Source organism: Clostridium beijerinckii HUN142, assembly GCF_000621745.1.
Lineage (GTDB): Bacteria > Bacillota > Clostridia > Clostridiales > Clostridiaceae > Clostridium > Clostridium beijerinckii_A.
In genome coordinates this window covers 1-57,671 of the sequence record NZ_KK211338.1, presented here as the reverse complement: position 1 = coordinate 57,671, position 57,671 = coordinate 1, and the positions used below count along the sequence as shown (strand labels likewise).

Below are 57,671 nucleotides of genomic sequence, written 5' to 3'. Positions count from 1 at the left end.
GCTACTCCAAGGCAAATAGAATTTGCAAGATTAAATATGACTAATACTGTTATGAGTAAAAGAAAATTAAAACAATTAGTTGATGAAAAAGTTGTTGATGGTTGGGATGATCCTAGAATGCCTACTATTTCCGGACTTAGAAGAAAAGGATGTACTCCTGATGCGCTAAGAAATTTCTGCAGCGCTATTGGTGTTGCTAAAGCTAATTCTGTTGTTGATTCCCAAATGCTAGATTATTTTATAAGAGAGGATTTACAACTTAAGGCGCCATTGTCTATGGCTGTGTTGAATCCTTTAAAGCTTGTAATAACTAATTATCCTGAAAATGAGACAGAAATGCTTTCAATAGAGAATAATGCAAAAGATGAAACTCAAGGTACAAGACTTGTTCCATTCTCTAGAGAATTATATATTGAAAAAGAAGACTTTATGGAAAATCCACCAAAGAAATACTTCAGGTTATTCCCTGGTAATGAAGTTAGACTAAAAGGAGCCTACTTTGTTAAATGTAACGAAGTAATTAAGGATGAAAATGGTGAAGTAGTAGAAATTCATTGTACTTACGATCCAGAAACAAAGAGTGGTTCTGGCTTTACTGGCAGAAAAGTTAAAGGAACAATTCATTGGGTAGACGCAAAAACTTGTCTTCCTGCCGAATTCAGGTTATATGAACCTTTAATTTTAGATGATGCGCCAGAAAATGAAGGGAAGCATTTCCTTGAACAAATTAACCCAAACTCATTAGAAATATTGCAAGGTTTTATTGAACCAACTGCATTTAAAGATGCTAAACCTCAAGATAAATTCCAGATGGTTAGAAATGGTTTCTTTAATGTAGATACTAAATATACAACTGCTGATAAGTTAGTATTTAATAGAATTGTTCCATTAAAATCATCATTTAAATTAAGCTAATAATACAAATTGAAAAGGCAGAGAAATCTAATGTATAAGATTTCTCTGCCTTAATTTATTTTTAACCTCCTAATCCAGATAATTTTATATAAAACTATTTGATTAAAATTTTTTATACCACTTAAAAATTCTTCATCATTTTCATTATAACTAAATCATAAATTCCACCTAATTTTCTATATTTCGCTAAAAGCCAACATTTACTATTAAGTTGATAAATTACATTTCGATAATAGAGTAAGTTTATATATTAGGGGGAATGCAAATGATTACAAAATCTACAAAAAAGACAAAAGGCTTACCTATAAAAACAAAACTCATTTTAGTAATGATCTTATTACTGAGTATACCTGTACTTGTACTCGGATTAGTAAGTTATTATGTAGCAAGAGCTGAACTTGAAAACAGCGGGAAGGTTTTATTAAAAAATAGTGTAGAAATGACATTACAAGTGATTGATTCAAATCAAAAGCTTGTAGATCAAGGAAAACTATCTCTTGATGACGCTCAAGAAAGAGTTAGAGAATATATGCTTAGCGAAAAACAAGCGGATGGTACAAGAAAAATCAATCAAAATTTAAGCTTAGGTAAAAGTGGTTATTTGTTAGCTTATACTCAAGATGGAGTTGAAGCAGTTCATCCAAGTTTAGAAGGCAAAAGCGTGCTAGATTATAAAGATAAAAAGACTGGTGCATTATTTGTTAAAGATCAAATTAAAGTAGCCAATGATGGCGGGGGGTATCTAACTTATTGGTGGACACTTCCTAATTCAGATAAGATTTCAGACAAAATAACTTATCAAAAGACTGATCCGCATTGGGGATGGGTAATTTGTGCCGGTACTTATATGAATGATTTTAATATTGGTTCAAATAATATTCTTATTACTACTCTTATTATATTATTATCAGTAATTATTTTAGGTTCTGCAGTAATTATGATATTTGCAAAACACATATCTACTCCAATTAAAGAAATTAGTAACGCTGTAGATACTGTAGCTTCAGGTAACTTGAATATTAAAGCCATCAAAATCAAAAATAGAGATGAAATTGGTAATCTAAATAATTCCTTTAATATAATGGTTAGAAATGTTAACGATTTTATAAGCTCAGTTAAAGATTCAATTAATGTTGTTTTTGATTCTTCCAAGTTGTTAGATGAAATTGTTGCTGAAAATACAGCTTCTATTAATGAAGTATCCGATTCCGTTGAAGAGATTGCTAAAGGTTCAAATGAACAGGCTAAAGAAACAGAAAATGGAGTTATAAGGGTTAAAAATTTATCAGAAAAGATAGATTTAGTTACAAGACTAACGATAGAAACTAACGATATTGCAGTTAAAACAACTAATATAAGCAACAGAGGTTTAGAAGCAATTGATTTACTTTCAAAAAAATCAATTGAAAATAGCAAAGCCACTGAAAAAACTAGTGCCATAATAATGGAAGTAGATAAAACTTCTATTGAAATTGGATCTATTACTGAGGCAATAAGCCAAATTTCAGAACAAACAAATTTATTATCTTTAAATGCTGCTATAGAAGCTGCAAGAGCTGGTGAGCAAGGAAAAGGCTTTGCTGTAGTTGCTGAAGAAGTTAGAAAATTGGCTTCTCAATCTTCAATGTCTGCTTCAAAAGTTAAAGAATTAATCAATGGAATCCAAGATAAATCAAAAGCTGCTGTAAAAGCCATTGAAGACGGAAAGTTAATAGCTAAGGAACAAAATAATTCTGTAATAGACGCTAAGGATATATTTGTTGAAATATTAAAATCTGTAGAAAAGATTACAAACGATATGAAAAACCTAAAAACTTATAGCCTTGAAATGGAAAACGAGAAAAATGAAATAGTTGAAGTTTTAGAGACTCTTTCTGCTTCAACTGAAGAAAGCTCTGCTGCCACTGAACAAATTTCTGCTACAACTGAGCAGCAACTAGCAAATGTAAATCAAATAGCTAAACATACTCAAGACTTAAATAAACTTGCAGAAAAGCTTAGAGACGCAGTTAATGCATTTCAAGTTTAAATGAATTAAGTTCAAACTTTCCAATAAAATTAAAAAGGCATAGTGTTTGGAGTACATCCAACCTATACCTTTGGCTTATGGTTTATATATTTAAAAATTTATCAAATCTGTTTCTTGTATTTTCTTCACCTATAATTTGCATTATAGTATAAATGTCAGGTGAATTAGTTCTATGAGTTAGTGCTGCTCTAACTGATCCTGCAACATCCGAAATCATGCCTTTATATTGATCTGGATTTGCCTTAAATTCTTTTCTATTAGCGCAATAGCCAAGCCTAATTCCTATTTCCTTTAAGTCATCAAACCAAGCTTCTTGACTTTCTACATCAAATTTAAATTCTTTCTTGTAAGTTTCTACTACTTCTTTTGCTGCTTCTAATGTAACTCCCTTTGGAAGTTCAATTTGTTCTGCTGATTCCTTATAAAATAGTTTATCAAAGAAGTAGAAAATCTTATCTTTTACTTCATCCCATTTTGCAAAATCTTTTCTTGGCTTTGGACCTTCTTTATCTATATTGAAGATTTCTTTTGCCATGGTTTCATTTTCTATAACTAATTTATACATTTCTGCATCAAATTCTTTAGCCCATGCTGTATAGTAGTCATAAACATCAGTAGCTTTCATAGCAGCAATTCTATCTTTTGATACATCGTTTAATTTAACTAAATCAAATAATGCTCCACTCTTACCCATCTTTTCTAAATGAACTTCGAATTCATGGTAGTCAGCCTTAGGATTTTCAGCTCTCCATTCTTCATAAGTAGAGTTTACTATATTAAGTAAATATTCAATTACAGTTACTACCGGGAATCCAACTTCTTTATAGTAAGAAACAGCTGCTTCTGCATCTTTTCTCTTTGAAAGCTTTCTTTTTGATCCACCATCTTGCTTCATTATTGTTGGAATATGAGCATATCTTGGTGCTTCAAAACCTAAAACTTCAAACAACTGAACGTGTATAGGAAGTGATGATAACCATTCTTCCCCTCTTATTACATCTGTTGTTCTCATTAAATAATCATCGATTGCATGAGCAAAATGATATGTTGGAAGCCCATCCCCTTTAATAAGTACTATATCTTGATTATTTTCTGGGAATGATATATCTCCTTTTATTAAATCGTGGAATTCAACTCTCTTTTCAGGATCTCCTGGAGATTTCAATCTTATAATATATTTTTCTCCGTTTTCAATTCTCTTTATTGCTTCATCCTCAGTTATATTTCTAAATTTAGCATATTCTCCGTAATATCCTGGAGTTATTTTGTTTGCTATTTGTCTTTCTCTAAGTTCAGCCAATTCTTCTGGAGTACAGAAATCTGGGTAAGCTAAACCTTTTATAAGTAAATCTTTTGCAAATGTATTATATATTTCAGCTCTTTGGCTTTGTCTATATGGTCCATATTCACCTTTAGACGTATCCTCTCCTGTCATTCCTTCACTAAAGTCCATACCAAAGTTATGCATTGTAGCTATAGTATCTTCTATTGCACCTTCAACTTCCCTTTTTTGATCAGTATCTTCAATTCTTAAATAGAAAACACCTTCACTTTGGCTTGCTAATCTTTCATTTATTAATGCAGCAAAAACTCCACCTATATGTTGGAAGCCAGTTGGACTTGGCGCATACCTTGTAACTCTGGCACCTTCTTTAAGATTTCTCTTTGGATATTTTTCAATGTAATATTCAGGTGTATGTTCAACATTTCCAAATATTATATCTGCTAACTTTTCAAAACTCATTCTATGTATCTCTCCTTTAAATATCTTGTTTACAAGGCATTATGAGCCCCTTGTCATGGCAATTTATATAAAACCACATCAATTAAAATGTAGTTTAAAATCAAAAAAACTTATCCTTAATCTCTAATTAATTTTCACATATGTTTATCTCGCTTGACCTAATCAATTTAATATCAATCATTTAAATCAATATTTTTAATTTAAGATTCCTTGGCTTTTGCTAACTCATCAAGTTTATTCATAGTTCTCCAATTACGAACTGTCACTTGAACACCTAACCTATTAAGTTTGTTAGCGAGTTTAGAATCTCTAATGCTGTTATGAAATAATAGAAAAACTTCCTGCCCTATAACTTTATATTCATCATTTTGGCTCTTAAAAGGCTCCAGCTTCATAATATTTTCTTCTAAAGGAATATCACTTAATATACCTACGTATAAACTTTCTGATTTTGATGTAGATTGTGCTTCTAGTATTTCTTTTTCGGAAAATGGACAATTCTTTATAATTTGCTCTATTTCTTTATTTGTTCTTAAAATAACATCAACTGAAAATCCAAAAGTTTTCTCAATCTCATGTTTGATTTTTTCTAGTAAAATCATTTTTTCTTCGCTTGATTTAAATAAAACATTACCGCTTTGAATGTAAGTTTCAACTTCATTTAGCCCAATTAATTCCAATATTCTTTTTAAGTCATTCATCTTAATAATATTCTTACCACCCACATTAATGCCTCTTAGCAACGCTATATAAATAGTCATTAAAGTTCCTCCCTGCTCTCCTCTGTTAGCTGCAAAATGATTTAATTATATTTTATAATTAATCACATTATAGGTTTTTATAAATATAAAAAACCCTTCATCCTAAAAACATTAGGACGAAAGGCTGACTTCCGCGTTACCACCTAAATTGATTAAATTTTATTTATAAAATAGACTCTAAAAATACGATATCTCTATTGCATTAGATAAAATTTCATATTCTAAAATTAATCCACTCAATTATCTTTAAGGGAATAACCCCATAAATATACTACGCCAAAAGGCTTTCCATTTATTACTCCAAAGCTTCCTTCAATAGTTTTAAATTCTAGGATTGCACCTTCCCTAGATCTCTTAAAGTTAAAATACTACTTACTCTTCTTCTTCAACGTACTTAAGCATCTTCAATTATATTTTTAATTATAGTATTTACAAAATACAAATCAATTATACATTTTGAAAATGCTAATGTAAAGACAATTTATATTATTATAACAAAAAATGCAATTGTCTAACTTACTGCATCCTTTTTACATTCCAGGCATTTGCGACATATTTGGCATACTATTTATTATTTCAGGATTCACCATTCCAAATATCATCGCAATATGAGCAACAACTAGAAATCCTCCAATAAGAATAAAATGTATTTTTGCTTTTTCTCTTGATGTTTTATTCTTAAAGATTAGTCCTAGCTCCATTAAAGCTATAGGTAAAAGAAAAATAACGCCGCTTAAGTAGAAACCTACTGCCAATACGTCAACCCAAGTATGCCATCCACCAGTATTTGTTAAAGGAATCACAGCATTTACTAATAGGTAAATAAATATTCCTGTAAAGTAAACCCCATCGAATATACCGACAACCTTATTTAAAGTTCTTAACCCACCCTTTTGTACATTGTTGAAAATAATAAAAAATTCAGTAATTGTAAGTGTTTCTGCACAGATAACTGGTATTGCCATGAAAATAATTAAATTCCAAGGTTGATTATCTGCTAATAGTGACATGTAATGTGTCATATTCATAATTTTTTCCTCCACATAATTTATCTAACTTTCATAACCTATATTACGAAATTAATATGAAGATTTTATGAAGATACCTGAAACAAATTTATAGAAATGTAGAATTCTAAATAGTTTCAGCATATAATATCTAAAGTAATTAATTAAAGTGATAAGATGAGATACATTTTAGATGTTAAAGAGTGTAAATTTTTAGGAAAGGGTAAGGAAGGTGCTGTTTATTTAACTCCAGAAGGATATGCCTTAAAAATATTTTATAATAAAAAGAAGGCTCAAAACGAAGCTGACCTTCTTGAAAAAGTTAACGAAAGCAGGTTCTTTCCAAAAGTGTTGTTTATTGCTAACAATATGATTTTAAGAGATTATGTTGAAGGCGACAATCTAAGTTCTTATATAAAAAACAATGGATTATCTTTTAATCTATCCACTGAAATAGTAAATCTTGTAGAAGAATTTAAAACTTTAAAGTTCACAAGACTTGATATAAGAGATGCTCATATATTCGTTAACAAAAATGAGCAAATTCAAGTTATAGATCCAAGAAAGGTTTTTGTTAAAAAAACTCCCTATCCTAAGGAGATTATTAAAGTTTTAGTAAAGTTAAATGTTTTTGAGGATTTCTTAAAGCATGTTCTAAGTTATAAACCTAAACTTATTAAATACTGGATTGATGGATATAATTACTTTAAATATACGTCTAAAAAAGTAATACACATTAATATGTTTGCTTCTTAAAATCTTAATTTGAATAAACCTCCCGATAATTCTATTAAGTATATTATAGCTCGAAATTTATTCGTTTTATAATATACTTAATTTCTGACTTTAATTTAAATTCCTAACTTTTTTTCTTTTAATATATACTATAATCACTATTCCTAATAACATTCCAACAATACTTATTAGTTGTGCAATTCTTATATTACCAAGCATTAGGCTATCTGTTCTTAGACCTTCTATAAATACTCTTCCTAAAGAATACAAAGCTATATAACTTGCTGCAACAATTCCATCCTCATTATTTTTCTTTCTATAAAGAATTACTAATAGCGCAAGACAAACCAGAAGGTTCCAAATTGACTCATATAAAAATGTTGGATTATAGTAACTACCTTCAATATACATGCCTCTTTGTATAAAACTTGGGAAATGACTTATAAATGAATATGAAACATTTCCACCATGTGCTTCCCCATTCATAAAATTCCCCCATCTTCCAATTGCTTGAGCCAAAATAATTGATGGTACTGCTAAATCTAAGTATTTTAACATATTTAATTTCTTTATTTTAAAGAATATGTAGGTAGCTATAAGACCACCAATTAATCCTCCATGAATAGCTAAGCCGCCTTTTCTAATATTAAAAATATCTATCAAATTGTTTTTATAATTTTCAAACTCAAATATTACATAATATGCTCTTGCACCAATAATTGCAGTAGGAAAGGCAATAAAAAAGCAGTCTAATATTATGTCAAAGTCTATTCCTTTCTTTTTACAATTATAGTTTGCTAATAATATGGCTGCTATTACCCCAAGGGCTATTAATATGCCATACCACCTAATTTCATAGCTTCCAATTTGAAATGCTACTGGATTCATAAAACACCGCCTCTTCTCTTAAATTTATATATGTTCTAAAAATCTAATTCATCAAAGCTCCCTTAAACCATCACATAATATTATGAGTTAAATAATTTCATAAAGAATAAATTTTATTATTTAGAACTTATATATTATAGCATTTATTTGAATATATAATTGTAAAATTTATGTTACTATAAAATTAATGCATACCTAGCAATTCTTAAAAGTGTTAGGTATGCATTCTTTATATTTTTCTTTATCTTCTTCCACCAAATTATCTATCATATGTTCAAGTCCAAGCTTCCAAAGATTCCTTTTAATACTTCATATCTATCCTGATTATTTTCACTACCATTGCACATAAATTTTATGTATATAGATCAAATTTAGATTTTTAAAATTTAAGAAACATTAAACCTCAATCTTCGCTATTGAAGTTTTCACTGATACACCATCAATACGGTCAAGCTGCTCTGTAAAATCATTTATTGTTTCTTCTGATTCCCCTGTAAGAGCTATAGATATAACTGATAACTCATCAGCAAAAGGTATCCCCATCCTTCCTTTTATACTTCCTCTAAATGATGCTACTACATCATTAAATTCATCTTGTACTTCCTTTGGGTGTTCTAATATTGCACTCACTACTCCTATTTTAGACATTTTCATTCCTCCATTGATTTTATGTAAAAAACAAGATCTTCCTTTTTATGAAGATCTTTTTTTCATCAATGTATAGTTTATCTATTTTTTTTTAACTTATTCATTATTCATATTATTTTATTCCAACTTATTTTTAATTAACGTATTGCCATCTCTAGAAATGATTCCTTTAGAATATGATTGAACCAATTCCCCTTTATATTTTATGTTTTTATTACTTGTCAATTCTAATACACTATTATCTGATTTACTATTAACATAAACTTTACCCGTGTAATCAATTATTATATCATTTCTGTCAGTGGGTTTTGCAAGTTTTAATTGATTCCATTTCCTCTGACTATCAGATAACACGCTGTAATATATATTCTTAATTTTGTTGTCTGCTACTTCTCCAAAATACACATTATCATTAACATCAGCTCCCAATATTTTTGCACTTTTAACATTAGGTATTGATACGCTTCCTTTTGTATTTAATATAGTTATATTGCTATTTTCCTCCATTATCGCATTAGTACTAGTTGTTGGCACTACAACATTTCCTATAACTTTTTCACTTTTAACCTTCTTCAACTGATTCATTACGTTTGCGTAATACAAATCACATTTTCCACTACTCTTCTTCACTTCTATATATAAACTATGAGTCAATGTTGAAAACACAACATTATTAATTTCATCCTTTGTACTCTCAAGCTTAATTCTAACCTTTTTAAAATCAAAGTCCGCAAGATTCCTTGATTCTCCTTTTTTAGCATCAAAAGATATAGGCTCAAAATAGTACGCACCTTTTTCCTTTATCTTTTGAATTATTATCATATTATCTTCACTATTAAGCCATCTATAGAATACAATTTCTGATCCACTATCTGTATCACATACTTTTTCCTTATCATCATTGCTATCTAATGTTTTAAGCTTACTGTCTTCTATATATGATACATATCTTGCATCTGAAGATACTTTAATTTCACTTACTCCCTTTTTTATATTAATCTCTGTTTTCTTATCAGCAACATTATCCTCATCTTTAACTTCTTCAGCTTTTATATTGAGATCAGATGCCAAATATACTTTATCAAAATATAAAAATATGCATTGCTGTAATATTAGAGCAAGCGCACACCATGCTAATCTTCTTTTAATATTTCTCATCACTTATCCTCCTTTTACTGTTCTACATAAAATGCTGTAGCAACGGTTCTTTCACCATCCCAAGCATTAGGAGAATTTATAACATTTCCTTTATAATACATAGTTGAAGAATATCCTCCATCAAGAGCACCTGCATTAACAGCACCTCTTTCCATCATTATCTCTTGAACATCATATAAACTTGCTCCTGGTGATGTTATCTTTCTGCCATCTATAACTAATAGAATTATAGTTCCATCTTGTTTCTGACCAACTGCAGTTCTAGGATTAAGCCCATCTTCCATTTTATTTTTTACTTGTCTAATCCCATTAATTACAATATTAGGTCTTCTAAAACACATAGCTTCCTGTACATTCATCTTTTTTAAATCAGCCAAACTATGATCCCCAACTACTAGTTCTCCACTTTTTGTAAATGCAATTACATTTTCAACTTTTTTCTCATCTGCACCAGACTTTGGGTAAATAACATTTCCGCCTGATATTACAAATCCACCAGGTTCAGATCCAGTACCTGCATAAGCAGTTCCATCAGTTGATTTATCAATAAATGATCCACCATTAATAGCTGCAACAGCATTATTATCTTCCGCCATCTGACTTGTCTTTTCACCCATTTTTCCTAAAAACTTAGTCATTGCAACCTTCATTTTTAATGGATTCTTCACTTCTAACACATATCCATCAAATCTCTGAGTATGTATATCATATCTATTTATTTCATTTCCAACTTTATATTTAACATTTATTTTTTTCATATCTTGAAAAACTTCTTGACTATCGCTCTCTTCATCTATTCCAAGAAGTTTATTTAAAGCTGATTGTGGAATTATATCATTTATTAAATATGCATGCCTTGTTGCTAGGACTGTTGATATAAATGTTTTTCTCGTATTATCATATGGTCCAAAGAACAATACCAATGGCGTTGTTATAGCTAAAAAGATAAACATATCCAATAATCCCTTTAAAAGTACTCTCGAATTAGATTTTCTTTTCTTTCTTTTGTGCGTTTTTTTTCTTGGCTTATGGTTTGTTTGTTTATCCATATATTCCTCCGAAATCTATATTTATTTAATATCTTCATTATTTCCTATTATATAGGAAATAATCCCCTAAGAGGTTACAAAAAAATTAAGAATTCCATATTTATACAATTCACTTTTATTTTTCTAAGTCTTTCCTTTTTAGAATAGACAGGGAGAATTCTAAAAATAGACTTCATCTTCTATTTTAAAATCCTCCCCAATTCTAAACTAAGTTTTTAAGCCATATTCTTTGCTTATATCTCCTAAACCCAAGTACAAATTTGTATACTTCTTCAAATGTAACCATTGCATATACGAAATATATCTGAAGCTCAAGTAACATTCCACCTAAATATGCAAACGGTATGCCAACTAACCATACTCCAGTAATATCTAACATTAATGCAGCTTTAGTGTCGCCACCACTTCTAAGTATACCCACAATATTTACCCAATTAAATATCTTAAATGGTAAATAGCATGAAAAAACTATTAGACATCTGCTAATATCTACTGCTACACTTTCAGTTACATTAAACAACATAATTATTGGACTTCTAATAAACAAGCATGTTGCAGACATTATTAAAGCAAAAATAAACTGTAGTATTATAAAATACTTTGCATGACTTTCTGCATCATCCAATTTATTTGCTCCTAGTTCATTCCCCAATATAACTGCAGTTGCTGCACTTATGCCCTGAAATACGACTGTCATTATTTGTTCAACAGTTTGGGTTATTGTGATTGCTGCAACAGCTCCATCTCCCATTCTACCGTATACTAAAGAATACATTGTTACCCCTAGTCCCCACATAAATTCATTAATTATAACTGGAGATACGGTTGAGGCATATAATTTTGTAAAACTCTTATTAAACGATATGAGTTCTTTAAATTTCGCAGCTGCGGGGCCTTTTTCATAATATACTATAGCTAAAATACATGTGCATTCAATTGTTCTAGCTATTATAGTTGCAATAGCTTCTCCTTGCACCCCAAGAGCTGGTACCCCAAAGTGTCCAAATATTAAAGTATAATTTAGCATTACTTTAATACAAATAGAAAACACTGTTATGAAAACAGGAGCTTTTACTTGATTTACGCCTCTTAAAAGTGCCACATAAACATTTGTGACTGCGGTTAAAGGATAACTAATTGCGGCTATAGCTAAATACGATGCGCCTATTTTTATCGTATTTTCATTTGGTGTAAAAATACTCATAACTATTTCAGGACATATTAAGCTCGGTATTACAAAAATAATTGATCCAACTAAACCAATAATCAGAGACATACCTAATACTCTTCTTATATTACTTATATCATTTTTGCCAAAATATTGAGCAGTTAAAATCGAAGACCCACTAACAACACCAAATAATAGTAATGTAAAAACAAAGAATACTTTATTTGCAAGGCCAACTGCTGCAATTGAACTTTGACCTAAACTTCCAATCATTACAGTATCCACAAGATTCAAGCTTGTATTCAACAGGGCTTGCAATGTTATTGGTACTGTAATAGATATAGCTTTTCGTATAAACTTCTTATCGTCCAAAATACTTTTTAAAGTCTTAGTAATTATCATATTTAGTACCTCATTATCTGCGCTTTCTTAATATCAAATTCTATTTTACTTTAGTTTACTCAACTGCGTCTACCATATATTTAATATTTTTTAAGATTTTATGGGTATATACAATGAAATATAATATAATATTATCTTCTTAAAAAAGCAATATGATTAAAAATTATCACTAACTTGTACTAATTTAAATCAAAAATTTCTACTAAGCTTTACTCTTTGCGATTTTTTCTAAGTTAAAAGGATTTTGGGCGTGCTTAATAAGTTCCTAATTGTGCTTCGCACTCTTTTCATATGTGAATTGATCTTATTTGCGCTTTTTTTAAGGTAAGTTCTTTCTTTAGCTTAAATGATCTTGGTTGCGCTTCGCGCTTTTTTCTAAGGTGCGTACTTTTTTATTAGTTGTTGTTATTATACATTAATGACATTTTTTTATTGATTATATGTTTTTGGTTGCGCTTCGCGCTTTTTTCTAAGGTGTATATCTTTTATATTTTTAATCTGGTATAATGATGTAATGTTTAAATTAATTATATATGTGTCATAATATATACAAAACCTTGAAAAATAACTTATTTTGTGCTATTTTTCAAATGAGATTGTCATTCACATATATTACTAAACATTAAATCATGAAAGAGGTGCTTAACCATAAATACAAATTATAAAACTCAAGAAAATAAATATACTGAAAAAGGTAATCTTACTGAAATTACTGTCTTAAAGAAAGATGGAAGTGAACTAGTTTGCAAGATAGACACATTCGATGCTAATAGAGTTAAAGAAGCCGGAATTTGGTTTGCTGAATGGCATAAAGATTTTAATAATTATCTTGTTCAAACTTTAGAATCTACTAAAGTTAACGGAAAGACAGTTTCTACTAAGAAATCAATTCAATCTGTTATTTTAGATGTTGATCCAAAAGCTCCAATAAAACACTTAAACGGAAATACTCTAGATAACAGAAAAGAAAATTTAGAATTATATAATAGAAGTTCAAAAAATGATTGTACTAAAATTGATCATGATACAATGGGTATAATTTTAAGAGATAAATTTGGAAACCATAAGGATACTGCTTTAATTTCAATGGAAGATGTAAATAAAGTAGTAAAAGACGGGTACAACTGGGTTCTTTACAAAAAAGGTTCTGAATCTATGGTTGTAGCTAATACTTCTGAGGGTAGAATTCGTTTAGACAGATTGATTATGAATCCAGACGAAACAATGAAAGTACATCACATAAATTTAAATCCTTTAGATAATAGAAGAAAAAATTTAGAAAATCAGCCTATTTAATTACTTTATTAGTTCTCTTGCTAGAATTTAAAAATTATTTTATCATTTCTCTCATATATATAAGTATAATTTAATTTCGATATAACTAATTAACATTTTTTTCAAAAAATAGTATTTTTATTTATGTCAATTGGGTGTAAACTATTAAGTGAGAGAATTTTTGTATGACTAATATGAGGTGATTAATTTGACTAACTTTAAAATACTTTTTGATGATATAACAAAAATCAAATTTGACGCTATTGTAAATGCTGCGAATGCATCATTACTTGGTGGCGGAGGAGTTGATGGTGCTATTCATAAAGCCTGTGGGGAAAAATTATTGGATGAATGCAGACAGTTAAACGGCTGTTTGACTGGTAGATCTAAATTGACGAGATCTTATAACTTGAGTGATCATGGTGTACATTGGGTAATACATACTGTAGGGCCCATTTACCGAAATAACGGTTCAGAAGAAAAATATTTAAGAAATGCTTATCGTTCTGTCTTTGAGATAGCAGCTAATTACTCCGGATTTTATTCAAAGCAGTGTAATGAAATTCTAAATAAAAATCTTTATCGTTTTAATACAGATAAACAAAAGGACTTTATAGTAAAAGAACTCGATGATTATATTAATGAACATCCAATTAAAACTATTGCTTTACCATCTATAAGCACAGGTGCCTATTCCTATCCATTAAACGAAGCTTGCAATATAGCATTAGATGAAATTTTATCGTTTATAAACAGTTCTCCAGATACCTTTGATGAAATTGCAATGGTTTGCTTAGATGAGAAAACCTATAATATGTACAAATCTTTGTATGAAGAAAGATTGCAAAAATAAAAGAGAAGATAATAACTTATCTTCTCTTTTACTTTGCTTAATTAAGCAGAATTATCACTAATTATTCAGTTAAAAATATGTGTATATTATATCTTATGATATTATGCAAAATATCTATCTAATAATCCTTTAAATGCTTTTCCATGTCTAGCTTCATCTTTGCACATTTCATGAACTGTATCATGTATTGCATCTAAGTTTAATTTCTTAGCAAGTGTTGCTAAATCCTTTTTACCTTGACATGCACCATGTTCAGCATCAACTCTAGCTTGTAAATTAGCTTTTGTATCTGCTACTACTACTTCACCAAGTAATTCAGCGAATTTAGAAGCATGTTCTGCTTCTTCAAATGCTATTCTTTTATAAGCTTCTGCAACTTCTGGATACCCTTCTCTATCAGCTTGTCTTGACATAGCTAAGTACATTCCAACTTCTGTACATTCTCCAACAAAGTTTGCTTGTAATCCATTAATTACTTCTTTATCAACACCTTTAGCAACTCCGATTATATGTTCATCTGCAAAAGCTAATTCTCCGCTTTGCTCAACAAATTTTTCTGCTCCTACTCCACACACTGGACATTTTTCTGGAGCTTTTTCTCCTTCATAAATATAACCACACACTGTACAAACGAATTTTTTCATAATCTCTTCCTCCTAAAATTTTAATTTATTATTTTATTTATATCATTTAATTTTTATCTTTTGTTTTCTACATTTGTTATTATATAATAATTATTATCCGTTGTAAAGAGTTTTTTATAAATATTTCAATTTTTCCATGAAATACTTATTGTTTATTGGTAAACTCCTATTAATCCTCTTTTAGCCACGATAACATTATATTGGACTTTGTAATAAAAAATTCCTATAAATCTAAATTAAATTTATTCCAAACCTTTCTTCTATAATAAATAAAAAAGATTATTAATTAAGCGTCTCACTATTATTTTTTTATAACGAATTAATCCTAATTCAGCTCTTAGATCACTGGAATTGTAAATGTAACCTTATTATTGCTCTAAATATATCTTGTGAGCAATATACTATCGTATAAATGTTAATATTATCTGAAAATTTTATTATGTATGTATGAACTTTATTGTTTATATGGCTAAATTTACTGTATAATTGATTTATATTTAATTTTATGAGGAGTGTTTTTTATTGTTTGGATATGTTACTCCATTAAAGGCAGAAATGAAAGTAAAGGATTTTGCCAGATTTAAATGTTATTACTGCGGATTATGTTGCCATATAAAAAAAGAATTTGGTAATATACCAAGAATGTCTTTAAATTATGATATGACTTTTCTAGGTTTACTATTAGATGCATTAAATCCAGATGAACTAGAAATTTCTCATCACAGGTGTTCTCTTCATCCTACTGAAAAAAAAATAGTAATAGCTAATAATAAAGCGTTGTCTTATGCATCTGCTATGAATATATCCCTATTTTATTATAAACTATTAGATGATGCTCATGATGATAAAAATTATAAAAGTAAATTTTTATCACTTCTTTTATTCCCTTATAAAAGAAAATTTCCTAATTCAATAATTAAAATTAATAATAACATAATGAAATGCTTAAACAAACTTTCTACTTTAGAAAATAATAAATCATTTAATTCTATAGATGAGATATGTGATCCATTTAGCGATCTAGTTGGAGTAATTTTACGTGATTATCCTTATAAATTAATCGATGATGGATTGGATTTGAGAAATACTTTATATAAATTAGGATATTCAATAGGAAAATGGATTTATCTGATAGATGCCTTAGATGATTTAAAATCTGATATGGAAAATAAAAAATTTAATCCAATAAATTTCTTGTATAACAAAAATTCTTTAACATACGATAAATTTATGGAATCCATAAAGCCTAAAATAGAATTTACAATTTTAAATTGTGGATATAGTTGTAAAGAGCATTTAGAAAAATTAAACCTAAAAAGAAATGAAGATATATTATATAATATAATTGAATTAGGTTTAATGGATAAATATATAAGCATAATTAAAAATCCAGAAAATACAAATGAGACTAAAAGGAGAGATTTATAATGAATCCATATGAAATATTAGGCGTAAAGCCTGGTGCAAGCCAAGATGAAATAAAAAGTGCTTACAGAAAACTTATTAAACAATACCATCCTGATCAGTACGGTGATAATCCGCTAAAAAATTTAGCACAAGAAAAAATGATTGAAATTAACGAAGCTTATGAAGCTCTAACAAAAAATCCTGGAAATAATAGTTACAATTCCAGTAATACATCCAACTATAGCAACGCTTCAAATAGCTCGTATGATTTTCAAGAAATAAGGAGACTTATTCAATCTGGGAATTATGCAGCCGCTGAAAGCCGTTTAAATTCTATAAATAACAAATCTGCTGAATGGCATTATTTATACGGTGCAATAATGCTTAACAAAGGCTGGTTTGATTCAGCACTTGATCATATGACTACAGCCGTTAATATGGATCCAAATAATTTTGAATATAGGCAAGGCTTAAATTCTTTAAGACAAAGAGGCAATAATTACTCAAACCCTTACTATAGAACCACAAATACTAGTAATGCTGATATGTGTAATTGCTGTATAAATCTTTGGTGTCTCGATTCTTTATGTGAATGCGCTGGCGGAGATTTAATTGGTTGCTGTTAATATAAATATACCTATACCTAATGCTTTTATTTTAGAACATATACAAGTTGCATTTATTTAGTGAGGTGAATATTTTATGAAAGCAAAATATATAGCTGAAAACGGAATAACTATAGCATTAACATTAATAATACTTTACGCTGCTTCTATACTGCCAATAAGCACTTTAACAATATTAACAGTATCTTCTTGCTTAATCCCTATATCAATAATAAGAACTTCAATAAAAAATACTATCTTGGTTTATGCAGGATCAAGTATTCTTAGCTTATTTTTGGTTCCAACTAATATTGCCATTTATTATGTATCATTTTTTGGAGTTTATGGTATAGTAAAATACTTTTCAGAAAAGATTAGAAATATTCCATTGGAATTGTTTTTTAAATTGATTGCATTTAATGCTTTACTTTCAGTAATTTATTTTATTTCCACTAATTTTTTAGGCAATCTTACTATTAACTACCCTTTGTATATGATATGGATTGCTGGTCAAATTGTATTTTTGATTTACGACTACGCATTGACTATTATAATAAGTTTCTATTTGAAACGAATACATACTAATCTATAGATGAATTAAGGGTATAAGAAACAAATCATATTTATTTCTTATACCCTTAATATATATTGGCATATATTTTTTAATGTCATCAGTTTAACTAATATCATCTCAATTACTTTCATGATTAATCAATTTATATTTCAGCTATTTTATAATAACTTAAACTTTTTTATTATATGTTTCAATAATAAATTTACATTTAAAATTCTAGTGAGATAAGTACTTAGTTAAGATAAAATGTAGAAATTCAATTTCAACATATATACTATTCATATATTAATATATTTTATAATCAAGTTATTTAGAAATTCTACTGTTCTTATAGGTGCTTTTCCTATAGACGTTTCCCCTGCCAGAAGAAATCCAGTAGCTCCAACTTTTATGAAGTTATATATACTCTCCACTTCTGAAATCGATGGCATTTTTCCGTTTTTCATGCTATTAAAGATATGCGTAGCTATAATTATATCCTTATCTTTCTCTTTCACAACTTCTTTTATTATTTTTTCTTCATAAATAGGAGTATCTTCTATGGATGTTTCTGGAATCAAATCACCTCTCCCTATCACAATTCCATCTGCTTCACTCAAAATGCTTTTTATATTATTAACTCCATTTAATGTTTCTATTTTAGCCCAAATTCTAGGCTTAAATTCATTTGATTTACTATTATCTAGAAATAATTTAACATCTTCAATATCGCTCCTATCCTCAACAAATGATTGACATATTATATCTACTTTATTGTTAATTCCCCAATTTATTGCATCCTTGTCATTTTCATTTAGTGGCAAATCTTTTCTCTCAAGATTCTTTATATTGCACCCTTTCCATTTTCTAATAATTCCTCCCCTAATTGTAATTGCCTTTATCAATCCATCCACTTTATCTATGATATCAAAAGTCATCGTATTATCCTTTATTCCTATTTGCTTATAGTCTTTTTCATTTAAGATTTTATTTTTTATATTTAATGGGATAACTTTCATTTTATTTTTACTGCTATTCTTCATCATTTCAATATATTTGTCTTCTCCACAAAAGTAAATTACTTCTCCATTATAAACTTTAAATATATATTGAAATTTACCAGAAACTCTAACCTTAGTTCCTGAAAGATCTAGTATTACCTGGATATCACTCTTTATATCTTTCGCCATTTTTAAAAATTCTAAAAATTCTACTGCACTTCCGTGTATAAAGTTAAATCGCAAAGCATTTACTCCACTCTCTATTATACCTTTAAGTATAGCCCTATCCTTTACATTAGGTCCTACCGTTCCTATTATATACATAAACTTATCTCCCAAATTATCTCTACTGTTTATTCATATTATAGAATCTTCTTAATTATCACTTATTGGCTCAATTGAAAAGTTCTAAAAAATAACATAAAGAATAAATTTAATAGTATATAACGTATTTTTAGGAGGTATACTTTTGAAAAAATTAACTTTTACTTTCACAATTTTATTTCTATGCTTCACTTTGAGCAGCTGTGCTCTTCAAAGTCCTAAATACATAAACTTTTCAGTAAAACCAAGTAATCATTATTATATTGATGAAATTAAAGCTAAGATCTTAAATAATCAAAACTTCACGCTTTATGTATTTGATACTAATCTATATAAGGAAATAGAGGTTCCGAGTGAAGAAAATCCTATAATTGAAGATTTTGTTTCAGCCTTAACAACTGCCAACTATTCTGACGAATCAGTTGATACAAAGGAACCCTTCAGAATAAAAATACTTTTTGAAGATAATAGTCAATATCTGTTCAAAATTTTTAATGATTCAACTATATCAGTTTCACCATGGGATGGAAATTATAATGAAGATATTATATCGATTAAAGATCTACCGCTAAGATACAATCCATTCGATTTTTGTAATCATATAGCTAATAAACCTTTATCAAAATAGATATTTTTATACCAAATCAAGAAACAATATTTTAATTTATATACACATAAGTTAGAAAATGTGAATATTAACTTAAGTTATAAATATCGTCACTAGCTTTTATTTTAGTGTACTTATATCAACATCTTATGATATGATTATATTATTAAAATTTGCATAACATATTTTTATATTATTCCAAATTAATCTACAATAAATTAGATAATTTTATTATTATAAACCTTAAATCAAATTGGAGGTTAAATTATATGCTTAAAGTGGACTTTCACGTTCATACATCTTCTTCAGATGGAACATTATCCCCTAAGGAAGTTGTTAAAAGGGCCCATGATAATAATGTTAAGTACTTAGCTATAACAGATCATGATACCTTAAGCGGCTTAGATGAAGCTATTGAGGAAAGCTTTAAATATGATATCACACTAATTCCAGGAATTGAATTATCAACTCAACACAATAATGAAAGTGTACATCTTTTAGGATTTTTTAAAGATGATAACTTTAAAAATAATGATTTTATGAGAGAATTAGCTACCATTAAAGATCATAGAGTGATGAGAGCTAAGCTTATGGTTGATAAGCTTAAAGATGAATTTAATATTGAAGTTAGTTTCGAAAAAATTCTAAAAGAAGCTAATGATACTATTGCAAGACCTCATATTGCTAGAGAAATAGTTAATTGCGGATATCCTTATAATCTCGAGGAAATTTTCAATAAATTTATTGGTAAAGGTTGTAAAGCATATGTCCCAACCTTAAAACTTTCTACTAGTGACGGATTGAAATTACTAAAAAAATATAATGCTCTTGTATTTCTAGCTCATCCTAAATTAATAAATAATTCTAATGTTGATGAATTATTACTAATGAATTTTGATGGGATCGAATCAATTTATTTTCAAAATGCACAAAGTGAAACTTCCAGATTCTTATCTTTAGCAAATAAAAATAGTTTATTAGTTTCCTGTGGTTCCGATTTTCACGGTGATTTAAAATCAGATGATCGTCATGGGGACATTGGCTGTATGAACTTACCTAATGAATATCTATCCAAACTTTTATTAGCTTTAGATTTACCATTAATGCAATATTAGGTAATTAATTTAATTATCAAGAAAAAAAGATATCATCAGTCATTAAACCTGATAATATCTTTTTTTCTTAATTTATTGAAATTAAGCCTCTATTAAAAAAGCTTTATATCCCTTCATTGTTTCAAATATATCAACTTTACTTGCGACTTCCCAAGGTGCATGCATATTGTGAAGTGCAACTCCACAATCTATTACTTCCATATTGTATTGAGCCAATATATATGCAATTGTTCCACCGCCACCGGCATCAACTTTACCAAGCTCAGAAGTTTGAATTGAAACATTATGCTTTTCCATTATGCGCCTAAGTTCTGCCATATATTCAGCACTAGCATCGTTAGAACCTGATTTACCTCTAGCTCCAGTATATTTATTAAATACCATACCTTTTCCAAAAAATGCTGAATTCTTCTTTTCCATTACTGATGGATAATTAGGATCAAAAGCTGCACTAACATCAGATGATAGCATTTTTGAATTAGTAAGACATCTTCTTAATTTAAGATCAGAATATCCATCAATTCTATCAATGATTTCTGCAACTATATTTTCAAAAAATCTTGATTGCATTCCTGTTGCTCCAATGCTTCCAACTTCTTCTTTGTCAACTAATAGACAGCAACAAGTTTTATCAGTCTCTTTTATTTCAAACATAGCCATTAGTGAAGTATATGAACACACTCTATCATCATGCCCATAAGCCATAACCATACTTCTATCTAAACCATAATCTCTAGCCTTTCCAGCTGGCACAATCTCAATTTCAGCAGATAGAAAGTCTTCTTCTTCAAAATCATATTTTTCTTTTAATAATTTTAAAATATTTCCCTTAACAGCATCTTTTTTGCTTCCCTTTAAAGGCATACTTCCAACTAATACATTAAGATCTTCACCCTCTACTACTTTATCAGCCTTTTTACCCATTTGCTCTCCTGCTAAATGAATTAAAAGATCAGATACTCCAACAACAGGATCTGTTTCATCTTCGCCTATGCAAATATCGATTACAGTACCATCTTTCTTTGCTACCACTCCATGTAATGCTAACGGCAATGTAACCCATTGATATTTTTTAATTCCACCGTAATAATGCGTATCAAGTAATGCTAACTCACTATCTTCATAAAGTGGATTTTGCTTCAAATCTAATCTTGGTGAATCAATATGAGCTCCTAATATCTTTAGCCCCTTTTCTATAGCTTCACTTCCTACAATAAACAATGCAACAGCTTTTCCTTTATTATTTGCAAAAATCTTGTCACCTGGTTTTAATTGTTTATTATTTTTTATTATTTCCTCTATATCTTCATAGCCTTCAGCTTTAGCTAATCTAAGTACTTCCTTAACACATTCCCTTTCAGTTTTGCATTTAGACATAAAATTCTTATATCCTTCACAAAACTCGAATACGCTTTGCACTTCTTTCTCATCATATTTATTCCATGCGTTTTTGCTTAAATCTTTCTTTTCATTTTCCATGTTCAATCCTCCTTTTGATGATAAATATATATCTCACGTCCTAGGCATTTCAAATCATTTACTTAGGACTGAGTTATGTAAAAATAGTTATATGCTCTGCTAATCATTAAGCTCATTCATTCTATTTTCTATTACATCAACCGGTGTAATTTTAGACATTAATGCGTGTCTATAATTTACTGCTGCGGCTTCTATAATAACTGCGATATTTCTACCTGGTCTAATAGGAACAGTTAATTTCTTCACGTTAATTCCTAGTATATTCATATATTCATTATCTATTCCTAGCCTATCATAATCATTATCATCTTTCCAATGTTCAAAATGCATAACCAGCCTTATTTCTTTTTCTTGAACTACTGAACTTAATCCATACAATGTTGTGACATCAATTATGCCAAGACCTCTAACTTCCAGCATTCCAACAGTTATTTTAGGTGATCTTCCTATTAATTGACCATCTATATCTTTTATATCAACTGCATCATCTGTGACAAGTCTATGTCCTCTTTTTATCAACTCTAATGCAGTTTCACTCTTTCCTATTCCACTTTCTCCAGTAATCAATATTCCTATACCAGATACATCTACTAAAACTCCATGCAATCTTGTCTCTGGTGCAAGTTTATCTGCTAGATATATTGTTGTTTTGCTTATAAACTGTGTAGTAACCAAATTACTTCTAACAAACCATATATTATGCTTTTTCGCTTCCTTTATAAACTCTGGATGTGGCTCCAATCCTCTAGTTATGATTAAGCAATTTATATCAAAGCTAAAATATTTTTTAACTCTTTTTTTCCTTAGCTCAATTTGCATATAATCTAAGAAACTCCATTCTGCTTTACCTATAACCTGAATTCTCTCTGGTGCGAAATAATTATAAAAGCCTGCAAGCTGCAACCCAGGTCTATTTATATCATTTACTGAAATTTCTACATCTTCTTTTCCCTCTACCAGCACTTCTAAGTTTAAATCATCAATTAACTTTTTAACTAAAACTCCCAATTCTCATCATCCCTTTTTCTTATTGTTAAGTTCTATACCTTCTAATTGCGCTCTAAAATTTTTCTTAACATTATCTATATATCTTTTTCTTAACCTACTTTGTAATTCTTTCTCTTCATCATTCAATTCTCTCTCTTGACTAGTTTTATATAATGAATTGATTTTCTCTACAACTTCTTCTATTTTAGAATTTTCAATATCCATCATGTTTCATCCTTTCTATCCGTATATCAATAATTTTACCATTTAAAATAATATAATCAACCCGAATTTTTTCGACACTATTTATTGTTCTTCGTAATCGTTTGTCGAACACTTCACCTGTAAAATATATACAATTTTGTTCTATGTAGGCATGAATCTACTAGAAAAATAAATTATTAACCGTTTTATTCAATATTTCTGCAAGTTATTGTCATTAATTGTATTATGAAATATTTTTACAAATTTTCTTTTCTTGTTTATAATAATCATATAGCAAGAACCAAGTCTGATAAAAAGAGGTGTTAGTATGAAAACTTGGGTAATTTTTAAACTAAAATGTAATATTGTACTTAGGAAAAACCTACTTAACTTATTATTATTGTTTTTTTCACCAAGTAAAACATTTATAGTTGATTTATCTCAAAATTTGGACAAGTACATTGTCTTATATCAAAAAGAGTTGATCTCAATATATTATAAGCAACATAACTCTAAATCTGTAAAAAACATAGCTGCTTAGAATATAACACTTAATAAATAAAATATAAAAATAACTACTTTATAAGAACTAAAATATTTAATTAGAACTTTAGTTTTATATTAATATAACTGAATACCAAGCTAAACATTAGTTTGGTATTCCCTTTTTTATTTATATTTTATTATACATAAAAAAACACCTCTAATAGAGGTGTTGAATTCAATCATAGCTCCCAACATGCCGTTCACCTATATATTCAAGTCCTGCGCCTCGCAGGTGGGTTAAACTCAATTCACTTCTGTCTTCTACTGACACAATTCTGTGCTTTTAATGAAGCCTGACATTTATGAATATATTGTAAATCCCGATAATGTAATGTAGGTTGAATATCATAAGCTTTACGCACATCTCAGGAAATCTATGATTTAATTATATCATAAGCAAATATATTTTCAATAGTATTTTAATACCAGTTTTACTCATAGTAATCGTTTAAAATATCTTCCATTTCTATATCTGTTAATTCTTCAGAAAATGCTGCTATAAACTTGAAATATCCACTATTCCCATTTTCCATTCCGAACTCTTTATATTTAGATTCTAGTTCAAACTCATCCGTTATCTCTTCCATTATTGACTCTACATTATCTACGGCAATATCTTTTAGGTAAGGAATGTAATATTCATTATACCACTCATCACTTTCTGGCTCAAAATCACTTTCTTCAGTTGAGTATGCTTTTGCAGCACTTATTTCTTCCATATCAAAATCATAATAAAACTTTATTATCACATAATTGCTTTTGTGTTTTATCTCCTCAACCTCTGCTAAGTCATTATCTTCCAAAAAATCAATTATTTCTGAACTCTTCATTCAATTTCACTCCTATTTAATACAATAATTTCTTATACTCTTTCTTTATTTCTTCAAATTCCTTATCGTCTTCCACAAGATTTAATTCTTCATTACCTTCCTCATTAATATCTATTCTAAATGCAAACATATCATCACACTTTTCATCTACTGGTGATAGTAATAAATATCCTTGTTCCTCTAAATATATCTTTGCAATAGCTTCAAAATCAACTTTATTTCCATCTTCATCTCTAAACGACATTATTTCTTTTTCTTCCAAAATGTTCACCTCATCTTATTCTAATTTGAAATTGTTTTTTAAGATTTTTAGCCAAATAACATTTAACATAGTTCTCAATTTTACAATTTTAAATTTATTCTATCCTTATTATATGATATTTAGTATTTTTGTCTATATTTTTTTTATTATTTTCTATAACCTTCCATGTATTTTAAAAACAAAATTTCAGACAAATATGCTTGATTTTTTATTTTCTTTATAAAACATAACCTTCTTAATCAGCCTTTTAATAATTTGCCCACTGATTTGGCTTCAATATACATTCCTAGATAATAAAAAAGCTAAATGCATCTAAATATATTGCATTCAGCTTTCAATATGACAATTCTATTATATTGTATAAATTATGAGCACTAATTATACTTATAAAGCTCTTTGAGTCCTGAATTCCCCAAAGACATTATAAATATTTTTCTTTCTTGCCTTTGCCATTGCCTTAACTATTGCATATGCTATTATACTGTCTGCTGAATGATGTAGTATCGCTCCGACAACAGTAATTATTAATGCAGGATAAACTGCAGCTGAAAACCCTATAAAAGGTATTGTAACTAAAGCCTCTAATATTCCATGAATTGGAGCTGTTATTACTATGGCCTTAACATAGCTTTTATTTTTCATAATTATCATTGCACCAACATATCCTACAACTATATGTGTTGCTGCTCTTGCTACTACTGGCGCTGGTGTTCCTGCTATTAAGAAACCAATTGTAGAGCCTATACCAACTACAGCTGCCACAAACGGTGATATTAACATTGATAACATCATCGGTACATGAGCCGCTAATGTCGCTGTAAAGTATGGTGGAATAACTATTCTTAAAAATCCAAACTGAATAGGAATTATTATTGCTAATGCTGTAAGTAAGCCAGCATATACCATTTGTTTAATTTTATTATTCATTATATTTTCTCCTCCTCTTGCGTCATATGTATATACACTAGTATATAGCATGTCTAATTATAAGTAAATGCATTTGACAAAATATATTTCTATTTCCATATGAAACTTAAGCTAATTCATGTAATGCTATGATGATATTGAATTTATTTCATTTAACTTTTATAATTGTAACTATGTTAAGTTTAATATTTAGTAATCTTTACTCATATTATCTTTAAAATTTTTATATTTATACAAGGAGATTTAAAATGGAAAAAATATATGTTCTCGGTACTGGTTCAGCAATGGTCACCAAATGCTATAACACATGTTTTACTTTCTCTAACGAAGAAGAACACTTTCTTATAGATGCAGGTGGTGGTAATACAATACTATCAAATCTTGAAAAGTTAAATATACCAATTAATAAAATACATAACATGTTTATATCTCATAATCATAATGATCATATACTAGGAAGCATTTGGGTTATTCGTGCTGTAGCACAAAGTATACTAAATGATAAATACTCCGAAAACTTCAACATCTATTGTCACAAAACTTCAATAGATGCTATAAAATCAATTTCTTCATTTGTACTTCAAAATAAATTTTTAAAATTATTTGATACTAGAATATTATTTAATGAAATTGAAGATAACTATACAACAACTATATTAAATAGACAAACCACTTTCTTTGATATAAAAAGCACGAAAGATCTTCAACATGGATTTACAACAACATTGGAAAACGGTAAATCTTTAACATTTTTAGGTGACGAGCCTTATAGAGAAGCTGTAAAGAAGCATTGTAACAATGTAGATTATTTATTCCACGAAGCATTTTGCCTTTATTCTCAAAAAGAAATATTTAAACCATATGAAAAGCATCATGCTACTGTAAAAGATGCTTGTAAAAATGCACAAGATCTAAATGTTAAAAATGTTATTTTATATCATACAGAAGATAAAAATCTAAAGATTAGAAAAGAATTGTACATAAATGAAGGTAAAGAGGAATTCAGCGGAAAGATATACATGCCTGATGATTTAGATATAATAGAATTATAATATTTTATAATTTAGCTTTAGTATAAATTTCTCGTAAAAAAAGGTTGTCCTATGCATTTTTAATGCATAGGACAACCTTTTAAATATTAGTTTCTCAATTTATTATTTACTATGAAAGTACTCTTCTTGCAATTTCTACTGATTCCTTTGCATCTTTGGCATAGAAGTCGGCACCTATTCTTTCAGCTGTATCTTTTGTAACCACTGCTCCACCAACAAATATTTTTCCATTGTATCCATCTTCTCTTAGTGCCTTTATTGTTTCTTCCATACTTTTAAGTGTTGTTGTCATAAGTGCACTTAATCCAATTAGAGATACATTATGTTTTTTTGCTTCCTCCACAACAGTCTTTATAGGTACATCTTTCCCTAGATCTATCATTTCATAGCCATAGTTCTCCAAGATAACTTTTACTATGTTTTTACCTATGTCATGAATATCTCCTTTTACTGTAGCTACAATTATCTTACCTTTTGATATAGTTTTGGAATTAGTTCTAGCTATTTCTTCCTTCAAAATGCTAAATGAATTTTTTACTGTTTCAGCAGCTTGAATTAGCTGTGGTAAAAAAAGTTCTCCTTTTTCATATCTTTCTCCAACCATATCTAATGCTGGAATTAAATAATCATTAACTATTTCAAGCTCCTTTTTTTCTTTTAATAATTCTACTGTAGCTTGTTTTGCCTCTTCTTTTAGGCCTTTAACAACAATATATTTTAAATCATGAACTATATTTGTACCTGAATTATTCTTTGCTAGTTCATTACCTTTAATAGTAACTTCTGTCGATAATTCTACATTGGCATAATTATCAATATAACTTTCAGCACCTTTATCATAATTATATAAAACATTATATGAATCAATAACTCTAGTCATTCCGCTTACATTAGGGTTAATTATTGGTAAATCCAAACCATTAGCAAGAGCCAGCGCCAAGAAAGTTTCATTAATTAATTCCCTATTAGGAAGACCAAATGATATATTTGAAACTCCAAGTACCGTTTTAACTCCTAATTTTTCTTTAACCATTCTTACAGCTTTTAAAGTTTCTTGAACTTCTTTCTGCTGAGCTGAAACAGTTAAAACTAAACAGTCTATAAATACATCTTCTTTTCTTATTCCGTATTCTGCTGCTTTACTTATTATTTTTCCTGCAATTTCAAATCTTTCTTCTGCTTTTGCTGGAATACCTCTTTCATCTAAAGTCAGACCTACTACACTTGCTCCATATTTTTTTACTAAAGGAAGTATTCTATCTAAAACTTCATCTTCTCCATTCACAGAATTCAAAATAGGCTTTCCATTGTAATATCTAAGCCCAGTCTCTATTGCTCTATGATCAGACGAATCTATTTGAAGTGGTGTGTCAATTATCCCTTGAATCTCTTTTATTACTTTACTCATCATATCTGCTTCGTCAATTTCAGGTAATCCAACATTAACATCTAGAATATGAGCTCCAGCTTCTATTTGGTAAACTGCTTGATTTAGTATATAATCCAAATCTCCATTTTTCAATGCCTCTTTAAATAGCTTTTTACCTGTTGGATTAATTCGCTCACCTATAATTCTAACACCATCTATTCTCACTACTTTTGATGGCGTACAAATTGCAGAATAATATTCTTTTTCACTAGATACAAGTTTCTTATTTTTTACTATTGTACTCAGTTCCTTAATATATTCTGGGGTTGTTCCACAACACCCACCTATTACCCTTACTCCTAGATCAATGAATCCGCATAAAGTATCTGAAAATTCTTCTTTAGTTACATCATATTTTGTTTCATCGCCTATCGATAGTGTTGGAAGACCCGCATTGGGTTGAACCATTACTGGAATATGTGCTAAACTGCATATTTCCTCAACAATAGGTTTTAGCTGCTTTGGTCCCAAAGAGCAATTAACTCCAAGTGCATCTACACCCAATCCTTCCAATACAAGTACCATAGCTTCTGGAGTGCATCCAGTAAATGTTCTCAAATTTTCTTCAAAGGTCATTGTGCAAAATATTGGTAAATTCGAATTTTCCTTTGCTGCAAGAACTGCTGCCTTAAGTTCATATAAATCTGTCATAGTTTCAATTAAAATTATATCAGCACCAGATTTAACTCCTTGAATTATTTGTCGTCTAAAAATTTCATATGCTCTGTCAAAACTTAGAGTGCCCATAGGTTCTAAAAGTTCTCCTATAGGACCTACATCCAAAGCTATATATGTTTCACTATTTCCTTTAGCTCTTTTGGCAATATTGACCGCTGAATCGATTGCTTCTTCAACCATTAAATCACAAAGTTTTAGTTTAAGTTCATTAGCACCAAAAGTATTAGTAGTTATTACATTAGCACCACTAGATATATATTCTTTATGAATTTCTTCTATTATGGATGGTTCTTTTAGATTCAAAATTTCAGGATTTTCGCCTAATTTCAATCCTTTCTTTTGAAGCATAGTTCCCATTGCTCCATCAAATATTAATATGTTATCTTTTATATATTCCTTAATCCCCACAAATTTCTCCCTCTCTTCTAAAACTGCAATTTTCGTAGCTAGTACATTTTTTGCAGCTCCTTTTTTTCTTTTTACTTCCACTACTTATTATACCTATTATTGCTGTAACAGATTTCCTAGGAAATAATAAATTATTTTCTGATACTGTAAGTCCAATTTTTTTCTGGGCATCTAATGCTCTTAAAAAGCTACTTTGAACATCCAACGGCAAATCTCCATAACCTGGGCTATACCTAAAAGTTATATCCATATTATTTGATATAGCTTTTTCCCTAACAATACTTTCTACATAATCGCATACTTCCTCTACTGCCGTTGTAGCGCAAGCATCTAATATAAGTGCCTTTGTTAGATTTATTTTTTCATATAATCTCGTTTTTCTTTCTACATCATTTCCTAAAGTTACTGCCATCAATACGCACTCTTTTGAATCCTTAAGATGATCTTTTATATCTTTCCCATATAAAATTAGTCTTGTATTAACAACCTCTATAGCCTCATCAAGATGTATTATATTCTTATATTCATATATAACTCTTGGGTTAATTACCTTCTTGATTTCTTTTCTACATTCCTCAATAAGATTTATAATATTTTCATCTATATCCTGTCCTTTATATCCAAGATACCTGAGTAGTTCATCTCTGTTTATCTGCAGTTTAAAATCCCCCATATATTACTCACCACCTTATTGCTAATTTCTAAGTATTATCCCGTATGTCCTATAAATATCCATTGTTACTCTTCACAACTATTTATATAATCTTTCTTTCGTAGAATTTATTTTAAGAACAAAATCTGCTTCTCAGGATATGTATTTTTGCTACCTTCACAAGTTCTCCACAGCTTTGACTTGAGTATAATTTCCTACGAAAATGAAACTATTTTCATTATACTTTGTGAACGCTTTGACTTCGCGGGCAGTTCCCAAAAAACAAAAAAAGCCTAAAGGTATTCCTTTAGGCTTAAATGCTCTTTCAATACCTTATCTACCAGCTCTTACACTGCAGGATTTAGCACCAAATATATCTTTAAAATATACCGGTTGCTGGGCTTCTTCGGGCCAGTCCCTCCACCACTCTTGATAAGTTCATATATCCTCTAATTATATATTATAATATCTTGTTTGTAAATGTTTCATTCTTAACTTTAAATAATACACTTAAAATATAAAACGTCTAACTATACTAACTCTATCTTTTAATCAACAACAATATTATAGAAACCGCACTAAAAGATAAACTTATTAACATTATGTAATTTACGACTTGTACAGTAGTAAGCCCCCTTTTCTCCAATCTAAAATGTATTTGGCTTCTATCTGCTTGATACACTGGCTTTCCTTCTAAGAATCTCTTAATAATAACAAATAAATTATCAAATATAGGTACTGCTAAAGCAAGTATTGGTATAAATAGACTTAAAATAGTTGCCTGTTTAAATGCACCCTCCAATGCTGTTATGCTTAAAATAAATCCTAAAAAATTAGCTCCAGAATCCCCCATAAAAACTTTTGCTGGGAATTTATTATAATACAGAAATCCCAAAATTGTTCCAACTAACATTATAGATACTAATGCGGAATCACTTTGATCTAATATAATTGCCGCTAAGAAAAATGTTATTGCAGATATAAGAGATAACCCACCTGCCAATCCATCCATACCATCAGACCAATTAATTACAGTTGTAACTCCAAATATCCATGTTATCGTAAGAATAAATTGAATTGTCGGATTTAATTCTATATAGGTACCTGTAAAAGGATTAGTAAATCCACCAAAAAAAATTCCTGCCTTAAACACTAAAATTGCAGATAATAGCTGAATCACTAATCTTGGAAATATAGCAAATTCTTTTCCTTTAGTCTTATACCAGTCATCTATTAAACCAATTATTATTATCATTGTTGCTGCAACAAAAACAGTTACTTGCTGCAGCAGCTTCATATCATCCCTTGGGAATATAAAATACGAAACAAAAAAACCAAAATACAATGCTAAACCTCCACACAATGGCGTTGGCACTTTATGTTGTTTTCTTTTGCTGGGCTTATCCGTGAAATGTAATTTGTTAGCTAGTTTCATAAGAAATGGCATGGTAATTAATGTAGTTATGAGTGAAATTACCATTGCTAATACATAATCCATCTTTCCTACTCCTTAGTTAAATCTACAGTAGTAAATTATATCCAAGTATTCCATCTTGGTTTACTTCCTATTTGATTATACTATTAAAGATATTTTATATCAATTACAAAATTATTACGGTCTAATTAAAAACTGTTGATTTAGCTAACGAGTCAGAATATAATACAGGTTCCCTTGTTAATCATTTCACTTCAAATGGGCCCTCTTTAACCTTAACACATCTCTTCTTTTTTCTTAAAATTCCATATTATACTTTGATTATATTTTTTTAACCTCCACATAATAAAATTAATATATCAAATTATTATAGTTGACATTATGAAAGGTGGTTTATAACATTGAAAAAATTTGCTTCTATACTCTCTATTCTTTTATTTATATCATTTAATATTAATAAAATTAATGCTACCGCTCAATCCAAAGTATATTCACAAGGTTTTTACACAATGAAGGATCTTAACCTCTATGAAGGTGCTACTTACACTGTTCAAAATTCACAACCATATGACGATGGTATGCTAATTATCATTGATTCTGAGGAAAGAATACAACTACTCCTACATATACCACCTTACTCTACCAAATACACTTTACCATCTCTAAAATCAGACTACCAATTTATAATACATAATAATGTCCGCTTAACTTTCTCTTAAATGCTGCCTTAATAGAGCTATTGTTTCTTTATTCTTCTGTAACTACTTCTTTTTCATCTTTAATTGTATTCCAAGATTAAAAACTAGAGCAATAGCCAACAAAATTAATGCAACTCACATGATATTGTGTGCCCCCTATACATAATCTGTTTCATAAGTGGCAATAAATTTTTAGGTAAATCTCCTGCGCTTGAGGAGTGACTTAATTTATTTAGTGCTTCAACAGTGACTTCTCCATGCGATTCAGCCACACCTTTGTTTAAATCATTATTTAAAATTACCCCATATATTGATGACATAAATGCTTAACTCAAAATACGCAAAAGGTATGCAAATGATGTTGCAATATAAAAAGCTATCTTATTATTAATCAGCTAGATATTGTAGAACACATTTCTATCTTTTTGTTATATATAACTTATCACTTGAAGTTAACTCCAAGTCAAGATGTTTTTTTCAGAGCTTCAATAATTATAAATATAAACAAAAAACTCTTTACACTTTTTAATTACAGTCAAGTGTAAAGATGATTGATCGTTATATTATTATATCCTCGCAATTCACTTAATTCAAAATCAAATCTTCTTAAAATAACAATAGATTTAAATTTAAATATTAAAATATGTTTATATTTAAATATTATCAAAGATATATATTTTAAAACATATATAGTTAAATATTTATATACTTTAATATTTAACTATTAAAATATATAAATATTTATAGGAAACATCAGGGGTTGGACCTATTTCAATAATTGGGATACATTTTCTAGGGTGAATTATTCTCCTTATTAGATCTTTTGATTTGCCCATTTGTTTATAAAGTTTATAGTTTCATTCCAACAATTTATATTTGCCTTTCCAAAACCATCTATATCCTCTGGATACTTATTTGAAGGATATATGGATTGATACGGTACAGTTAGCATATGTCCAGATTTTTCGTACGTGATATGTTTATATTCATGTTTAAAATGAGCTTTTCTAAGCAATTCCACGATTATTTCACAGTGAGTTTTAGAAGGCCAAATTTTATCTTTTAAAGATGAAGCCATAAGAATTGGTCCATTTATTTTTTCTACTGGAATCATAGCCTCATAAGCATTTCCCTCCTCAATGAGCTTCCTGTACATCCAAGCCATAGATCCCTTATTTCCTATCATCATTTTTACAAGTGTCCGAATCAAAATAGAGAAACTAAATTTTATATAGGGGATTTCTCTCCCTTTGTACATCCATGATGAATGTTTAGAAGTAAATTTATTAGTTTTTAAGCCTTCATAAACATAACAGCTTGGCGTATTAGCAATGACGCAACTTATGTCTTTAAATATAGATGCAGCAAGTAAAACCATTTCTCCACCTTTAGATCTACCATAAATACCAATCTTATTTTTAATCACACTAGGTTGCTTTTTCAGCCAGTCTATCGCCTTTTCAACACATTCAAGCTCTACACAGCTTAAACTTCTATTAGTTCCTTCAAGCCCAAAATAACATACAGCTAATGCTGAATATCCATGCATTGAAAAAATTTCAGCAATTGCCTGCGCTTTTTCAATCCTACCGTCACTTCCACTCAAAACAATGATCGCTGGCTTAGGTGTGTTTTCTTTTGAAGTAAAATATCTTGCCAAAAGTTTATCTTCCACTACATCTACGCTTGAAATAATTTCATCACAATAAATTCTTTTATGTTCCTTTGATGAAATAACTCTTCCACTACGCTCTACCTGAAAGGTAATTGTATAATTTCTGTTTTCTCCAATATCACTTAATCTTGTAGGTATTTTTCCTTTATAGTTTTCTTTTACACCCATGGAATAGAAAAGTCCCATTTTATCTATTTCTTTATATGTTCCCTCAATAGGCTTAGCATTTTCTAAATCTATAGTTCCATTTTCATCTGCCACAAAAACTGCATAAGATTCCCAATTTGCTTTATTCCCTACATCAAATATAGAAGTATTTATGCAATAATAATCGCTGCTTAAAGCACGAATTATTACTCTTTCATTTTTAAAAAGACCACTTATTTTTATTTTTACAGATTCATCTGCTTTTGATACTTCTGGGATAATACTTATTGTACAATTACTTTCCATTACTCTCTCCCCCATATATTAACTCTTTCTTCATAGCCAGTCCAATTGCTCCCATCATAGTTTGCCATTTTCTTTAACAAGTCCCATAAATTTTCTAGTTCCTTTTCCTCAAGGTCATTAAACATGTCTTTTAAAAATTTATTTCCTTTTTCGTAATACTCTCCCATGATTTCTCTACATTCTTTAGTTATTTTGATATTTATAGCACGTTTATCTTTTTTGTTTTTCTCTAAGAACACATAGTTCTTTTTTAGCAAACTATCAACAATGTGCTTTACGTTCTGTTTTGTACATCCCATCTTATCTGCTATTTTGCTATAGGATGCATTGTCTTCTGGTAAATGTGAAATTGTCAAAAGCACCATCCATTGACGTACAGTTATTCTTTCATCCATCTTATCCCCTTGTACTTGAATCTTGTTTGATAAATAGAAAATTGTTGAAAAAATTTGCTGTATATAATATTCGTTCACTTTTTTAATCTCCTCAATATGATTTTAGTTAACATGTTGTCTATTTAAGCATACTCTTTTTTTCCAAAAATGAAAATATATTTTGTTGATCAATATAGAAGTTAAAGCTTGATACTACTAATTATCAAGCTTTTTATAAAAATTTATTATATAATTACACAAAAGAGTAACATTCATATTATTCATATGTATGTTACTCTTTCTTATATTCAAATAATTCTTCTGTTTTTTAACTTACATAAATAAATCTAAACATTTTTTGTATTACTTATATGCACCTAATATAATCGGCTTTATCATTAAATAGGTAATAAGTATCCTCTTCTAATATTTCTCCAGTTTCAATATATTTCTCTATGTTAATTTTAAACTTTTCCAAATGATATTCTTTAAATGAATATTGTTCTTTAAGTTTTTCTTTTATACTCTTTTCTTCTTCTTTCTCCATGTCACTTCTCAAAAATTCTGGAAGACCACGTTTCTTATTAAATATTAAGTAATTAAATCTAATAATCTCTTTTAAATATTTATTGCTTTTTTGTAATACACTTTCACTATAATCTAAAAATACTTTATAGTATTCAGCATTTCCTATGTTTTTGCTAAAATAACCTTTATCTTCAAAGAACATTCCTAGACTATAGTAAAAATCAAATGGTAACTCAAATTTTCTCTCAAAATATCTAATTATATGATTAAACTTCTGAGAATTATAATATTTATCTACCATCTCTTCTACCTTTTTTAGTTTTAACAGCTCTTCATATGAAATCTTATCTGTTTTTAATATCTCATATGGCGGATATGGTGAGTATTCCATTCCATATTTGTCTGCATCTTCTCTCATAGAAGATCCCTTTAATAACTTTAAAAAACCAAGTTGTATTTCCTCTGGTTTTATTTCATACATATCATTAAAAGACTTTTTAAAAGATTCATAATCTTCTCCTGGAAGCCCTGCTATTAGATCTAAATGTTGGTCTATATTTCTTAACGCCTCAATTTCTAAGACTTTTTCTTTTATATCACTAAAATTAACAAACCTATTTATATTTCTTAGAACTTCGTCATTAGTGGTTTGAACGCCAACTTCAAATCTAAATCTTCCTTTTGGAGCCTTTGATAAAAGTTCTATTTCCTGTGGCTTTAATATATCTGCTGATATTTCAAAATGAAATTGAGTATTCGTATCTTGCTGTATTAAGAACTCCCATATTGCCATAGCAAATTTAGAATTACAGTTAAATGTACGATCAACAAATTTAACCAATCTAACTTCCTTATTTATAAAATACATTAAATCATTCAACACTCTATCAATATCTAAAAATCTAACTCCATGACTTGTAGATGAAAGACAATATTTACAGTTAAATGGGCACCCTCTTGAAGCCTCATAATATACAATTTTATTAGTCAAATCTTCATTTTCCTCATATGGAAAAGCTATTTCATCCATAGACATAAGTGGACGTTTTTCATTGGAATAAACTATATCATTAATTTTATAATGAAGCCCTCTGACATCTTCCAGTTTAACTTTCCCTAATTTATATAGAATAAAATCTCTATAAGTTTTTTCTCCTTCGCCTTCAATAACATACTCTCCTACATTATTTTTCAAAAAACTTCTTGAATCAAATGAAACTTCTGGTCCGCCATATAAAATTTCTATATTAGAATCTACTCTCTTTATCAAATTAGCCACTCTTGAGATAAGCTCAACATTCCAAATATATGTTGAAAATGCTACGATATCTGGTTTTTCTTTGATTATTTCTTCTAATATTCTCCCTTCCCTATCATTTATAGTAAATTCCTTTATTTTGCCTTCATAGTCAATATCTCTTGTGAAACTTTTTAAATATCTAACTGCTAAATTACTATGAATGAATTTAGAGTCAATCGCTGTAATTAATACCTTCATAATTAATTTTCTCCTCTACTTCAGCTTTAGTCTTCAGTTTCTTTCCCCTTATGAAGAAAACATCTTCCCATGCTTTAGTTTCTTCTATTTCAAAATATTTTTCAAGAATTTTTTTTATTTCTTCAATATTAGAACTTAAAAGTACATTTAAATTCTTAAACGTAAACTCCTTAACCTTTTCATTTTGTAATATTACTTTTATCTTATTATTAAATATTTTCCCCCTTTCTTTATTAATATCCCATATAAATATTTCACCAGATTCTTTTATATATGAACTTATTTCTCGTATTAATCTTTCCTTTTCCAAGCTAGTCCATATTTTATTTAACTCAAAGAAAAATGTACATGCATCATATTTTCTATCTTTCAGCTCCACTTTGCTGTCGCTAGATACATAATCTAATGATATCTCATCCTTTGCTTCTTTTGATATATTATATATTATACCAAGATTTTTTTCTCCTACATCCAATATATCTCCTTGAAATATAACATCCTCTAAATTAATTACTAATGTTTTTCCCATAACATCTCCTCCATTATCACTATGCCTTTTATTACATTTTAACATTTATTCCATAAATTTGAATATAAATTATTTTCTTTTATAGAATTACTTAAATAATAAAACTGTCTTAAATTGATAAAATATCACTTAAGACAGTTCAAACTCTTTTTTATTATTTTTTATATGAATGCTTAGAATAAAATTTAAATATTATTAAGCAGGTTAATATAAACAAAAATACAAATATGAATATCCAAATTGGTTTTGGAAGATTAAATTTTAAGCCAAAATCATTAGATTGTAATTTATATATACATCCCATTCCACTATCTAATATATATAAATCTCCATCTGAATATTTAATTCCTTGTATTTTGCTCTTATCTTTTAACTTTAGCAGGTCATATACAACACTTTCTGAATTTATTCCAGCTATAAGATTTTCTTTACTATTAAAATATACTCTTGCATTCTTTTCTAATATTTTTCCGCCTTTGTCTACGGCTAAATATCTTATAGCTCCAGCTTCTGAATATTGATATATTGGCGCTTGAACGATTTTATTAGGCGGATTAGCAATAAGAGGTGATACTAATTTTTCTCCTTTAAACCTTGGTGAACTTATAGGATCTCCACCACTAAAATCTGGCCAACCATACCATTTTCCTTTATCTAGTTTATACAAATAGTCAAAATCTCTATTAATAGGCCTATCACCTAAATTCTCCATTCCTCCAACAATTCCAATTAGGTTTCCTTCGCTATCTAAATCCCATCCCTTTACATTTCTTATTCCTGAAGCATATAGTGATGTCTTATCGTTATTTAGATTCACTTCAATTATACAGGAATTCGCTATGTTTTGAGCTTTTATTCTTTGCCCTCCTTCACTTGAATTTCCATATGGCATAAAAGCCCCTGTTTTCTTTTCACCATAATTGAATCCATTTAATGTTATATCTATAGAACTTTTGTCATAGGGTATTTTATCCTGAGGATATTCACCATCGTTAGATGCTATTCCTGAATTTGTAGCGCTTCCTATAGACAAAAGTAACTTTGAATCCTTTATAATTAAATTCCTATCTAAATATTTTCCCTCACTAGGTATGTTTTCTAAAATGGATTTTAGATTTTTGGATGCTAAGTCATATTCATATAAATCTGTTTTAGAAATAAAATACAATTTATTATTATAATAAAGTAAATTTTCTATTTTCAACGATTTATCTTCCAATAAAGTTTCTTCCCTGCCATCTATTTTAATAACTTTAATATAATTATTGTAAGCTATATAGGTATTTTGGTTTTCATCTTTATCAAAAGCTACAGAATCTTTACAATTCTTGTAAACAACGCTCCAGCTAACATTATTTTTTAATGTATTCATTCTATATTCATTAGACAATTTAAATACAGCAAAAGCTAGTACAACTATTATAATTGATATAATCAAAAACTTTAGAAATCTTTTCACTACACTTCCCTCCTTTACTTCTATAATTAAATTCTAAAAATACTTCTTATGTACAAATCATAATATCTATATTAAATTTATATTGTAAATTTAATAAAATAAGACCTCTCTTTAAAAATCTTATTTATTTTACATATTAAAATAGGAGTAATGATCCACACAAAATATATGAATTATTACTCCTACTGCATTTTATATGCTTTTTTATTATGTATTGATACTTATATATGTTAATTAATATTCTCTAAACTAAAGATTTTCAGCTAATTCTCCTAATTTCTTAGCTGTAGAGTTTAACTCCACTATAGATGCTGCTATTTCCTCTAATGCAGCTGATTGACTTTGTGAAACATCATTAGATTTAATCAAGCTATGATTTATGTTATTTATTGATGTTGATATATTCTTTATAACTGAATCTATCTGTTTTATTGACTCATTTGAAGAATTAGATAGTTTTCTAATTTCTTGTGCAACAACATTAAACCCTCTCCCTGCATCTCCAGCTCTGGCCGCTTCAATTGCAGCATTCAATCCCAACAAATTTGTCTGTGATGAAATTCCTTGAATGAAAGTTACTATATTATCTGTATCTTTGGTTTTTTCATTGGTTTCTTTAGTTTCTAATAATAAGTCCTCATTCATTGTCGCTAACTCTTGTACACCTTTTGCAACTTCGTTTATGCCTATCGATATTTGTGAAAGAGTTTCCGTTAAATTCCTCGTGATATCTGTAACAGCATTTTTCTTAGATAGACTTTTGGCAACTACAAAAACTCCAACAACCTTACCTTCTTCTTTTATAGGAATTGCAAATGATTTTACCTCAACACCATATACATGTTTTGGAACAAATTTAACTATATTTCTACCTGTCCTTATTACCTCAACTATAGCACCACCATCAAGTATTAGATCTCCTGCTTTTACATTAGACACTAATTCTTGGCCATATTTCGTATATAAATATTTCTCAGTGTCAGTTAATACTATAGCTATATCTTCATCAAAAAGACTTTCTATAGATGGTACTGCATTATAGAAAAAATTTATCATATCGTTATCTGAAATTTTGTTCATTATGTCTCCCCCATTTAATACAATTGTTTTTTTATAGATTTGGTCTAGATAATTATATCTTCTTAACATTTCCTTGTAAATATTTGTCTCATTTTATTTTGTTTTACATATTAAAATAGGAGCAATAACTCACATAAAATATATGTATTATTACTCCTACTAATTTCTATATTCTTTTTAACTATGTAAACACATTTATATATGTTAATAAATATTCCATAAATTAAAGATTTTCAGCTAATTCTCCTAATTTCTTAGCTGTTGAGTTTAACTCTACTATAGATGCTGCTATTTCTTCTAATGCAGCTGATTGACTTTGTGAGACATCATTAGATTTAATTAAACCATCATTTATGCTATTTATTGATGTTGATATATGTTTTATAACTGAATCTATCTGTTTTATTGACTCATTTGAAGAATTTGATAGTTTCCTAATTTCTTGGGCAACAACATTAAACCCTCTACCTGCATCACCAGCTCTAGCCGCTTCAATTGCAGCATTTAACCCTAATAAATTTGTCTGTGATGAAATTCCTTGAATAAATGTTACTATATTATCTGTATCTTTAGTCTTTTCATTAGTTTCTTTAGTGTCCAATAATAATTCTTCATTCATTGTCGCTAACTCTTGTACATCTTTTGCAACTTCGTTTATAGTTATTGATATTTGTGATAAAGTTTCCGTTAAATTTTTAGTTATACTCATCACAGCATTTTTTCTTTCTAAACTTTTTCCTACGACAAAAACACCTACAACTTTACCCTCTTCTTTAATTGGAATTGCAAATGATTTAAAAGCAGTTCCATATACATGCTCTGGTACAACTTTTATCATATTATTCCCAGTTCTCAACACTTCAATTATAGCGCCTCCTTCTGGAATTATATCTCCCTTGTTTGTGTTTAATTCCAATTTAGGGCTGTACTTTGTATATAAATATTGTTTAGTATCAGTTAATGCCATAGATACATCTTCATCAAAAAGGACTTCTATAGATGGTAATGCATTATAGAAAAAATTTATCATATCGTTATCTGAAATTTTGTTCATTATGTTTCCCCCATTTAGTACAATTGTTTTTTATAACTTAGCCACAGATAATTATATCTTTTTAGTACTTTTTTGTAAATATTTGTTTTATTTTATATCATATTACCTTTATCCCTAAAATTCTCAAATTCATATTTAGTTATCATTTTGAATATTATTTAAAGTAATTTAAAGGAGTGAATGAACTTTGGGCAAAGATAATTTTTTAAAAAATTCTTTTTTATTAGTGTCCTCTAACGTGACTACGGGTATACTCGGTTTTATATTTTCCATCTATCTTTCTAAAGTCCTAGGAGCCGAAGGAATGGGTCTCTATAATTTGGTTATGCCTATTTACAATTTATTTATATGTCTTATGACTGCAGGGATAGTTGCTTCTATATCTAAAATAACTGCTGTCTATGCACAAAAGGGGGAACATAAAAATATAGAAAAAACAATTAGAGTTGTTTCATTATTTAATATATCCTGGGCACTCTTAGTAGGCATACTAGTATTTGCATGTGCTCCACTAATTGGCAAATATGGTGTAAATGATGCTCGTACTATAAACGCAATAAAAGTTATCTGTCCAGCTATGGTATGTATAGCGATTTCAAATATACTTAAAGGTTACTTTTACGGAACTTCTAAGATTACAGTGCCAGCTATAATTGATATTTTTGAAAAAGCCATGAGAATTCTAACTGTAAGTATGCTTATCTTTTTTACTAAAGCTAATACTTTAGAAGGTATGGTAACCTTAGCTACAGTTGCATTATGCATTGGTGAATTTCAAAGCTTATTTTTTCTCTATATTTACTACAAATACTCCATTAGAAAAATGCCCATTTCTTACGAAAAGACTGAAAGCAGATTTCAGCTTCTCTTCGATGTGGTAATTATAGCAATTCCACTTTGCGCAAATGGTTTTTTAACTAATATCCTAGGGACTCTCTCAACACTAATTGTTCCTCGGCGTTTACTAGTAGCTGGTTTTACTTATACTGAATCTTTAAGTATGATAGGTAAATATACTGGGATGGCTCTTAGCATAATAACAATACCTTTAATTGTAGTCTCAACAATTAATACATTGTTAATTCCAGATCTTTCTCAAAGCCTAGTTTTAGGAAAACAATATGAAGTCTCTGTTAGAATAAGAAAAGTCCTTAAAGTTGCTTTCTTGCTTGGTATAGCAACTACAATAATTTGTAATGTTATTCCTCATAGCCTTGGCGAGATGTTTTATGGGCGAAATGATTTAGGTCTGTATATTAGATTTGCTTCACTTACTGCACCAATATTCTTTCCTGCAGTAACTATGTTTGGAATACTAAATGGGCTTAATAGGCAAGGAATAATTTTAAGAAACTCATTAATAGAAGCTATAATTGAATTGATATGTTTATACATATTTACTGCTATTCATTCAATTAATATATTTGGCTATAGTTTAACTATGCTTATAGCGTGCACAATTGGTTTTATTCTTAATATGTACGAGGTTAACAAACATGTTGAACTTAATTTAAACAAGTTTAATATAGCAATATATATATTGCTTGGGTTTTTGACTTTCTTAACTATAAACATATTCTCAAGACATATGTTCACAAATTCTATAATTATAAATAATTTTACTATAATGGGCCTTGTTTTCTTGATTTTCACGTATCTTGGTACCTTTGGAGAAAATGAATATTAATATATGTATAACTGAATTATTCATGTGGTTTAGCTTTATAAGATTTTTTGTTGCTTAAAAAGCAAATTGGGATTTAACTATAATTTTCGCCAGTGTATATTATACAATCCTATGAAGCCATCTGGCCGTATTAGATATTATAAATACACCGACTATATATTTATAGTCAAATCCCATTCTTTACTTTTGAAGTTTTCTTCTCAAGAATCTAGGTAAGTAGTTAAATATTCTAGGGGATATGCTGTCGATATCATCTTTTTTGATTCCACCTATTAACATCATTGAATATAGATAAACACAACCAGCTATAGAAATAATTAAAATCGTTGTAATTACTTTTAATATTGTATTTCCATGTGTCAATGTTAAGATAACTGATATTGGTGTCTTAAGAATAAATATTATACCAGCCATTATTGCAGAAGCAAAAAGGGGTTTAATCGCACTTCTAAAAATAGGAATCTTAACTCTAAGCGCCCTTTTTAATGCTCTTTTATTTAAGATCATTGGTATTGCAAACCATAAGAAGTTTCCTGCTACCACTCCTAAAATATTAATTTCTGGTATTCCTACTAATATGTAATTTGCGATTATTTTAGCTATTATCCCTATACCAAAAGTTCCAAGTACATAATAAAGCTTATTCATACTTTGAAGTATTATTGTCTGTATTTGCACAACCGCCATAAGAACTAACACTATTGAGCCCATTACCATTAATTCAAATCCCTGATCTGTTCCATAAAGCAATTCAAAAACCTCTTGCCCTAAACAAGAAAGTCCCACCGCTGCTGGTATTGTTATTATTAATGTTATTCTAAAAGCAAAAGTAGTTTTTCTTCTTATTTCCTTCTTGTCTTTTAATGCCATAGCTGCTGAAACAGCCGGTAATACGGTTGTCCCAAGGGCAGTAACTACTATCAGCGGAACAGACAATAAAGTCTTATATCGTCCAAGAACTCCATAAAGCACCTGAGATTGCTGTAAATTAAATCCTGCAAATGCTAATCTGCTATTTACATTCACCATATCTACTAAACTACCAAAGTTCTGAAGTCCTGAACTTAAAGTGATTGGTAAACCATATTTAATTAACTTTCTTATGATATGCTTAGTCCTTACTCTTTTAACATTTTGTTGAGCATACATAGAATCTTCTTCAAAATTCTTCTTTCCATAAACGTATACCATGTATAGACACGCAACAAAAGCACCTACAGAAGTACCTATAGTCCCCCCTGCGCTACCATATTCAACACTTATGTGTACTAGAAAATATGCACAAGCTAAACTAATTGCGATATTTATTACTTGTTCTAATACTTGTGATATCGCAATTGCAGTCATACTATTTCTTCCCTGAAAATATCCTCTATATGATGATAAAAGTGATGTAACAAATATACTTGGTGCAAGCATTAAAATTCCATAAGAAGCTGCTGGATTTCCAATCATATTTCCAATAGGAAAAGCAAACAGCATTAAAAAAATAGTTAATACTGCACCAACTAAAGATAAAAGAGTTCTTGATATTTTAAGGGTTCTTACAGCATCGTTTGGTTTTCCCAATGCTGTAAGCTCTGCAACTACCTTCGCAATAGCTGGTTGAGTACCTAAGTTTGTAACTGCATATACAAATAAAAACACTTCATAACAATTCTGATATATCCCATATCCATCTAACCCAATTATTCTTTGAAGCAGTGGTATATAAAAAACTGATATAACTTTGGTTAAAAGCCCTGCTATTGAAAGAATTAAAAAGCCTCTGCTACTATTGGCTGATTGATCTTCCATAATTACCTCCTATCTAAGTGAGAACTTAAATACATCTTGCTTGATTTTTTTAAATATTGGAGGTAAAGCTAATGCTATAGTCTTGTTTTTTAGATATTCTAACTTTCCATTAATTCTTCTAAAATTCAACTTATAAGCATATAAATACTGAAAATTCAAACCATATTTACTTTCAAAAAATGAATTTAATTTCTTATCTCCATATTTATTATCTCCAATTATAGGGTTTCCTAAATGTGCTAAATGCGCTCTAATTTGATGACTTCTTCCTGTAATTAAGTGTATTTCTAAAAGTGAATATGCGCCGTTGCTTTCCACTATACTAATTTCCATAGCTATCTTTTTTGAGTTTGCGACCTCAGTATCGTATATCTTAGATGTGTTAGTTTCAGGATTCTTTAATATGTACGCCTCATAACGTCCAGCTCTTATTTTTCCTTTTGTTAAGGCGTAATAATATTTTCTTATTTCATCTTCTCTAATAGCTTCATTTATTGCTTTCAAGCCTTCGAAGGTCTTTCCAAAGATGACCATTCCTGAAGTATTTCTGTCTAATCTATTGCATGCTGCTGGTGTAAATGTTATTTCGTTTTCTGGAATATAATCACCCTTGTCATTTAAATAAGAAAGTGCATAATCTGTAAGAGTAGGTTCTTCACTATTATTGCTATCTGAATGAACCAATACATCTGGCCATTTTTCAATTACTACGACATTTTCATCTTCATATGCAATCTTGATTCTTTTAGGATCAACTTTAATAAATTTTTCTTTTTTATCTTCTTTATTACTTTGTATGTATTTTATTTCTACTACATCGCCTTCTTGTAAGAAGTATTTCTCATTTTGTTTTTTCTCATTAACCCTTATATCTTTTTTTCTTAAAGCTTTAAAAATTGCGCTTAATGGCACATCTTTTAATAATTTTCTTAAAAATTTATCTAATCTCTGACCTGCCTCGTTTGGACCTATTTCTATTTTCAAATATAATCACTCCTAAATTTATTACCCTTAGCATTATCTAGTTTTTTAAACATATTGTCAATTTATTTTACATAAAATTGCAAAATAATACTATTACTTTGTTAAATAATTAAATGCTGCCAAAGCTTGAATAGAAACTCCAATAGGAAGACAATCCTCATCTATATTAAATAAGTTACTATGAGCTGGCTCAGTCGTGTTCTTTTCTTTATTTCCTGAACCTAAAAAGTAAAATGCGCTTGGTCTTTCATTTGCAAAATAAGCAAAACTTTCAACTCCCATTTTAGGTGCTTTTTGTTCTAAAACATTTTCTTTTCCTAAAATTTCGTTTGCACTATCACTTATTAAATCTACAAACACATCATTATTATATAAACAAGGATAACTTTCTTCTATCTTTACTTCCGCTTTAGCTCTTGACATAACTGCAATCCCATTTACAATTTCATTTAATCTTTTTATTGCAAATGCTCTGTCTTCTTTTGTCATTGTTCTAATCATTCCACTTAAAGTAGCTTCCCCTGGAATGATATTCTGAGCAGTTCCTGCATGCAATGTACCAACAGTTATAACAATAGGATTAACTGGTGATATTTCTCTACTTACTATTGTCTGAAGTGCTACTACAATATGGCTTGAAATTACAATAGGATCAATAGTAGTATGAGGTGATGCTCCATGACCTCCCTGACCTGTTATCTTTATGCTAAATGGATTTGAAGCTGCATTAACTACACCTTTTTTTATTTTTATAGTGCCACATTTTGTTTCTTCATCAACATGAAGTCCAATAACACAATCAACTCTTGGATTATCTAAAACTCCCTCATTTATCATAGGAGTAGCTCCACCAGTAGTTTCTTCAGCAGGTTCAAATAATAATTTTACTGTACCTGAAAATTTATCTTTATTGTTATTTAATAGCTTTGCCGCTCCCATGAGTATTGTTGTATGAGCATCATGCCCACAAGCGTGCATTCTTCCATCAATTTTTGATTTAAATTCGCAAGTTTTCATATCCTTAATAGGAAGTGCATCAATATCGCCTCTTAATGCTATAGTTTTATTATTTCCTTCTTTTGTGCCTTTTATAATTCCACATACACCTGTTTTTGCTACTTCAATATACGGAATACTATTAGATTCTAAAAAATCTTTGATCACTTTAGATGTTCTAACCTCTTCAAATCCAAGTTCTGGATGTTCATGTAAATCCCTTCTTATTTTTATAAGTTCATCTTTTATAAGATTAGCTTCTTTTTTAAAATCTATCATTTCTCTAATCCCTCCATATTTAATAATAATTAGATTTTTAAGCATATGTAACGAAGATAATATGTCAATGGTACAAAACACTTTAGAATTGGGACTTATTATATTTTTCAATATGCTCAAATTCAAAATATTAGCTCTAGGAATTAATAAGCTTTAATTATCACTCCAAAAAACTTCTATTATATCTCCATCTTTTATATTGGCTGTGTATGGTGCCTTTTCTCCATTTAAATTCAAGTTAATTATTCCCTTTGGAACTGTTAAATCAAAATTTATATAGTCAAATATATCCACTATTAGATATTGAACTTTTCCTTTCAATATTACATTTTCTCCATTTATATTAACTGTTATATTTCTAAGCTCTTCCCTAGCAATTGCTATTTCGATTTTATCTGAATTATTACTTTCAGTATCTTCATTGCAGCTTTCTGCATTCTCGCCTTCTATCACATCTACATGATCTTCCTTATCATTTACTTTAACAGCCTCTTCACTTCCTATATAGGAATCCATTGGTTTAATTACAATATGATCACCTTCTGAAATTTCATAGCTGTCTTCTAAGTATTCTCCACCTTTTAGTAATATTACATCTTCTTTTAATATATACTTCTTAAATTCACTAACTTTACATGGTAAGAACACTCTTATTTCATCACCGTTTTTTATTACATAATCTAACTCTTCTCTTTTCTCATTAACAAGCGTTACAGGCTCGATATTTATAATATTATTATCTAAATAAATAGAAACTGAATTTATGTTTCTTATATTTTCTGATAATTTTGGTGATGCATCTTTTCCATTCTGTGCGTATTCTAGTATTATATTGTCATTTGCTTTAACTTCTGTTTCAAGAGTTGCTTCCTCTCCATTTATTGTAATCTTCGCATTAGTTCCATATTCGCCAAAAACAATTCTTTTACATCCATTATAGCTAAACCTTACACTTTTACCATTTTTACTTATCAGCAGTGATGGATTTATCCCTGCCTGAAGCAATACATCCATTATAGTATGTTTATGGGAATTGAATAAACTAATTGGGTCATTATTTAAAATGACATCAATAAAATCATTCCCCATACTACGTATTGCTGTTAAAGCTATTCCTAGAACAGTTACACCTGATGATCCCATATCATTATCTGAAACACACTCTATAACTGCCTGCCTATCTTTAATTGCGATTCTTTGAGGAGGTAATTTTAATTTATCGGCAATAGCCTCTAAAATTCCAGGGGTATGAGCTCCGCCTCCTACTAAAAATACAGCACTTGGCGCCTTACCACCATTTAATTCAAAAACCTTTTTAGATATTTCTTCTCCAGTCTTAATAACAATAGAATCAATTAGTTTGTATACACTTTCTGATGATATTGTATTCTCCATGCCTAAAACATCAATATATTTTATTTCCTCTTCTTTTACTATAGATCGTTTTATATTTTCAGCTGTATTAAAATCTACTAAATATTCTTGAACAATAGTTTCTGTAATCTCATCTCCAGCCATTGGAACCATTCCATATGCAGATATACTTTCTTTAGAACTTATAGCTATATCCGAAGTTCCAGCTCCTATATCTACAAGAGCGATATTAAGCAGTCTTAAATTTTTGGGTATAGCAGCCTCCATAGCAGCTATAGGCTCTAAAGTCAAATTTACAACCTTTAAGTTAACCCTATTCATTACTGCATAAAGTGAATCAATTACAGATCTAGGTAAAAAAGTTGCTATAACTTCTGCACCTATATTTTCTCCCTTATGCCCTAATAAATTAGATATTAAAAATCCATTTAAGTAAAAATTTCTAACTGAATATCCAACGCAATATAGTTTTCCTTCAGTTGTAGAAGCTATCTGCTCTTCTGCTTTTTTTACAGCACTCAATTCAAGACTTCTTATGATTTCTTTATTAACTTCTTCATCATCATTAAGTTCAATATCTGCTCTTACATCAATAGTTCTTAAAAATCTACCCGCTGCTGCAATAGATACTTCATTTAGCTGTATTTCAAGTTCATCTTCGAGATAATTTTTAACTTTTTGAACAACAGAAGCCACTAAATTAATATCGTGTATTTGCCCATCCACCATAGCTCTTTCTTCATGCTCTAAATATTTCTCGCATACAACTTGAAATTTCTTATCTTTTACTATTCCTACTGTACCTATAATCGACCTTGTTCCTATATCTAAGGCAAAAATTATATCCTTTTGATTAAATCTTTTTAATTCCATATAAACACAACCAACCTTTATTGTTTTATTTATATTTTTAACTCCTGCATAAATATAATATAAATTATATATTATAAGCTAATTACATACAATGACTTAAAATATTTGTTCACATTTTTGCATAGGTTCAACTTATTTACTTATTCACTTTCCTCTGCTAAAATGGTAGAAGGTGTAATTGCCATAATTTTAATATATTAAAATTATTAACTATAGAATATAAATGTATACTAAATTAGAATTATTAACTTCTAAGAGGGGGATAACATGCAAAGTAGACCTAACATATCTTTATTAAAAAATAACTACTTAGAGACCTATCATGCTATACAAGCATGTTTGATGCAACATAACTTTAGCCTTTTACTACCAAGAAATATAGAAAATCAAGTTTTTGATATTGTATTTACAGCCCAAAATCAAAAAGTTCCAGCAAAGAAATTAGAATGTAACAAAGATTTGGATAAATTTTGTAACAAGTTAATTTATGAGTATAATTCTTCAGTATCTATTGTCCAACAGATCATCGAGGGAATATTTACTTTTTCAATACTAATCTTTTTCTTTACTTTACTAGATGTCTTATTTGAAAAAGGAGTATTAATGAGCACCTTAATTACGTGTATTCTAATATCCATAGGATATTTCATATCAAATACTATTTTAAGACATAAGAAAACATCCAGTTCTAAACTTCGCTCCTTATTGATCTTTGGAATTGTGCTAATTCCATTTATAATTATGTCTTTTCTGAAGACTAAAATTCCTTCTTTTGCTGTCACATTTCCATTTCTTGATAGTTTAATATTAACATTAATAGCTGGTGCTATCAGCTTTCTTTCGTACTCTATACTATCAAAAAAGTATGATTTATTTATATTTATAAGACGTAAATAATTTAATATTTACAAATACAACAGCTAGAAAGTATTGAACTTTCTAGCTGTTGTATTTGTATTATAAAAACTAATTATATGTAAATGTCTTCTTTCTTTTTAAAGTATCCCTTATCTATAGTTGTCATTAACTTGTCACAATAATAATTTATAATTAAAACATAAAGTAATTAATTATTATTTACCCCTTATTAAAATTATTTATTAATTGTCAAGGAATGGCTTATTACCTAGTAAGCCATTTCTTATTTTTTTAGGAATTATATTTTTATTTAAAGTGATTCTATGCCATTCAATCTTAAGAATTTAAATGAATGCAAAGATCCTATAAAGGAACTTTGTAATGTTAAAAGAAAATAAATATTAAAAGGATATTAATATTATATGAGAACATTAATCATTTAATGCCAATACTCATTGTTATAAATAAATTCTTAATAGAAAAGAATCTAAAATCTCCCCCTTAAATAAATAAGGTGGGAGATTTTATCTGAAGAGATGTTTGAAATTATATGGGTATAATATATTATGCAGATATTCTTATAATAATACTAACTTTATATACTTACTAAAGCATTATTTAAATATATCTTTTTGTTTGTAGAGCTGAAAACTAAACTTGCATATATACTACAATGCTAATAACTTCTTAATTAAAAATCCAATTTTTCTATTGAATTTCTATAACCTAAGTCTTCATTAGATCCATTTTTCTTTCTTAAACCTCTTACCTTGACAACTTTCACCAATCCATACATTACCACTGCAATTAATGCTATAGGTATCAAGGTTCTAATTCCTATTCCATTTCCACTTGCAAATCCTAATTTTGAGCAAACAACATACATCGATACCATTAAGAATAATACTATACCACAAGCTTCATAACGATATTTCCATGGCTTAATATCTACCACTTTATTATCTTCTAATACATATTCCTTTTCTCTTGGTTTTATTTTACCAATGATTAGCATAATCATACATGTGATTACAAATAAGATTCCTAATTGATGAAGAAAATGCATTTCTGGTTTTATTACTAATTGAAGTGTTCCATACGTTAACACAAAGAATATTATAGATATTTTTGCTGCAATAGCTGGTACTTTCTTTGTTACATAACCTATAAATACTATTGTGAATATAGGCACATTAAAGAAACCATTTACTGTTTGCAAGTATTGAAATAAGCCTTGTGGAGCATACATTATGAACGGTGCTATAGTCATTGAAATTATAGCTAAAACAAGTCCGAATATCTTACCCTTTGATATTATTTCTTTATCAGATTTTCCTTTTCCAAATACAGGACTATATACATTTAGCGCGAATAATGTTGATGCACTATTTAATACTCCATTAAATACACTTAATACTGATCCAAACATAGCTGCTGCAAAGAAACCAATTAAAGGTTTTGGTAATACATCATTTACTAGTCTTGAATATAGTAAATCTGGATTTTCAACACCTGATCCATATATATGAAAAGCTACTATTCCTGGTACTATAACAATTAATGGTGTTAATACTTTTAAAAGCCCTGCAAAGATTATTCCCTTCTGCCCTTCTGCTAAATTTTTAGCTGCTAATGCTCTTTGAATAATTGCCTGGTCAGTTCCCCAATAATAAAGGTTAACTAAAAGCATACCTGTAAATAAAGTTCCAAAAGGTATAGGATCTTGTGTTGTTCCTATTGCATTGAATTTATCTGAATGATTAACTAATATATTTGATAGTCCTGTAGAAAAGCTGCCATGACCAAAATATATTATTCCGCATATAGGTACCATTAATCCGCCAATAGCTAATCCTATACCATTTAATGTATCCGATACAGCAACTGCCTTTAATCCCCCAAGTATAGCATAAACAAATCCTATTATACCGATAACCCAAACCATAATCCAAATACTAGCTGTATAACTTATTCCAAAAGTTTCTTGCACATTAAATATTTGAGCTAATGCAATAGCACCTGAATAAAGAGTTATTGGAAGCAAATTAGAAACATAACCCAATAAAAATAATATTGAAACTATCTTTTTAACACCTGAATCAAAACGTTCTTCAAGAAAATCGGGTACAGTTGTAACCCCTTGTTTTAAATATCTTGGAAGTAAAAATAAAGCTACAATTACAAGAGTAATACCTGAACCTACTTCCCAACCCATAACACTCATATTACTTGAGTAAGCTTGAGCACTCATCCCTACAAAATTAGATGCACTTAGATTTGTAAGTAGTAAAGATGCCCCTATCACGCCACCTGTTAAACTACGTCCACCTAAGAAATAAGAATCCTTTGAATTATTTTTTTGCCCCTTTAGCTTACGATAGGTAATTGTTGCTACTAATGTGATACAAAATAAAAATGAGATAACGGTTAACATGCTTTTTCCTCCTTTAAAATTACGAACGTTTACATCTTACACAGAATTGCACTATTACTTTTAATAGGTGTCCTAAATATAAACTGTTCATATTTCCGTAAACTACAGTATGTTATTGTTTTCTGTAATCGTTAATCACATTATATTGAAATCGTTCCATTATAAAAATCTTAATTATTAACTTTTCTTACAAGATATTAACTTAATTAAAAATAAATTTTGTTTTTGAAATCCTATACTTCTAGTGCTATAATTTCCTAAGGTGATAATTATGAAGATTATGAATATAAAAAAGATCACAAAAATAAGTAATAGAATAACTATATATTTTTCAATTATAATACTTGGATTGACTTTAGCCGTTACGTCATCTATAAGTTCTATTTTTTCTAAAGAGATAATTAAGCAATATAATAACGTTGCTACAGAGAAAATAACTGTAATCTCTAAAATACTTAATGAAAATTTAGATTCTATAAGACATGATTCTTATATGGTTGAAAACGATAAGAATATTTATGATTATATGTCTAAAGTTAATAAAAACGACTCCATTGACTCAGCAGCTAATACTGAATTTTTTAATACTCTGTCAGAATATTGCAAATGGAGTAATTATATAATTTCTATAATTCCATTAACAACAGATAAAAAAATAATGGATCCTCTTTATTCACAATATCCATACAGTGAATTAATTTACGAAAACAAGGAATTGGACAGCTTTATCGAAAGTGGTTATTCAAATAAATTCTCCTCCCCTAATACTTTTCCTTTTAATTATGAAGATCCTGATTATGAAAAAAAGACAACTATAACTTATTTTTCTAGATATTTAGATAAAGAAAATTACTCGCTAATAGGATACCTTATGATGAACATAAAGAAAAAAAATTTATTTATGAACATTGATGACTACTGCAATGGAGTCTTTGATAGTACTTTTATTGTCGATAAAAATGGGAACCTGATTTATAAAACAGGAAATATTAATTATGACAAAACGATGTTTGAAAAAGTTAACAATGATACTGTAAAAGTTAGCAATACAAAATACATTGAATTTAATAGTATTATAGAAGCATACCCAGAATGGAGAGTTATTGGATTAATATCTTTAGATTCTTTAACCAAAAACCTTGATACTATTCAAGTCCTAATTTATTTCATTGGTATTTTCAGTATTATAGTTGTAATTTTTATCAGCCATATTACTTCAAAGAAAATAACAGATCCTATATACGATATTACAAAGGCAATGAATAAATTTGAAAATGGAGAATGGCCAGATAAGTTAGAAGCTAAAACTGAGGATGAACTCAAATATCTTATTACTAGTTTTAATAAGATGATCCATAACATGAAAAATCTAATTGAACAAATTTATAAAGAAGAGGAAGAAAACAAAAAGCTTGAAGTAGAATCCATGAAAACTCAGCTAGATTTATTGCAATCACAAATTAACCCTCACTTTATACATAATACGCTGAATACAATAAACTATTTGGCTATAAAAAATAATCAAGGAGAAATAAGAGAGCTTATTCAATCCTTTAATGGTCTGCTAAGACAAAGTATATCTACAAGTAAAAAGCTTATAACCTTAAAAGAAGAACTTACTTGCACTCAAAATTACCTAAAAATACAAAAGTATAGGTATGGAGACATAGTTAAACTAGTATGTAATATTCCTGAAAAATTGAATAATTGTTTAGTACCTAAACTTATTCTCCAACCACTTATTGAAAATTCTCTTTATCATGGAATAGTCCCAAAAGGATATGCTGGTACTATCATAATAGATATATTGCCGCAAAAAGATTTTATAAACATAAGAATTATTGATGATGGTGTTGGATTTAGTAAACAAAAAGCTACTCACAAAGGTTTTAATGGAATAAGCCTAGATAACATAAGTGAAAGACTTAGGCTATATTTTGGAAGCGAATATGATTTAAGGGTATATAGCAAAATGGGAATTGGAACTTGCATAGAATTTAATATTCCATATATTTATTAAAGCACATTCAAAAAATAACAATTCAATGTGCTTTAATTCTAAAAAAGGAGGTAAATAGCATGTATAAAGTAATGATTGTAGACGATGAAATACCAGCAAGGGAAATTCTCTCGTACATTATAAATTGGCAAGAAACTGATTTTCGAATAGTTCATAGTGCATCAAATGGCAAGGAAGCATTGAACAAATACTCTGATATAAAACCAGATCTTATTATTACAGATATACAAATGCCTATTATGGATGGTTTGGATTTAATAGAAGAAATACAAAAAATTAATAAATCTCAAAAATTTTTAATACTAAGTTGCTATGAGGATTTTACTTATGCTCAAAGAGCTATGAAAATGGGAGTAACAGATTATTTAATAAAAGATCTGATAACACCTAATGATTTATATGGAATATTAGCAAAGACTAAAACTGATCTTGATAATATAACTATAAAAAAAAGTGAAATAAGAAAAGAACATAAACTTTTAAATTTTCTAAAAGAAAATAAGGACATTGCACTAAGAAAGCTTATATTTAATGATATAAGTGAAGATGATTGTTATAACCTTATTGAAAACCTTAACCTTAATTTAAACGGAAAACTTTTTGTTTTGTTTCTCATCCAAATAGATAACTTTTTTAAATATATAGAAGATGAGGAATTTTATACAATAACTCTTAAGGAAATCATAAAAAATGTTGCTGAAGCTATAGAAGAACTCAACATTGGGGAATGCTTTTATAGCGAAAATGGAGAATTTACAGCCATTGTACGCTTAACTCCAACCATTAGTGAAGCAGATATAATAAATGAATGTTATTCTTTAGCACAAGAAATAAGACGAAGGATTTCTCTTATGCACAATATCAGCTTAACGATAAGTGTAAGCTCAACTTTTAAAAAGCCATTTAAAATAAAGAAATACTTTGACGAAGCATTTAAACTTTCTAAAATGAAGGTATTTATAGGTAATGATACTATAATTTTAAACAATACCTTTGTTAAAAATTTAGACTTAGATACTGATACTCTAACTAAGAGAATTAATGCGATCAATATAGCTATTGAACAAAATAATATCGAAAGCTTGAAATTAGAATTAACTCACCTATATGACAAAGATATACGAGGATTTATGCAGTTTAATTATCTTAATTATATAAATTCCTCTTTACTAGATTTAGTAGTAAGAACCTGTAATAGATATTCTATAGCTTATGAAGATATTTTTCCAACTTCATACATACCTATAGAAATACTATCAACCAAAGAAACAGTTGAAGAGATGAGCGGATGGTTTATTGAGATCTTTACTAAAATAATAAATATTAATTTTAATAATTCTTTTAAAAATAAATATAGTAAAAAGGTAGCTGATTCCATAGATTACATAAACAAAAATCTCTTTAATCAATCTCTTAGTCTAACAGATATAGCAGAAAACATTAATGTGCATAAGGTTTATTTATGCAGAATCTTTAAAGAAGAAACGGGGGAAAATGTTACGCACTATATTTTAAAAGCCAGAATTGAAAAATCCAAAGAAATAATTTTATCCACTAACTACAAACTTTATGAAATATCGGACAAACTTGGATTTAATAGCCCCCAACAATTTAGTATCTTGTTTAAGAAAGTTACAGGCATCACCCCAAACCAATTTAGAGACTCATATTTTAAAAATCTATAGTTGGGTTATAATTTACCGAAATCAAATACATTTTTAAAATTTTGAAAGGAATTTATATTTAAATGAATAAGAAAATACTTTTAGTTGCAATGATAATTTTATCTAGTTTTGCTTTCTCTTGTGATACTACAACTTCTAAACAGAGCTCACAAAAATCAAATTTGGTTATTGCTGTCATTTATAAAACTTTAGATGAAGCTTGGTTTCAGGAAGAAAGTGAAGCTGCTAAAAAGAAAGCTTTAGAGATGGGTGCTAAAGATGTGATTACTATAGATGCTAAAATGAATCCTGATGTGTATTTATCTGCTTTGGATAACTTAATTACGCAAAAAGTAGATGGTATATTAATATGTGTTCCTGATCAAAAGTTAAGTAAAATTACCATAGACCGGTGTAAGAAGTCAAATATTGCTGTTATAGCTTGCGATGATCCTCTTACTGATGACGAAGGCAATTATATTTCTCCATTTGTTGGAATAGATTCTAATCAAATTGGAAGGGATATGACTGGTCTCATGGTGGATTACTTAGAAAAGAACAATAAGTTAACTGATCCTAATTCTTCAGGACTCCTGCTTATGTCAATGGATTCTGTATCTAGCTGTATACCTAGAACTGAGGGACAATTAGAGACCTTTAAAAATAATTTTCCAAACTTTCCAAAAGAAAATATTTTTCAAGCCGAATATAATGGACAATCAGAAAAAAGTTTTTATTCTGCCGCTTCCACCATTACATCTAATAAAAATATAAAAAATTGGTTTGTCATGTCTGCCAATGAAGCTGGCACCATTGGTGCAATAAAAGCACTTGATCAATCAGGTCTTGCAGAAAATGCTGTTGCTGTAGGGGTAGGTGGTTATGTAGCAAAGGATGAATTTCAAAAAGAAAACTCTCCTCTTATAGCTTCTGCATACATAAGTGCTACAGAAGTTGGAGAAATTGCGTCTCAAGAGCTCATGGAGAATCTTTTGTTTAATAAAAGCATTCCTGATAAATATTTGGTAAAAGATAAAGTGATTACAAAGGCTAATTATAAAAATCTTGTGATTAAATAATTTAACAATAAAATAACTCCATTGATGTAACAATTTCCAACTGTTACATCAATGGAGTTCTAACAACTTAAATTTAATTATTATCTTTTTAATTTAACATTTCGAAATTAAATTATTGTCAACCAAAATCTTCAAAGAAAAACTCCTAAAAGTTCCATCATCAAACTTCAATTTAATCTTATCTTTGTCATTTTCATCAAATCCAGCAATTTCTCCCATACCATAAGTTCTATGGGCTACTTTATTTCCAATCTCGTATCCATAAGTATCAACAGGCATATCATTTAATTTTCCTTCAACTACAAACCTTGAAACATCCTTAAATTGGCCTTTCCTGCTTCTTGGAGAAAATAAATACAGGTTATCTATAGCACGAGTTATTCCAACATAGAAAAGCCTTCTCTCCTCTTCGATATTATCTTTTATACTATTTGAATGGGGGATTGTTTCTTCTACGCAATTTATAACATAGACATTTTTAAATTCCATTCCTTTTACGCC

49 protein-coding genes, 1 other RNA gene, 1 riboswitch and 1 other annotated feature (1 of these 52 running past the window's edge) are annotated in these 57,671 nt (G+C 28.9%); of the genes, 16 read left to right on the top strand and 34 right to left on the bottom strand.

The window, feature by feature from the left end; translation table 11 throughout:
• Positions 1-915, top strand: the 3' portion of a protein-coding gene (locus T483_RS0125665; RefSeq protein ID WP_026889407.1) for a glutamine--tRNA ligase/YqeY domain fusion protein. The gene continues 747 nt to the left of window position 1, outside the view; only the last 915 of its 1,662 coding nucleotides appear in the window; its start codon lies beyond the left edge, outside the window; it ends in the stop codon at positions 913-915.
• A gap of 265 nt (positions 916-1,180) precedes the next feature.
• On the top strand, positions 1,181-2,944 hold the full coding sequence (locus T483_RS0125660; protein WP_026889406.1) for a methyl-accepting chemotaxis protein: 1,764 nt from the start codon (positions 1,181-1,183) through the stop codon (positions 2,942-2,944).
• Positions 2,945-3,026: 82 nt separating this feature from the next.
• Here the strand turns inward: T483_RS0125660 and gltX are convergent, their stop codons facing one another.
• From gltX to T483_RS0125645, 3 genes are all read right to left on the bottom strand, one after another.
• Positions 3,027-4,688: a glutamate--tRNA ligase gene (gene gltX / locus T483_RS0125655; RefSeq protein ID WP_026889405.1), complete on the bottom strand. Its 1,662-nt coding sequence runs from the start codon at positions 4,686-4,688 to the stop codon at positions 3,027-3,029.
• 200 nt (positions 4,689-4,888) lie between these two features.
• The gene (locus tag T483_RS0125650) at positions 4,889-5,449 is read right to left on the bottom strand and encodes a DUF1697 domain-containing protein (RefSeq protein WP_026889404.1); all 561 of its coding nucleotides are present in this window, start codon (positions 5,447-5,449) and stop codon (positions 4,889-4,891) included.
• 109 nt (positions 5,450-5,558) lie between these two features.
• Positions 5,559-5,847: a binding site (T-box leader), on the bottom strand.
• Positions 5,848-5,979: 132 nt separating this feature from the next.
• Entirely contained in the window at positions 5,980-6,477 is a 498-nt protein-coding gene (locus T483_RS0125645; RefSeq protein WP_026889403.1) for a DUF6803 family protein, read from the bottom strand.
• Between the two features lie 156 nt (positions 6,478-6,633).
• Here T483_RS0125645 and T483_RS0125640 point away from each other — a divergent pair, with 156 nt between their 5' ends.
• A complete protein-coding gene (locus tag T483_RS0125640) occupies positions 6,634-7,212 on the top strand; it encodes a serine/threonine protein kinase (protein ID WP_026889402.1) in 579 nt (192 codons plus the stop codon).
• 90 nt (positions 7,213-7,302) lie between these two features.
• On the opposite strand, the gene lgt is transcribed toward T483_RS0125640, so the two are convergent.
• The 5 genes from lgt to T483_RS0125615 form a co-directional block, all read right to left on the bottom strand.
• Complete coding sequence (lgt, locus tag T483_RS0125635; RefSeq protein WP_026889401.1) at positions 7,303-8,079, bottom strand: prolipoprotein diacylglyceryl transferase; 777 nt, start codon at positions 8,077-8,079, stop codon at positions 7,303-7,305.
• Between the two features lie 396 nt (positions 8,080-8,475).
• Positions 8,476-8,727, bottom strand: a complete 252-nt coding sequence (locus T483_RS0125630; RefSeq protein WP_011968754.1) for a TM1266 family iron-only hydrogenase system putative regulator — start codon at positions 8,725-8,727, stop codon at positions 8,476-8,478.
• Between the two features lie 117 nt (positions 8,728-8,844).
• Positions 8,845-9,885, bottom strand: coding sequence for a hypothetical protein (locus tag T483_RS0125625; protein ID WP_026889400.1), 1,041 nt, complete (start codon positions 9,883-9,885; stop codon positions 8,845-8,847).
• 14 nt (positions 9,886-9,899) lie between these two features.
• Positions 9,900-10,934 (bottom strand): phosphodiester glycosidase family protein, encoded by a 1,035-nt coding sequence (locus tag T483_RS0125620; protein ID WP_011968752.1) that lies wholly within the window; start codon positions 10,932-10,934, stop codon positions 9,900-9,902.
• Between the two features lie 202 nt (positions 10,935-11,136).
• A complete protein-coding gene (locus T483_RS0125615; protein ID WP_026889399.1) occupies positions 11,137-12,504 on the bottom strand; it encodes an MATE family efflux transporter in 1,368 nt (455 codons plus the stop codon).
• A 648-nt stretch (positions 12,505-13,152) separates the two neighbouring features.
• Here T483_RS0125615 and T483_RS0125610 point away from each other — a divergent pair.
• Positions 13,153-13,800, top strand: coding sequence for a hypothetical protein (locus T483_RS0125610; RefSeq protein WP_026889398.1), 648 nt, complete (start codon positions 13,153-13,155; stop codon positions 13,798-13,800).
• A gap of 187 nt (positions 13,801-13,987) precedes the next feature.
• Positions 13,988-14,632: a macro domain-containing protein gene (locus tag T483_RS0125605; protein WP_026889397.1), complete on the top strand. Its 645-nt coding sequence runs from the start codon at positions 13,988-13,990 to the stop codon at positions 14,630-14,632.
• A 101-nt stretch (positions 14,633-14,733) separates the two neighbouring features.
• Here T483_RS0125605 and T483_RS0125600 read toward each other — a convergent pair whose 3' ends face one another.
• Positions 14,734-15,276, bottom strand: coding sequence for an NADH peroxidase (locus tag T483_RS0125600; RefSeq protein ID WP_026889396.1), 543 nt, complete (start codon positions 15,274-15,276; stop codon positions 14,734-14,736).
• A gap of 522 nt (positions 15,277-15,798) precedes the next feature.
• On the opposite strand from T483_RS0125600, the gene T483_RS0125595 reads away from it, so the two are divergent.
• The 3 genes from T483_RS0125595 (at position 15,799) to T483_RS0125585 (ending at position 17,880) form a co-directional block, all read left to right on the top strand.
• On the top strand, positions 15,799-16,704 hold the full coding sequence (locus T483_RS0125595; RefSeq protein WP_026889395.1) for a DUF5685 family protein: 906 nt from the start codon (positions 15,799-15,801) through the stop codon (positions 16,702-16,704).
• Positions 16,704-17,309, top strand: a complete 606-nt coding sequence (locus T483_RS0125590; protein ID WP_026889394.1) for a J domain-containing protein — start codon at positions 16,704-16,706, stop codon at positions 17,307-17,309. Before T483_RS0125595 ends, T483_RS0125590 begins: the two co-directional genes overlap by 1 nt.
• Positions 17,310-17,385: 76 nt before the next feature.
• Positions 17,386-17,880 (top strand): hypothetical protein, encoded by a 495-nt coding sequence (locus tag T483_RS0125585; protein WP_026889393.1) that lies wholly within the window; start codon positions 17,386-17,388, stop codon positions 17,878-17,880.
• 260 nt (positions 17,881-18,140) lie between these two features.
• Here the strand turns inward: T483_RS0125585 and T483_RS0125580 are convergent, their stop codons facing one another.
• The gene (locus T483_RS0125580; RefSeq protein WP_026889392.1) at positions 18,141-19,166 is read right to left on the bottom strand and encodes a pyruvate kinase; all 1,026 of its coding nucleotides are present in this window, start codon (positions 19,164-19,166) and stop codon (positions 18,141-18,143) included.
• A gap of 145 nt (positions 19,167-19,311) precedes the next feature.
• Between T483_RS0125580 and T483_RS0125575 the strand changes: the two genes are divergently transcribed.
• Positions 19,312-19,794 (top strand): DUF4883 family protein, encoded by a 483-nt coding sequence (locus T483_RS0125575; protein ID WP_026889391.1) that lies wholly within the window; start codon positions 19,312-19,314, stop codon positions 19,792-19,794.
• A 248-nt stretch (positions 19,795-20,042) separates the two neighbouring features.
• Positions 20,043-20,888, top strand: coding sequence for a PHP domain-containing protein (locus T483_RS0125570; protein ID WP_026889390.1), 846 nt, complete (start codon positions 20,043-20,045; stop codon positions 20,886-20,888).
• An 81-nt stretch (positions 20,889-20,969) separates the two neighbouring features.
• Here T483_RS0125570 and T483_RS0125565 read toward each other — a convergent pair whose 3' ends face one another.
• The 7 genes from T483_RS0125565 to T483_RS0125535 all read right to left on the bottom strand — a co-directional run bounded on the left by T483_RS0125565 (position 20,970) and on the right by T483_RS0125535 (position 26,123).
• Positions 20,970-22,367 carry an aminopeptidase gene (locus T483_RS0125565; RefSeq protein ID WP_026889389.1) on the bottom strand — a complete coding sequence of 466 codons (1,398 nt, stop codon included), beginning with the start codon at positions 22,365-22,367 and terminating at the stop codon, positions 20,970-20,972.
• Between the two features lie 99 nt (positions 22,368-22,466).
• Positions 22,467-23,375: an HPr(Ser) kinase/phosphatase gene (gene hprK, locus T483_RS0125560; protein ID WP_011968740.1), complete on the bottom strand. Its 909-nt coding sequence runs from the start codon at positions 23,373-23,375 to the stop codon at positions 22,467-22,469.
• 6 nt (positions 23,376-23,381) lie between these two features.
• Positions 23,382-23,579 carry a DUF896 domain-containing protein gene (locus T483_RS0125555; protein ID WP_026889388.1) on the bottom strand — a complete coding sequence of 66 codons (198 nt, stop codon included), beginning with the start codon at positions 23,577-23,579 and terminating at the stop codon, positions 23,382-23,384.
• Between the two features lie 706 nt (positions 23,580-24,285).
• Positions 24,286-24,479, bottom strand: a non-coding RNA gene (gene ssrS / locus T483_RS30715) — 6S RNA.
• 56 nt (positions 24,480-24,535) lie between these two features.
• Positions 24,536-24,934, bottom strand: coding sequence for a hypothetical protein (locus T483_RS0125545; RefSeq protein WP_026889387.1), 399 nt, complete (start codon positions 24,932-24,934; stop codon positions 24,536-24,538).
• 16 nt (positions 24,935-24,950) lie between these two features.
• A complete protein-coding gene (locus T483_RS0125540; protein ID WP_026889386.1) occupies positions 24,951-25,196 on the bottom strand; it encodes a DUF1292 domain-containing protein in 246 nt (81 codons plus the stop codon).
• A gap of 384 nt (positions 25,197-25,580) precedes the next feature.
• Positions 25,581-26,123: a hypothetical protein gene (locus tag T483_RS0125535; protein ID WP_026889385.1), complete on the bottom strand. Its 543-nt coding sequence runs from the start codon at positions 26,121-26,123 to the stop codon at positions 25,581-25,583.
• A 248-nt stretch (positions 26,124-26,371) separates the two neighbouring features.
• On the opposite strand from T483_RS0125535, the gene T483_RS0125530 reads away from it, so the two are divergent.
• Entirely contained in the window at positions 26,372-27,175 is an 804-nt protein-coding gene (locus T483_RS0125530) for an MBL fold metallo-hydrolase (protein ID WP_026889384.1), read from the top strand.
• 109 nt (positions 27,176-27,284) lie between these two features.
• On the opposite strand, the gene T483_RS0125525 is transcribed toward T483_RS0125530, so the two are convergent.
• The 11 genes from T483_RS0125525 to T483_RS0125470 form a co-directional block, all read right to left on the bottom strand.
• Positions 27,285-29,690 carry a homocysteine S-methyltransferase family protein gene (locus T483_RS0125525; protein WP_026889383.1) on the bottom strand — a complete coding sequence of 802 codons (2,406 nt, stop codon included), beginning with the start codon at positions 29,688-29,690 and terminating at the stop codon, positions 27,285-27,287.
• Positions 29,680-30,363, bottom strand: a complete 684-nt coding sequence (locus T483_RS0125520; protein WP_026889382.1) for a vitamin B12 dependent-methionine synthase activation domain-containing protein — start codon at positions 30,361-30,363, stop codon at positions 29,680-29,682. The genes T483_RS0125525 and T483_RS0125520 overlap by 11 nt, the downstream gene beginning before the upstream one ends.
• A 309-nt stretch (positions 30,364-30,672) precedes the next feature.
• Positions 30,673-30,781, bottom strand: a riboswitch (SAM riboswitch).
• Between the two features lie 102 nt (positions 30,782-30,883).
• The gene (locus tag T483_RS0125515; protein WP_026889381.1) at positions 30,884-31,840 is read right to left on the bottom strand and encodes an MraY family glycosyltransferase; all 957 of its coding nucleotides are present in this window, start codon (positions 31,838-31,840) and stop codon (positions 30,884-30,886) included.
• A gap of 760 nt (positions 31,841-32,600) precedes the next feature.
• Positions 32,601-32,795, bottom strand: a complete 195-nt coding sequence (locus T483_RS32320; protein WP_026889379.1) for a hypothetical protein — start codon at positions 32,793-32,795, stop codon at positions 32,601-32,603.
• Between the two features lie 494 nt (positions 32,796-33,289).
• The gene (locus T483_RS0125500; protein ID WP_026889378.1) at positions 33,290-34,603 is read right to left on the bottom strand and encodes an acyl-CoA thioester hydrolase/BAAT C-terminal domain-containing protein; all 1,314 of its coding nucleotides are present in this window, start codon (positions 34,601-34,603) and stop codon (positions 33,290-33,292) included.
• Positions 34,603-35,076 (bottom strand): MarR family winged helix-turn-helix transcriptional regulator, encoded by a 474-nt coding sequence (locus T483_RS29830; RefSeq protein WP_035790607.1) that lies wholly within the window; start codon positions 35,074-35,076, stop codon positions 34,603-34,605. Before T483_RS29830 ends, T483_RS0125500 begins: the two co-directional genes overlap by 1 nt.
• Positions 35,077-35,344: 268 nt before the next feature.
• Positions 35,345-37,003, bottom strand: a complete 1,659-nt coding sequence (locus T483_RS0125490) for a B12-binding domain-containing radical SAM protein (protein ID WP_026889377.1) — start codon at positions 37,001-37,003, stop codon at positions 35,345-35,347.
• Positions 36,978-37,532 (bottom strand): hypothetical protein, encoded by a 555-nt coding sequence (locus T483_RS0125485; protein WP_026889376.1) that lies wholly within the window; start codon positions 37,530-37,532, stop codon positions 36,978-36,980. The genes T483_RS0125490 and T483_RS0125485 overlap by 26 nt, the downstream gene beginning before the upstream one ends.
• A gap of 154 nt (positions 37,533-37,686) precedes the next feature.
• On the bottom strand, positions 37,687-38,991 hold the full coding sequence (locus T483_RS0125480; RefSeq protein WP_026889375.1) for a membrane protein: 1,305 nt from the start codon (positions 38,989-38,991) through the stop codon (positions 37,687-37,689).
• A 249-nt stretch (positions 38,992-39,240) separates the two neighbouring features.
• Positions 39,241-40,071 (bottom strand): methyl-accepting chemotaxis protein, encoded by an 831-nt coding sequence (locus T483_RS0125475; protein ID WP_026889374.1) that lies wholly within the window; start codon positions 40,069-40,071, stop codon positions 39,241-39,243.
• Positions 40,072-40,294: 223 nt separating this feature from the next.
• Positions 40,295-41,125 (bottom strand): methyl-accepting chemotaxis protein, encoded by an 831-nt coding sequence (locus T483_RS0125470; RefSeq protein WP_026889373.1) that lies wholly within the window; start codon positions 41,123-41,125, stop codon positions 40,295-40,297.
• A gap of 187 nt (positions 41,126-41,312) precedes the next feature.
• On the opposite strand from T483_RS0125470, the gene spoVB reads away from it, so the two are divergent.
• On the top strand, positions 41,313-42,812 hold the full coding sequence (gene spoVB / locus T483_RS0125465) for a stage V sporulation protein B (protein WP_026889372.1): 1,500 nt from the start codon (positions 41,313-41,315) through the stop codon (positions 42,810-42,812).
• Between the two features lie 180 nt (positions 42,813-42,992).
• Here spoVB and T483_RS0125460 read toward each other — a convergent pair whose 3' ends face one another.
• The 4 genes from T483_RS0125460 to T483_RS0125445 form a co-directional block, all read right to left on the bottom strand.
• The gene (locus T483_RS0125460; protein ID WP_026889371.1) at positions 42,993-44,609 is read right to left on the bottom strand and encodes a putative polysaccharide biosynthesis protein; all 1,617 of its coding nucleotides are present in this window, start codon (positions 44,607-44,609) and stop codon (positions 42,993-42,995) included.
• A 9-nt stretch (positions 44,610-44,618) separates the two neighbouring features.
• Positions 44,619-45,593, bottom strand: coding sequence for an RluA family pseudouridine synthase (locus T483_RS0125455; protein WP_026889370.1), 975 nt, complete (start codon positions 45,591-45,593; stop codon positions 44,619-44,621).
• Between the two features lie 93 nt (positions 45,594-45,686).
• Positions 45,687-46,868: a M20 metallopeptidase family protein gene (locus T483_RS0125450; protein WP_026889369.1), complete on the bottom strand. Its 1,182-nt coding sequence runs from the start codon at positions 46,866-46,868 to the stop codon at positions 45,687-45,689.
• 153 nt (positions 46,869-47,021) lie between these two features.
• A complete protein-coding gene (locus tag T483_RS0125445) occupies positions 47,022-49,115 on the bottom strand; it encodes a cell division protein FtsA (RefSeq protein WP_026889368.1) in 2,094 nt (697 codons plus the stop codon).
• 267 nt (positions 49,116-49,382) lie between these two features.
• On the opposite strand from T483_RS0125445, the gene T483_RS0125440 reads away from it, so the two are divergent.
• Positions 49,383-50,012, top strand: coding sequence for a hypothetical protein (locus T483_RS0125440; protein ID WP_026889367.1), 630 nt, complete (start codon positions 49,383-49,385; stop codon positions 50,010-50,012).
• Between the two features lie 652 nt (positions 50,013-50,664).
• Here the strand turns inward: T483_RS0125440 and T483_RS0125435 are convergent.
• Positions 50,665-52,407: a solute:sodium symporter family transporter gene (locus T483_RS0125435; RefSeq protein ID WP_026889366.1), complete on the bottom strand. Its 1,743-nt coding sequence runs from the start codon at positions 52,405-52,407 to the stop codon at positions 50,665-50,667.
• A 271-nt stretch (positions 52,408-52,678) separates the two neighbouring features.
• Here T483_RS0125435 and T483_RS0125430 point away from each other — a divergent pair, with 271 nt between their 5' ends.
• From T483_RS0125430 to T483_RS0125420, 3 genes are all read left to right on the top strand, one after another.
• Positions 52,679-54,427, top strand: a complete 1,749-nt coding sequence (locus T483_RS0125430) for a sensor histidine kinase (RefSeq protein WP_242841931.1) — start codon at positions 52,679-52,681, stop codon at positions 54,425-54,427.
• A 59-nt stretch (positions 54,428-54,486) separates the two neighbouring features.
• On the top strand, positions 54,487-56,112 hold the full coding sequence (locus T483_RS0125425; protein WP_026889364.1) for a response regulator transcription factor: 1,626 nt from the start codon (positions 54,487-54,489) through the stop codon (positions 56,110-56,112).
• A gap of 62 nt (positions 56,113-56,174) precedes the next feature.
• On the top strand, positions 56,175-57,170 hold the full coding sequence (locus T483_RS0125420) for an arabinose ABC transporter substrate-binding protein (RefSeq protein ID WP_026889363.1): 996 nt from the start codon (positions 56,175-56,177) through the stop codon (positions 57,168-57,170).
• 93 nt (positions 57,171-57,263) lie between these two features.
• On the opposite strand, the gene T483_RS29825 is transcribed toward T483_RS0125420, so the two are convergent.
• Positions 57,264-57,671: 3'-5' exonuclease (locus tag T483_RS29825; protein ID WP_035790606.1), on the bottom strand; the 408-nt coding region annotated here is incomplete at its 5' end.

What these genes read in the sequence shown, in the direction of transcription:
- T483_RS0125430 (WP_242841931.1), top strand. Translation starts at nt 52,679, where the DNA reads ATGAAGATTATGAATATAAAAAAGATCACAAAAATAAGTAATAGAATA.
- T483_RS0125590 (WP_026889394.1), top strand. Translation starts at nt 16,704, where the DNA reads ATGAATCCATATGAAATATTAGGCGTAAAGCCTGGTGCAAGCCAAGAT.
- T483_RS0125535 (WP_026889385.1), bottom strand. Translation starts at nt 26,123, where the DNA reads ATGAATAATAAAATTAAACAAATGGTATATGCTGGCTTACTTACAGCA.
- T483_RS0125460 (WP_026889371.1), bottom strand. Translation starts at nt 44,609, where the DNA reads ATGGAAGATCAATCAGCCAATAGTAGCAGAGGCTTTTTAATTCTTTCA.
- T483_RS0125565 (WP_026889389.1), bottom strand. Translation starts at nt 22,367, where the DNA reads ATGGAAAATGAAAAGAAAGATTTAAGCAAAAACGCATGGAATAAATAT.
- T483_RS0125570 (WP_026889390.1), top strand. Translation starts at nt 20,043, where the DNA reads ATGCTTAAAGTGGACTTTCACGTTCATACATCTTCTTCAGATGGAACA.
- T483_RS0125650 (WP_026889404.1), bottom strand. Translation starts at nt 5,449, where the DNA reads ATGACTATTTATATAGCGTTGCTAAGAGGCATTAATGTGGGTGGTAAG.
- T483_RS0125440 (WP_026889367.1), top strand. Translation starts at nt 49,383, where the DNA reads ATGCAAAGTAGACCTAACATATCTTTATTAAAAAATAACTACTTAGAG.
- T483_RS32320 (WP_026889379.1), bottom strand. Translation starts at nt 32,795, where the DNA reads ATGTCATCAATATATGGGGTAATTTTAAATAATGATTTAAACAAAGGT.
- T483_RS0125580 (WP_026889392.1), bottom strand. Translation starts at nt 19,166, where the DNA reads ATGTATATAATAGGAACGGTAGGACCTAATGTAAAGGATAGGGCTATA.
- T483_RS0125630 (WP_011968754.1), bottom strand. Translation starts at nt 8,727, where the DNA reads ATGTCTAAAATAGGAGTAGTGAGTGCAATATTAGAACACCCAAAGGAA.
- lgt (WP_026889401.1), bottom strand. Translation starts at nt 8,079, where the DNA reads ATGAATCCAGTAGCATTTCAAATTGGAAGCTATGAAATTAGGTGGTAT.
- T483_RS0125555 (WP_026889388.1), bottom strand. Translation starts at nt 23,579, where the DNA reads ATGGATATTGAAAATTCTAAAATAGAAGAAGTTGTAGAGAAAATCAAT.
- T483_RS0125445 (WP_026889368.1), bottom strand. Translation starts at nt 49,115, where the DNA reads ATGGAATTAAAAAGATTTAATCAAAAGGATATAATTTTTGCCTTAGAT.
- T483_RS0125585 (WP_026889393.1), top strand. Translation starts at nt 17,386, where the DNA reads ATGAAAGCAAAATATATAGCTGAAAACGGAATAACTATAGCATTAACA.
- T483_RS0125640 (WP_026889402.1), top strand. Translation starts at nt 6,634, where the DNA reads ATGAGATACATTTTAGATGTTAAAGAGTGTAAATTTTTAGGAAAGGGT.
- T483_RS0125625 (WP_026889400.1), bottom strand. Translation starts at nt 9,885, where the DNA reads ATGAGAAATATTAAAAGAAGATTAGCATGGTGTGCGCTTGCTCTAATA.
- T483_RS0125485 (WP_026889376.1), bottom strand. Translation starts at nt 37,532, where the DNA reads ATGGGAAAAACATTAGTAATTAATTTAGAGGATGTTATATTTCAAGGA.
- T483_RS0125470 (WP_026889373.1), bottom strand. Translation starts at nt 41,125, where the DNA reads ATGAACAAAATTTCAGATAACGATATGATAAATTTTTTCTATAATGCA.
- T483_RS0125660 (WP_026889406.1), top strand. Translation starts at nt 1,181, where the DNA reads ATGATTACAAAATCTACAAAAAAGACAAAAGGCTTACCTATAAAAACA.
- T483_RS0125435 (WP_026889366.1), bottom strand. Translation starts at nt 52,407, where the DNA reads ATGTTAACCGTTATCTCATTTTTATTTTGTATCACATTAGTAGCAACA.
- T483_RS0125500 (WP_026889378.1), bottom strand. Translation starts at nt 34,603, where the DNA reads ATGGAAAGTAATTGTACAATAAGTATTATCCCAGAAGTATCAAAAGCA.
- T483_RS0125600 (WP_026889396.1), bottom strand. Translation starts at nt 15,276, where the DNA reads ATGAAAAAATTCGTTTGTACAGTGTGTGGTTATATTTATGAAGGAGAA.
- T483_RS0125530 (WP_026889384.1), top strand. Translation starts at nt 26,372, where the DNA reads ATGGAAAAAATATATGTTCTCGGTACTGGTTCAGCAATGGTCACCAAA.
- T483_RS0125545 (WP_026889387.1), bottom strand. Translation starts at nt 24,934, where the DNA reads ATGAAGAGTTCAGAAATAATTGATTTTTTGGAAGATAATGACTTAGCA.
- T483_RS0125490 (WP_026889377.1), bottom strand. Translation starts at nt 37,003, where the DNA reads ATGAAGGTATTAATTACAGCGATTGACTCTAAATTCATTCATAGTAAT.
- T483_RS0125615 (WP_026889399.1), bottom strand. Translation starts at nt 12,504, where the DNA reads ATGATAATTACTAAGACTTTAAAAAGTATTTTGGACGATAAGAAGTTT.
- T483_RS0125475 (WP_026889374.1), bottom strand. Translation starts at nt 40,071, where the DNA reads ATGAACAAAATTTCAGATAACGATATGATAAATTTTTTCTATAATGCA.
- T483_RS0125645 (WP_026889403.1), bottom strand. Translation starts at nt 6,477, where the DNA reads ATGAATATGACACATTACATGTCACTATTAGCAGATAATCAACCTTGG.
- T483_RS0125515 (WP_026889381.1), bottom strand. Translation starts at nt 31,840, where the DNA reads ATGGATTATGTATTAGCAATGGTAATTTCACTCATAACTACATTAATT.
- T483_RS0125450 (WP_026889369.1), bottom strand. Translation starts at nt 46,868, where the DNA reads ATGATAGATTTTAAAAAAGAAGCTAATCTTATAAAAGATGAACTTATA.
- T483_RS0125620 (WP_011968752.1), bottom strand. Translation starts at nt 10,934, where the DNA reads ATGGATAAACAAACAAACCATAAGCCAAGAAAAAAAACGCACAAAAGA.
- gltX (WP_026889405.1), bottom strand. Translation starts at nt 4,688, where the DNA reads ATGAGTTTTGAAAAGTTAGCAGATATAATATTTGGAAATGTTGAACAT.
- T483_RS0125425 (WP_026889364.1), top strand. Translation starts at nt 54,487, where the DNA reads ATGTATAAAGTAATGATTGTAGACGATGAAATACCAGCAAGGGAAATT.
- T483_RS0125520 (WP_026889382.1), bottom strand. Translation starts at nt 30,363, where the DNA reads ATGGGGGATTTTAAACTGCAGATAAACAGAGATGAACTACTCAGGTAT.
- T483_RS0125420 (WP_026889363.1), top strand. Translation starts at nt 56,175, where the DNA reads ATGAATAAGAAAATACTTTTAGTTGCAATGATAATTTTATCTAGTTTT.